The organism is Bacteroides sp. AM54-2NS (assembly GCF_003602935.1).
In the GTDB taxonomy this organism is placed as follows: domain Bacteria; phylum Bacteroidota; class Bacteroidia; order Bacteroidales; family Bacteroidaceae; genus Bacteroides; species Bacteroides xylanisolvens.
In genome coordinates this window covers 1-46,228 of record NZ_QTMZ01000046.1, presented here as the reverse complement: position 1 = coordinate 46,228, position 46,228 = coordinate 1, and the positions used below count along the sequence as shown (strand labels likewise).

18 protein-coding genes and 9 pseudogenes are annotated in these 46,228 nt (G+C 40.8%); 5 read left to right on the top strand and 22 right to left on the bottom strand.

Features of this window, described 5'->3' with window-relative positions; all coding sequences use genetic code 11:
• Nucleotides 1-103: 103 nt before the first annotated feature.
• From DXA05_RS21135 to DXA05_RS21070, 14 genes and pseudogenes are all read right to left on the bottom strand, one after another.
• Nucleotides 104-2,455, bottom strand: a complete 2,352-nt coding sequence (locus tag DXA05_RS21135) for a DUF5703 domain-containing protein (RefSeq protein ID WP_128859612.1) — start codon at nucleotides 2,453-2,455, stop codon at nucleotides 104-106.
• Nucleotides 2,456-2,488: 33 nt separating this feature from the next.
• Entirely contained in the window at nucleotides 2,489-3,922 is a 1,434-nt protein-coding gene (locus tag DXA05_RS21130; RefSeq protein ID WP_117513917.1) for a sialate O-acetylesterase, read from the bottom strand.
• 116 nt (nucleotides 3,923-4,038) lie between these two features.
• Nucleotides 4,039-7,338, bottom strand: a complete 3,300-nt coding sequence (locus tag DXA05_RS21125; RefSeq protein ID WP_128859611.1) for a glycosyl hydrolase — start codon at nucleotides 7,336-7,338, stop codon at nucleotides 4,039-4,041.
• 124 nt (nucleotides 7,339-7,462) lie between these two features.
• Entirely contained in the window at nucleotides 7,463-8,080 is a 618-nt protein-coding gene (locus tag DXA05_RS21120; protein WP_008640311.1) for an RloB family protein, read from the bottom strand.
• Nucleotides 8,081-8,082: 2 nt separating this feature from the next.
• Nucleotides 8,083-9,294, bottom strand: a complete 1,212-nt coding sequence (locus tag DXA05_RS21115; RefSeq protein ID WP_008022265.1) for an ATP-binding protein — start codon at nucleotides 9,292-9,294, stop codon at nucleotides 8,083-8,085.
• Between the two features lie 195 nt (nucleotides 9,295-9,489).
• Nucleotides 9,490-10,386: a helix-turn-helix domain-containing protein gene (locus DXA05_RS21110; RefSeq protein WP_008640313.1), complete on the bottom strand. Its 897-nt coding sequence runs from the start codon at nucleotides 10,384-10,386 to the stop codon at nucleotides 9,490-9,492.
• A 52-nt stretch (nucleotides 10,387-10,438) separates the two neighbouring features.
• Nucleotides 10,439-10,822: a DUF4469 domain-containing protein gene (locus tag DXA05_RS21105; protein WP_004310750.1), complete on the bottom strand. Its 384-nt coding sequence runs from the start codon at nucleotides 10,820-10,822 to the stop codon at nucleotides 10,439-10,441.
• Nucleotides 10,823-10,876: 54 nt separating this feature from the next.
• Nucleotides 10,877-11,641, bottom strand: coding sequence for a DUF1566 domain-containing protein (locus DXA05_RS21100; RefSeq protein ID WP_256145613.1), 765 nt, complete (start codon nucleotides 11,639-11,641; stop codon nucleotides 10,877-10,879).
• A gap of 59 nt (nucleotides 11,642-11,700) precedes the next feature.
• A pseudogene (locus tag DXA05_RS21095) lies at nucleotides 11,701-13,991 on the bottom strand (DUF4906 domain-containing protein).
• Nucleotides 13,992-14,029: 38 nt separating this feature from the next.
• Nucleotides 14,030-16,503 (bottom strand): annotated as a pseudogene (locus DXA05_RS21090) (fimbrial protein).
• A 21-nt stretch (nucleotides 16,504-16,524) separates the two neighbouring features.
• Nucleotides 16,525-17,496 (bottom strand): FimB/Mfa2 family fimbrial subunit, encoded by a 972-nt coding sequence (locus DXA05_RS21085; protein ID WP_128859610.1) that lies wholly within the window; start codon nucleotides 17,494-17,496, stop codon nucleotides 16,525-16,527.
• A gap of 3 nt (nucleotides 17,497-17,499) precedes the next feature.
• Nucleotides 17,500-19,086, bottom strand: a pseudogene (locus DXA05_RS21080) (Mfa1 family fimbria major subunit); the annotation flags it as partial.
• A gap of 57 nt (nucleotides 19,087-19,143) precedes the next feature.
• A pseudogene (locus DXA05_RS21075) lies at nucleotides 19,144-20,684 on the bottom strand (DUF3868 domain-containing protein).
• A gap of 7 nt (nucleotides 20,685-20,691) precedes the next feature.
• A complete protein-coding gene (locus tag DXA05_RS21070) occupies nucleotides 20,692-21,279 on the bottom strand; it encodes a DUF3575 domain-containing protein (protein ID WP_117684082.1) in 588 nt (195 codons plus the stop codon).
• 620 nt (nucleotides 21,280-21,899) lie between these two features.
• Between DXA05_RS21070 and DXA05_RS21065 the strand changes: the two genes are divergently transcribed.
• From DXA05_RS21065 to DXA05_RS21055, 3 genes are all read left to right on the top strand, one after another.
• Nucleotides 21,900-22,418, top strand: coding sequence for a hypothetical protein (locus DXA05_RS21065; RefSeq protein WP_004314798.1), 519 nt, complete (start codon nucleotides 21,900-21,902; stop codon nucleotides 22,416-22,418).
• A 223-nt stretch (nucleotides 22,419-22,641) separates the two neighbouring features.
• Nucleotides 22,642-23,862 carry an ATP-binding protein gene (locus DXA05_RS21060; protein WP_015531081.1) on the top strand — a complete coding sequence of 407 codons (1,221 nt, stop codon included), beginning with the start codon at nucleotides 22,642-22,644 and terminating at the stop codon, nucleotides 23,860-23,862.
• 3 nt (nucleotides 23,863-23,865) lie between these two features.
• Nucleotides 23,866-24,501 (top strand): RloB family protein, encoded by a 636-nt coding sequence (locus DXA05_RS21055; protein WP_055235022.1) that lies wholly within the window; start codon nucleotides 23,866-23,868, stop codon nucleotides 24,499-24,501.
• 76 nt (nucleotides 24,502-24,577) lie between these two features.
• On the opposite strand, the pseudogene DXA05_RS21050 reads toward DXA05_RS21055, so the two are convergent.
• From DXA05_RS21050 to DXA05_RS21025, 6 genes and pseudogenes are all read right to left on the bottom strand, one after another.
• Nucleotides 24,578-26,100 (bottom strand): annotated as a pseudogene (locus tag DXA05_RS21050) (TlpA disulfide reductase family protein).
• A 162-nt stretch (nucleotides 26,101-26,262) separates the two neighbouring features.
• Nucleotides 26,263-28,914: a magnesium-translocating P-type ATPase gene (gene mgtA / locus DXA05_RS21045; protein ID WP_128859608.1), complete on the bottom strand. Its 2,652-nt coding sequence runs from the start codon at nucleotides 28,912-28,914 to the stop codon at nucleotides 26,263-26,265.
• A 120-nt stretch (nucleotides 28,915-29,034) separates the two neighbouring features.
• Nucleotides 29,035-30,402 carry a HAMP domain-containing sensor histidine kinase gene (locus DXA05_RS21040; RefSeq protein WP_009039601.1) on the bottom strand — a complete coding sequence of 456 codons (1,368 nt, stop codon included), beginning with the start codon at nucleotides 30,400-30,402 and terminating at the stop codon, nucleotides 29,035-29,037.
• Nucleotides 30,399-31,085 carry a response regulator transcription factor gene (locus DXA05_RS21035; protein ID WP_004312802.1) on the bottom strand — a complete coding sequence of 229 codons (687 nt, stop codon included), beginning with the start codon at nucleotides 31,083-31,085 and terminating at the stop codon, nucleotides 30,399-30,401. Before DXA05_RS21035 ends, DXA05_RS21040 begins: the two co-directional genes overlap by 4 nt.
• Nucleotides 31,086-31,230: 145 nt before the next feature.
• Nucleotides 31,231-34,079 (bottom strand): annotated as a pseudogene (locus DXA05_RS21030) (glycoside hydrolase family 2 TIM barrel-domain containing protein).
• A 36-nt stretch (nucleotides 34,080-34,115) separates the two neighbouring features.
• Nucleotides 34,116-37,431 (bottom strand): annotated as a pseudogene (locus DXA05_RS21025) (glycoside hydrolase family 2 TIM barrel-domain containing protein).
• A 126-nt stretch (nucleotides 37,432-37,557) separates the two neighbouring features.
• Between DXA05_RS21025 and DXA05_RS21020 the strand changes: the two are divergent.
• Nucleotides 37,558-39,081: pseudogene (locus tag DXA05_RS21020) on the top strand (TlpA disulfide reductase family protein).
• 242 nt (nucleotides 39,082-39,323) lie between these two features.
• Nucleotides 39,324-40,821 (top strand): annotated as a pseudogene (locus DXA05_RS21015) (ATP-binding protein).
• Here the strand turns inward: DXA05_RS21015 and DXA05_RS21010 are convergent.
• Nucleotides 40,818-41,663, bottom strand: coding sequence for a helix-turn-helix domain-containing protein (locus tag DXA05_RS21010; RefSeq protein ID WP_128859607.1), 846 nt, complete (start codon nucleotides 41,661-41,663; stop codon nucleotides 40,818-40,820). The pseudogene DXA05_RS21015 and the gene DXA05_RS21010 sit on opposite strands and share 4 nt — an antisense overlap.
• Nucleotides 41,664-41,863: 200 nt before the next feature.
• Nucleotides 41,864-46,075, bottom strand: coding sequence for a malectin domain-containing carbohydrate-binding protein (locus DXA05_RS21005; RefSeq protein ID WP_128859606.1), 4,212 nt, complete (start codon nucleotides 46,073-46,075; stop codon nucleotides 41,864-41,866).
• Nucleotides 46,076-46,228 lie beyond the last annotated feature (153 nt).

The window sequence follows — 46,228 nt, the reverse complement described above, 5'->3', positions numbered from 1 at the left end:
TACAATTATGCCCTTTCAGGGCGCAAATTCAGATTGTCGTTTTTACGTAGGGCGTTGCCCTACGCTATATAATTAAGCCCTTTCAGGGCACTCCGCAAAATTATCATTTTTCCTTTTCAATCATTATAACAATATCCTTTTTTCTACTTTCCGGTAAAACTTTCAAGTCCGTCACTTTTCCGTCTTTCAGAGTGGCTTCTACTGTTGTTTCGCCCGGAGCATGAAGTTTGAAATGTACGTTCCATTCTTTCGGCCATGCCGGGAAAAGGAGTATTTGTTCTCCATTGGTTTGCAATAGCATTTCCTGAAGTCCTATCATGCCGCTACCTCCCCAGTTGTGATCGGGTGTCCAATCATATCCCGGTCCCCAAAATGCGGGGAAACGATGCGGTCCATTCGATAATTTGGCTAAAGATAGTTTCTTTGCTTCTTCGGTCAGGCCTAAACAGGCAGCCCATATATTATCTTGTTTCCATCCGGTATGCGAACGGAACTTGATGGCATCCGGGTCATAAAAGTAGGTATTACGGGCTATATCCAGATCCTCCTTTCCTACTCCATAAATACGCCATGGAAACACTGGATAAAGTTGTGGCGTTTCAACATTATTAATTCGTTCCCAACTTACGGCGGGCGAAATTGTTTGCTTCAAGACCGGAGCAATAGTCGGATTCAACGTATCTTTTATTTCTATGTATCGCAATGGAATCGGAGGTATTGCTTTTAGCATCTCCTCTTTCTCTCCGTATGTTTCTAATACCACTTTCAGGGCGGCGATGGTGCTGCTTGCGTTATTGGTCATTTTATATGTTTCACAAGCAGAACCCGGGAAAAGAATCAGATGTCCGTTGCCATCCAACGCTTTCCGTCCTCGGCGGGAAGCTAGTTGCTGGTAATGTTCGTCGAAGAATGTCAGCGAACTTTCGATCAGAGGTAAATAAGGGGTAATATCAGCATTTGCATAGTTCTTTGTTTCCAATATCATTTGGCAGAATTCAAGAACCGTATCCCATTCATATTCCAGCCAGGCATTATATTCCAATCCTTTGTCGAACCAGTCCGGTCGTTTGAAACCATATTCTGCGGGGTTCGGCAAACCGAAATTTTCGATCTGCTCGCTAAAGCAAGCTCCATCATGTTGCCAATATATACGGCTTCGCAGTTCTGCATTTTTCAACATGCGGTTATAAAAATCAAACTGGGAAGGCATCATATCAAAGTCTCCGCTTTTCAGCATCGGCCAGTATACTAAACGTTGATTCTGTGCAGTCATCGTACCACCTCCCCATTTCCGGTAGTCGGGGGTAAAAGATTGTTTTTCATCGACATGGCAAGGATCAAAGGTGAAGAGTCCGCCATTGAATTTAGTCGGTACGCTGCCGTATGCATTACATCCCAACATATAGCGGAAAAGGGTGTAGTTTCTAGTTATTTCTTTTGCTTCACCATCTGCTTCGATAAAACTGCGTTGCCAAAAGGAATTCCACCACGAACGTGTCTGTTTTTTATCCTGTATGATAGTCTTCGATGAAACTTTACCTTTGGGGGCTATTCTATGCAAAGCTGTTTGTATTCCCTGCTCCCACTCTTCTATTGTTTCTGTCTGGTCTGTATGTAACACAATGCAGAAATGTTCTTTCCTGACTGCTTTGGAAGAACGGAATTTCCAGGCACGATAGTCTGTTCCGGCATATACATCATCTGTGGTACCGACAAATTCTAAGTTATCACCGAAAAGAGTTCCTCCGAAAGTTAAGTTTTTCAAAGGATTCATCATTTGAGATTTTACTTCGTTCATCCCTTGTTGAGCCACAACTACATCAAAAACGGTCTGTTCGGGATTGCGATGATAAAACAGAAGTTGGTTCCTCTTTATTGAAGTCCTATTTGTTTCAGCCTTTCCTGTTGAATCAGTAATTTTGTCTAAAGAAATAAAGTCGGCCTCCGTCACAGTACCTTTCGGGGGAGCCCATTTGTAGGAACACTGTTGCCCCTCTCCTTTTCTGACAGGTCGTTCCTGATAGCGCCAATTTTCATAAAAGACTTCAGTCTGCAACGGTTGTGCATTTGTTACCTCTACATGTATAACTGGATGAAAAACATCTACCCAAAATTGTATCTGTGTGTTTCCTGCCGTGATTTCTACATATCCGTCTTTCAGCTTCAACTCCTGACGAAAATCTTTAGCGTCTTTGAAAGGATTGGGTGATAGGCGGAGACGTACACGCCCTTGCTTTAACTGGCAGTTGTTTTCGTCGAATGTACCGCTACGGCTCACATAGAACATAACATCACCGTCTTCTACCCATATATTCATCCCAATATCTCCACCACCGCAAGGCATAGATTCAGAAGAATTACGACTGGGAGTATTCCAAATGACATTGGCATGCTGACTCCAAAGAGCCGACACGCCAACAAACAGTATGGTTATAATCAGATAAAATCTCTTCATATATTTTTCATATTTTACCTTGTCTATTTGCGATTACCAATCATCCGAACGAAAAGACCCTAAAGGCAATCCGTCGCAATATACATCTCCTTCCACATAGTTTTCAAAACAATATCGAACAGCTACCGGGTGCGGCACTTTATCGCTTTTCACCAGCATCTTACTACGTTCTATCCATGCTTTGGCCGGGTAAAAAACTTTATCTTCGCCGGCTACCTGAAAGTTTTTTGATTCGAAACAGTTCTTGCCGCTGATCCACATATTGGCACGTTCGAAGCTGACAACTACGGTGTCGTTCTTTATTTCAATGCTTTTATAATAAGGACTTTCGCCATTCACGCCTTCCACTCCATACGTTTTAGTTAAAGCCAGAAGTGCCAGACGTTCACCTGCAACCTGTTTCTTTGCGGGATGAATACCTTTTTCCATTCCTGCATCCAGTAATACAGCCATACCGCTGTTAGCTACACGATGTTCAACTTTTGCCTGTGCCTCCCGGAGATATGCAGAATTTATCACTTCCTTTCCTTTTTCGGTAATAATCCCGTAATCATACGGAGCTATCTGGCAATAATAGAAAGGGAAATCTCCCTGTTTCCATTCGGCACGCCAACCGTTAATCAATCGGGTAAACATATCAGCATACGTATGGGCACGATTCCAGTTATCTTCACCCTGATACCAAATCACTCCTTTCATGGTCATACCGATTAATGGATGCAACATACCATTATAAAGCACGGTCGGAGTACGGTTCTTGGATTTTATGTCGGTTTCCGTTTGAGGTATCTTCGCTTCCGGAAAGGCTTTCAGCCAGTCTGCCGTCATCCATGCTTCACAGGCGGAACCACCCCAGGCTGCTACAACTAATCCGACCGGAACATCTAATATTTCATTTACCAGTCTCCCGAAATAATAGGCTGTTGCACTGAAATCACGGACACTAACCGGATTGGCTTCTTTCCAGGAACCGATAACGTCATTCTGCGGAGTGAATGTAGAAGTACGTTTCACCGTAAACAGACGGATTTGCGGATTCTTGCTGTGAAGAATGTCCATATTGGCATTTTCTACCGGTTGGTTTTTGAAGCCTTTCATCGGCATTTCCATATTACTTTGTCCGGAACAAAGCCAAAGTTCGCCTATCAGAATATTATTCAGTGTCTTTTTGGTTCCATCATCAAAGGTCACAGTATAAGGACCTCCAGCTTCGGGAGTAGCTACTGTCAGTTTCCATGCCCCATTTTTATCTGCTGTTGCTGCATATTGTTTTCCATTCCAACTAGTGGTCACTGTTACTTTTTTATGAGGAGTCGCCGTCCCCCAAAGGTTTGCATTGGTCTGTTGCTGCATCACCATGCCATCAGAAAAAATAGCCGGTAGCTTTACTTCTGCGTGTGTTGACAGGCAGGCAGCAAGCAGAAAACCTGCCAACATTGTACCTGTTTTAATAATTGAACTTTTCATACTTTAGCTATATAATAATGAATTGGGCACGGATTATATGGATTGCGCTGTTACTTTATGTAATACGATTCTCATAAACCGTGTAATCCGCGTAATCCGTGTCTTAAAAATCTATTTTATTCTGTGGTAGAAAAACTCAAAGGTCCGAGTAATCCTGCCGGAAGTAACGTTTTTTCTGCCCTGCGATATTTTGCATTAGTCCAAATGCCATCAAACGGCGCTTTTCCTTCATCAGCTCCTGTCAGTGCATTCGCCCATGTATTTGTAACCTCTATTTCAAGCTCATTAATTCCTTTTTTCAAGGCACCTGTAATATCTGCACGATAAGGAGCTGTCCAGATTGTGCCACAATCTACGCCATTCACACGAACAGTTGCCAAATTATAAACTGTTCCCAGATTCAGATAAATCTGTTGGTCTTTATTCGGTTTATTTTTCCAGCGAAAAGTGGTTTTATAGGTCGCTGTCCCCGAATAATAACGTATCTGTTCGTCCGATTCTTGGCTCCAGTCGAAAAGTTCTTTTCGTGTGAGCGTTTTTTTGTTAGCTGCAAAAGTTATAGTATATTCCTTTGCCTCCAAAGCTATGTTTAAAGGGGCTTTGGCGGTGTCTTTCTTCTCCTTTTGCAGTTGGAGAGAGGACTCTCCATAGCCTTCATCTACTCCCTCCGCAGGATATACGATGAATACGGACTCGTTAGGAGCCAATGTGAGAGTAACTTCCGTCCGGTTTCCGTTGATATGATAGGAAGGATGAATATTCATCTCACCCGTCACCGGATTCCAACATTCCGGTTTCTTACCGTTAATACGCATACTTGCAGTAAACGTGCGTGTTTCGTCCTTTTGGTTGGCTACGAAATAGAGTTCGCCAAGTTCGCCACGACGATGCGTCCAGGCAATATCTTCCGGCACGATCATGTCACGTTCCAAGCCATACACGGAAAAATCTTCTTCTGTATATGGTAAAGAAGGCACCAAAATGCCAGCTTCTTTTAGTTCATTGATTTTCTTCTGCACTTCCGATGACAATACAGGTTCGGGATTCATTGGACGCGAAAGAGGCAGTACTAACACTTTATAACTTGCTCCACCCGGCAACGTTATTCGTCCGTTTTCTGCTTTCGCCAAACGAAGGATTGCATCTTTATTAAAACTATCGTATGCATATCCACGAAGCGGATTCACCCATTTCTCCGGATCAGCCATGTTAGCTGAATGGGTAACACCTACCGGGCGTACACGTAAAGGCTGTCCCTCATTGGCCAGACGGATGCGTTCACTTTCCACTCGTTCTGCACCGAAGATTCCCGGCAGAGAAGGAACCAATCGTTCCGGTAATATCGAACGCCTCGGCACTTCTTCACCTGTAAAGACTGCGATGTCTGTTACCGGATGCCCATATTGCAACAACGACTGGCAACGGGTAGCATATTCGGAAAAGGCTTTTGCCCCTTTCTTCCACCAGGTCTGATCCCGTTGGAAGAAAAGTCCGATGCCATCCAATGTCATGCCGGGCTTGCGGTCCAGCCAGGGATTATGTACATATACATGGTAGAAAAGGCGATTGATTCCTAATGCGTAATTACGATCCAACAAGGCTTTCAACATTCCGGGGTATTCATCCCACGTGCCACGCACTTCGGTGAATCCTTCAGCCTGAATAATATTCTTTCCGTAGATATGCGCTCCGCTAATAGCGTCGAGCATATCATTCGGTTTGTCATGTGTGGGACTGTTCAACCAAAATTCGCCCATTGGAAGATCTACTTTTTGATAATGTAGTAGACCATCGCTTACCATCGTCGGAGCTACACATTCTGCCGAGAACTGGCAATCATATTCTTTCGCACAGTCCGCCAATACCTGATAGAACACATCTACGACGAGTTCTGATATGGTAGTACGTACGTCTCGCAGAATCTTTTCACTTTGTTCGACACTTTCCATCGGAATACCTGCCAATAGAGGTAGATAAGGCATCAAATCGTAGCCACGACGTTTCTGAAATTCAATAGCGAAACGTTTATTCCAGTTTTGGCTGCCACATTCCCAACTGTCGACATGCATATATTTCAGTACGCGACGAGCTATTTCGGGATTGGTCTTTACAAATGCCTGCGCAAACCAGTTATCGAATTGCTTCCGTACCGTTTTCGGGTTAAACTTATCACATTCCAATCCTTTTCCACCTCCCGCTGTCGCATTGGTATGCCCGGTAGCTGTATGTCCCATGCGAAGTAATTTCCATTTTCCTTTGGGGAGAGTGGCGGTCAATGTTTTTCCATTCGAATGACCGGTATATTGCTTTGTTAGATTGATGACTTGTGAAAGTGAATAGCAATCCTGTTTCCCGACTTCCTCTTCTTTAGTCGCTTGAGCAACACGCCATACCAGTCCGACTTTTCCTTCCCATTGGTTCAGACGGGCTTCCCGGTGCAGGCGTAATTCTTTTATTTTCAGATTGGGCTTCCACTTGGCAGCATCCATATCTTCACTTCCCGGTTCGCTCCCTTCAGGAGTCCAGTAGAAACGGAAGAAACGGGCAGTAGTCGGAGGAATACTATGAGTTGAATTCTCATCCGTATTCTGCCATCCCTGACGGGCAGGGACCAACTGCTTAACCAAACGATAATTCACTCCGTCGTCACTAGCCATTACTTTCAAGCGGTGTGCCTGATAATTATTACCATTTAAAACGATTTCGATGTTCCGGCAAGTGAAAGGTTGCCCGTATTCATACTGGATATAGCAGGGATATGAAGAACGGATCACTCCTGCCGCATCCATATTCACTGTTTGAGCGGCTTTTACATTTCCTGTCGTAGCTAGGTTGACACAGGTAATTTTTGCCTGCATCTCGTCCGCTGCGTCTTCTACCGGTAAAGCGAATAATGCAATATCTTCATAATAATTTTTATAGGCTTCCGGTTGTGGCAAGCGAATAGCCATCAGCTTTCCGCCGTTTACAATCGTATCGCTCCAAACCACTTTTTGCATAGATTCTTCGGGAGTAATCCAGGGGCCTCCCGCCAATGCGAAACCATCACAAATGTGCATCCCCAATTTCAGCCCCAAACGATCTGCTTCTTCCATGCTGAAACGCACCATCTCCCACCATTCGGGAGTTAGCTGCTGCGCCTTGCCATCGTATTGGGCGCCTTCATGAATACCTTTAATCGGCATCAGATAAGTACCTCCTAATCCGGCACGTTTCATTGCCTCCAAATCGGCTGTAATCTCTTCTTTAGACACGGCACCATACATCCAATACCAAAAAGTCCAGGGTTTTGCTTCATCGGAAGGACTTAAGAATTGATCGCGAAGCGAGCGTGTTTGCTGTGCATCGGCAGGGCATACGGCTGTCCATGCTAATAGAGAAAGTGCAAATATTCGTTGTTTCAGTCGGCTTTTCATTCCAGTCTATATTTTTACTTATAGATAAGACGAAAAACATTCTGTTTTGTACTCACTGTATTTTCCTGACTCAAATTAAATTAAGCTATTTAATTTGTCAGATAGAATTAAAACGATAGTTTATCTATCTCTTCTGTAATAGTTCTTCAAACACTTCAAATACCCTTGAATATGAAGTGTGCGGATTGTTTATATCAATGGAGATGCTACGTGCATGATTTATGGCAGATTCTAGCTTTTCTTTGAGTTGGAGATATAAGTTGTTCTTTGAAAAATACTCAATGTTTTTTTCGTACTTTTCAAGACGACCATTCTTTTTCAACTCTGTAATTACTTCGTCACAGTTACGAAACTGCCGGTCGGTAAAGACAAAGTGTAATAATAGCCAAAATTCAAAGGCAGGATTACTTTCTATGAAATAAATCTCATTTTTGTATGCCTTGATGCATGATGACTTCTCTTTATCATAGGCTTGTTTACGTACATTATCAGCATTGATATAATCCATATCAATCAAGCAAAAAACGACATCAAATTCTTTCGCTAATAGCGATTGAGCTTTCGTTATGATATCACTGTAGTCAGGATGTTTGGGTTTATCAGGTTTTAGGGTAACATTGAACTTCTTCAATAAGTCCTTTTCAACATTACGAAATCCATCAAAATAGAAAAACTCTGTGATTCCTTCACCGATAATCGCATAAGATTTCCGAATTTCTTTTATTCTTTTTTCGCGTGCCATACTTATCGTTTTTTAGAAATAAAAATACCGCCCAGCGTTGGTTTGGCGCCAAATTTCCCTGCATTATATGCATTGAGAAACGAAACGCCATTGCGGATATTGAAGTCATCAAGTGAAAACAGGTCTGTTGAACCATCATCCTTTTTTTCTGTAAACCAGACTACATCTTTACGTAAATCCTCGGTGTCTAATGATTGGAGATTATGCGTACTGAAAATCAGCTGCGAATAAGTCGAATTAACCAAAAATAAGTTGATGAAATGGGCAAATAAATCCGGATGCAGCGAATTCTCAAGTTCATCAACAGGTATGATAGCATTTCTTTCAAGCAATATATTCAGAATAGTTCCCAAACCATAATAGCGCATTGTTCCTGCTGATTCAAGTATATCAGGCAGGTAATGAACAGAAGATGTTCCATTGGCTACAATCGTATGTTCAAATATCAAATCCGTATCTTTTTTATTTTTCTCATTTTGTTGAACATCAAAACCGGATATATTAAAATCTGCACGGTGCAGTAAATCTAATAAAAAGGATTTATTCTCCTTCTCTGCTTCCATTTCTCCTGTTGTCCATGTTTTCAAATCCGTTTGGGGCAAGAGTATAGGCAACCACTGCTTCAAGAAATAGTTATAGACACGTTCTAATTCAGGAAACATAAAGTTAGCTGTAGCATAAGCTGAAACAACACTCATATTACTAAGCGTATTTACCTGCAACTTTTCCTGCTCGGCCACATTGAGTTTGACTTTGCTTCCTAATCGGATATGAGTGATTCCATTAATGGTCTCTCGGGAGAAAATTTCGGCTGGTTGCTTACCAGGATAATATTTAAGTGTTTCTTTTAGGACAGCACTATTATCTACTTCAAGATAATAGAGATGCTTCATATTGTTTACAAAAAAAGTCAATTCAAATACTCCACATTCTTTCTTTGTCGTATCATCCAAGAGAAACGGAGTAAACCCGATAGGCTGCATCTTGTTTATCTTAGGCGAAATGGCTATTTTTCGTATGAAATCAAGTGCTAGCAATACGTTAGTCTTTCCTGAAGCATTAGCTCCATAGAGGATACCGAGTTTTAATACTTTCGTATCGTTGATAGTGGTACAGTAATATTCTTCTGAAATCTTATCTGCAGAGGCTTCAAAACTTAATATCTGCCAATCCTTAGCTGATCTGAAATTTCTAAATTTAAACTCTAAAATCATACTCCAATATATTAAAAATGCGACTATTTTGCAAATATAGCATTTTAAGCTATTTATTCCACATTTTAATCTATTCTTTTTTAGCTATAAAAAAAGGTGCACCTCCTTTCCTACTCTTGGAAGAAGGTGCACCACACAAACAAAACAAACAATAGACGACCTTCACAGGCGGTATTTCATATATAACTCAACTAATTATAACTCAATTTCATTTTTAACGTAAATTCTCTCCCTGTATTCAGACGGAGTCATACCGGTATGTTCACGAAAGAATCTTGTCATAACAGAGTTCGACTGGAAGTTCGTGCGTGAGGCCACTTCTTTTATTTCAAGGTCAGAATCCCGTAAAAGAGCCTTTATTTCAAGAAGGGAGTAATCTATAATCCAGTCTTTTGCCGAACGACCGCTCATATCTGTAATTACCATTGTAAGATGCTTGGCGGACACACACATCTTTTTCGCATAAAACGCAACATCCCGACTTACGGTATGAAATTCGATCACCAAACAAAAAAAGTCGAATAAAAGTTTTTCCTTACGGGTGTATTTTACTAATTCGGCAGCTTTCGGATTTCTTTTATAAGCCACATATATATCCCAGTAGAAAACACGTAATAACTGCATGATAGACTCCCGTCTGAATAAGTTGCGGGGTAAGTTGATACGAAAAATCAAAATATTGCAAAAGTGAATGAAACGTTGGCACTCTTCATCGTATAGCGGAGTACTGAAATTTTTCCGCATATAGAAAAAGAAATCAAGCGTAGGTATACATATCCCGCTTATTGTATCCATAAACAGGCTTTTGGGTACTTTTAGAAACGTCATTGAAAAGTCACTGCTAATCTCCGTGACAGAAGCCAGCTGAAAAGGGAAAATGACTACCAGATCATTGGAAACAATCCGTCGTTTATTACCAAAAACATTGAATAACGCACTTCCTCCCGTGCATATCCCATTTATCCCTTCTTCAAGATACATAGGATTTTCATCAAGAGGTAAATCGTCTATTTTAGTATAGACGTTAAACTCTTCTGTTTCCAATATATTATCGAATACTTTATCCTGCTTATATGGTTGGTTCTTTTCCATGGACTGCTATTTATCAATTATGTTGTTTGCCGTTATTTTTATCATACGGATGTCAGTCGTGCCATTTCGATTGAGCAAACTGTACCACCAAAGATATGGGAAAGATGTATAAAAAACTTTCTTTATCTTTCATTAAAATCATCAGTGCCAGGAAATATTCACCTTCATTAATATCAGGAACTGTCATATAAATCTTATCGTCCGAATATTTATGGATATCGCCACATTCTATCAACATTCTGTCATTGACGGAAGAGACAAGATATAGATTGGTACTTTCCCATGTCAACATATCCAGATTGTGACCGGTGATAACAATGGGAGCTTCCGGTGTAATGTTCCCATTACGCCTTTCATTTGAAGGATCATATATTTCTTTGATGACAGGAAACGGCGCTCCTTCAATCATTAATATTTCGGCTTTTATCGTTTTCATTTTGTATGATAATAAGTTGGTATATAACTAATGATAAATTTTGTTCGTAACTCATTATTGGGGAATATCCCGGATACAGCGGAGATAATAGGAATTCTGCGTTTTATCGTAATAACCTGTATTTAGCCAATATCCTGTTATATAATCATCAGGATAGAATCGCATTGACCATACACCTCTAGAATATCCTCCTACCTCGGTTGCAGACCAGTAATAAGTAGGGTCTTTTGCTGAAAGAGCGAATGGTTGAAAATCGGTTATTTTTTGAGTCTCTTCCATTTTTTTATAAAAAAGCAAAATCAATGCACATTCCCCACGCGTAGGTACCCGCCAGGTTCCAGGTTCATCCAGACCATCTTTCCCGCGATATGCGGCACATCCCTTGGTAACTGCAAAACTGGGAGTCGAATAAACGTTGGTGTTGGCACTAGTAAGATATCCGTTTGCCGTAGCCCAATCCATCGTTTGTGCTTTTGCTGCTCCTTCTTTATTTACAATATCAGGCGAAACGAGAAAATAACCTGACACCTTCCAGTCACCTCCTCCTTCTTTTTGCCTCTCTGTATGCCGTGTCGTTCGGTATACAAAGACATTATTACCGCTTTCATCTTTTTCCTCTTGGGGCTTATAATCTGAATCGTATTTATATAACTGAATATAACTGCGGAAGTTTGTATTTTTGCTCCGGTCCTCCACCTTGTATTTCACCATTCCTTTATAATTGATTGCCGCATATTTATTCCCTCTTAAATCTGTATATATTTCTGTCGATTGAGAATGTACTCTTAGTGGAATAAAAAACAAGATACAAAATTTCATGACTGTTAATCTAAATATATTCATTCTTCTTTTCAATTTATACTGTTAAATTCTTATGGTCAATATGGAGCATCAAAAGGGGAAGTCACATCCCTGACACATCTATCTAAACCGGAGTCTCTGTCTGGACTCCAAAAATTACCGCTGGAAGCTGCTATGAAATAACAATAGGGTGGTGATATAAACTCCGTCGTTGAGGTCCCACCTCCAAGTCCCGGTAAAGCAGCCACGCAAATTCCTAACAACTGGTTTGACGCGGGAAGATACCATTTGAACTCTTTCTCATCAATTATCCCGTCCCCGTTCTCATCTCTGTTTCTGTCATAACACGCCCTTGCGCTAAAAGTACTGGCAGGGTATTGATATTGATATAATAACACATGTCCGGATGCATCTTTCTGTGGAATCGGGACATACTTGTCAATCCAATTTTGATTGTAAGTATTTTCCGCTAAATGCCGGGTCGCCGTTTTACCATTATCCATATTGTCTGTTCCATAGGATAATTCTGCCGTTTTGATGCGTGCATAGCCAGTTCTGGTAGTTCCCGGCTTCACATCTGCCAATAACCAGGATGTAGATCGCAAAGACATTCTAGTGTATACTAACCCCATAGTGTAATTTCCATCCCCGTTTCTCTCTCCTCCTAAACGTCCAAGGTAAATTGCCGCCCGCTGGTCTAAACGAAATATATGTGAAGTTTGAAGTGCTTCCCCCGCATCGCCATTGGTTGTGGTAGTTATTTTAATATACAAGGATCGTTTTCCCTCCGTAGCATCTGCACCGGGATCAAGAAAGTTCCCTTCTCCGTCATCAATATATTCATCATTATATAGATAAAACTTCAATTGGGTAGGGAGTATAGTGCTAGCCTTGATATATGTACCCAAAGGTTCTTTAGCATTGTTATACGCATCTGTGTAATTGGAAGAAGAAGACAGGCGGAGCCAACTCGGTGTGGGATGTTGGGTACAGCTTTCATCTGTATATACACCCACTTCCACCATCCGTCCTTGAGTTTGGACAACTATCGGCCGGACCTCATAAGCTGCATCCAGATCATATTTCTCACTAGAAGTATTGTATTTATTATCGAATTTGCCTCCGCTGACACTCACGTTCTTACTGGCGTGAAACTCCACATACTGGCTGACAGTGTATGCCTGATTCGTTCATCGTTTTTTGCCGAGTTTATGTCCGCATTAATGGTGGTACGCAAATTATAAAAATGGTTGGGTTTCACATCGAAGTTATTTGTATTATTATTTCCGATATACATTTGGTAAATTGCATACTCACCCGTTGCCGATGTTGAGGTAGAATATGCCCATGCCTCTATCTGCATACCCAATATGGGGGCACTGCCCGATGAAACTCCATTGACCACTTTGTAGTAGCGTTGGCTTTCACTTGCTATGCTTGCTACTGTCCCCTGACAATTCTGCGCAACATACCACGTTGCGGAATAGAAACCATTGGGATCGGGTTCATCAAATTCATCTATCTCAAACGTGACATAAGTATCCTTATCGGTATTCTTTTCGGGATTGGTGAGCCGCACTTTGCTGTTGACATTCAGCAATTTCAGACCCTGCAATTTGTAATTTTCCACCTCGAGTTTATAGCGGAATGTAATACGTGCCATCAACTTCCTTATTTCAATGCCTCCCACAAAGCCGACAGGTTTGTTATATTCTACCAAACCATGGTCACCTCCGTCGATATCCATAACAGTGATACCCGACACTTCTCCGGCAAACGGAACCTCATCATCTGCGGTGATAAGTGATTGGGTATGCCCTTCTACATTAGTTAGATATTCAAAACTCCAATTTTTGAGTCCATCAAGAGTTCTCACTCCACCCATATCATAATCAAGTTTGGGGCCTAAGACCAATAGGTATAAGGTTTGATTCTCCGCTACTACAAGGGGGACATCTATTGTCAACATATCATTTATAGCGGTCGCCGTATCACTCAACTTATGGGGATTACCATTAATAGAACCATCCTCATTAAACTGGAAAAGCCAGAGATTGTGTAATTTTGTCGTGCCATCGGAAACTCTGGTAGTTGCCGCACGTTGTTCTCGCTCCAATACGACTGTGAAGGATGAATCAGAGTTGTTTTCATTTTTAAAGAATGGCTTTACAGTAGCATATTCATCTGCCGATGTTGGTTCTTCGCTAGGCGGAAGACTGACATTTAGACTGACCATAACCACTTTTCCCGTAATATTTCCCGGACCGAACTCATTCAGGTCGTCTTTTGTACACCCTGTAAATGCCAGTGAAAACAAAACAATGCAAACTGCCCGGAATAACTTCTTATCATTGTTTTTTATTCTCATATCATATCTTCTTATCATCATATTTTTCATCCTTGTTCTTATTTGGTACCATTCTGATCGATAGACAGACTACTAAGGGCAAAAGCTACTCCGGCATTTCTCTCTAAATTGATATTAACCGTAATGCCGATGAGACTCGGATTATTGTTTGCCGGGATTGTTATTGAAATAGGGTAGCTATATGTATTCGATGCAGTCTCTACTTTATCACTGATACTTATTTGTTCGCCACTGTAAACAACTTGTACATACAAATTTCCCGCAGGTATGGGGACATCTGTAGGAGTAAGCTTGATATTTAGATCATAAGTGCCTCCCTTTTGAGGTAAAACGCCCATAGTGCTTAATTCGGAACTGGCACGTAACTGATATCCGGTTTGCGCTATTGTGAGTAGTGTACTTTTTGTCTGTCCGTCCAATCCGATACCTTCCACCTTTACCTTAAACGAACGGGATGAGGTACTTTCTTTACGTTTGACGTATACAGGGATATTTTCCGTATTGCTACTGTGTGTAGTATGTACGACATCATCCCCGGAGGCAAATGAGAAATCATCGGTATTTGCCGTTCCCATATCCGTTCCTGAAGTGACAAGTGTAGCCGTCCAGTAAGGAATATTCGAATCAATACCAAAATAAGCTGTTTTACCACTTTCCGTTCCCTGATAATCAGCTGATGATAATGCCTACCCGCATATAGCTTTCCGGTATTTCGTTGCGGACGCAACGAACCATATATCCGTTTCGTCTGTCCTTATCGGCTCGAAGGTTTGCAGTCACCGTCGGAGTACCTGAAAAATCAAAGATAGAGGCGTTGTTGCTCCAGTAACATCCGGTAGTACCGTCTCCACGTGACGCACCGGATTCATCCCTGTATCGGTTGTGAGGGAATAACAGCCAATGGTACGAAAGGTATCCGTACGAACTTACTTCATTATTTGATGCCGCTATAATATGATTATATTCTTCAGGTGTAGCCATATGCCACTGCCCGTTGTCTACGATTCCCATATCCCTGATTTGGGTTTCGGAAAGACCGGCGAGTTTGCATGGATCTCCCAAGCCCTGTTTGACTTGTTCAGGGGTGTTGCCTGCGGAGATTTCACCGCCAGCCAGGTAAGGGACATTACTCCATCCTGTAATAGTTAAGGGATCGTATGAACTGGGATACCAGAGTACATCGTTCAATGTTTCGGCAGCGGCAGGTGGATTGAAATTTGAGCCATCTTCAGTAACCGGGGCACTGTGCACGGCTATCAGGCTGCCGTATTTGAACAAGACATCCTTATATCCTGTCTCCGAATGGTATGCTTTCAGTATACCCGAATAAACACTAAAATCATTCCAGATATTCACATTTCTGGATGTATCGGCAACCGCGTCATAGTCTGCCGCCTTATCACTTACAATGACCAGCCCATCGATAGGTTTCCAGTTGATGGTAATATCATGTTCCTCCATTGCCACTATTTCCGCATATAGCCCCATTGCACCCATACCGGTAATGGTGGCGTATATCTGATAATGGTTGTTTCGTGTCAGATTATGGTTCTTAGGGGGATTCTGACCGATATTCAGCAGATAGATACAGTTCAATACCTGCGTACTTCCGTTTTTAAGCACGCATTGCGCGTCGATTTTAAGATAAGTTGCGTGTGATGCATTTTGAGGGTCGGACAATATATGTTCGGGAATATAAGTAGCGGGAGTTGTTATAAAATCCACCCCGTCTTGTATGGTGTAGTTATCTCCATTTATTGTATATGTACCATTATTATCGAGTTCGCCTGTCCCTGGGATAGTAAGGTCATCCGACCAAATATCTTCCGTATATGCCTGCCCTTCTCCTATAGGAGTGGCGACCGGCATACGACATACTTTAACATTCAGTTTGGTTACTTTAAAATCCTCATCCTCATTAGCGATATTTTTAATTGCCGTAAAGCTGATGCGGGATACCATACGGTTTACCTTAACCGGCAGTTCCGTCATTTTAATATCATTAATTGTTACTGTGGCGTTTTTTCCGTCGCTGCGGGATTCCACATAGCACGTGCCACATTTCCATACATGGGCGGAGGAGCAACGATACCTATGGCAGAGAATGTCACTTTTTCTATTTCATTTTCCAATGTAATGGCAGCGAGCTTTTCGGTAAGCTCCGGTGTTTCATTGCAGATGATGTAAATGTTGTTATATCCCCGTGCTGCCTTATAGAAGCGGTGTATATGCCATCGATTATGGAAGCATCAGAAACGTCGTTGTATACCAGTTCGTTCTTGTCATTAAACACAATTGCACGTACAGATTTTATGACTTCATCTTCGTCGGTGATAGTATTGCGCGTCCCCATTTTAATACTCATCGGTATCTTTTCTCCTTCGTAAATACGTGCGCCTGTTACTTCGTTCTCTTTTGTACAAGAGTAAGCAAACAGGGTAAACATTGTCAAAAGCAGGACATTTGCCGAAAGTTTTATGTTGATAGTTATATTCATCCTTAATCGTGCCATAATTCCGTTTAAAAAAACAACTTACATATCTGTTGGTTGGAACCAGTAGGTCCAATTATTGATGGTTATACTCAATGCAATGTAGCCATTCTCTTCCTTATCTCCGATGCGAATGTTGATATCCCATTCGTATCTGCGGTCGAGGTATTCTTGTTCGCCCATCATTTCCGGTTTACTCATCAACAGGTAGTCAATAAGGTTTATGGTTGTTTTTCCTCCGATGTCTATTGTTTTTCCTGACGCTTTTTCGGTGATAGAAAAAGTCATATCAGCATCCTTAATAAATCTAAGAGTATGAAGGCGAGTTTGTAGGGCGGTCTTACTGTCTTCCTCTTCAACTGAACAAGGATGGTAAATTATATTTTTGCTACTCTCACCTACATTATTTTTATAGTCATAAAAATTGTTTGCAGTTATTAGTTGTATATCATATTTTGAAGCATCCACCGGATTATTTCCTCGCGTAATGCCTATCGTTATATCATTAGTATTGCGCACCAAGCTGACGTTTTCCGTATTGCTGATATTTTCCGAAGAAAACATTAATAGAGGACCGCTATGCCATAATGCATCAAGATGGTTGTTACTTATGTTGTTTTCCGGCTCATATTTCAGTGTTAATTTATTTATCGGATCACCTGCGGTCATTGCCGGAAGTAGATAGAATTTATCCGTTTTTCCAGCCCATACAACGACTGTACAGCCTTTCAAGCGATAGGGTATCAGCATACGATAGTCCGGGCTTTTTAACGAATGACCATTTTCGGTAAATGCCTGTATATATTTTCCTTGTGTATCGAACACGAAAACCTTTACTTCTTCTACCTGTTCGGCGAACCAGTCTTTATTTGCCATATTATAGTCATATCGGAATTTTAGAAAGAGGTCACATTGATCGAGGTCGTCATGAAAGACATCGCAACCGGTAATCCCTGCCACTATAAAAGCGGCAAGGATTATTTTGTATTTCTTTATGTGTCTTTTAATTCCCATTTATCAATGCAAATCAACACCTTGTGTCCAGTAAGTCCATGGATTGATAGTGATTTTTACAGAAAGGTAAGCATCTGCTTCGTCATCATCAGTATCCGGAGGCGTAGGATTGTCGGGATCAGGATCAGACGGATCGGGAATCCACGGTGTTCCGGGGCCGCTCACGCTCTGAAGGTCCAGGTGATACCAGTTGTTGCGCACTACTCCGTATCGGCCTAAAGCCATCTTTTCGATTACACTCTGGTCGTGACGGATCAGGACATCGTAATAGCAAACAGATTCATGATAGTAACGCACGGCACAAAAACGTCCGATGATACCAGTTTTCGCAGTAAGTCCGCTCGCTTGAAGGTTTGTAATAAAATTGTCTATAGTGCTTTGATCGGCATCTCCAGCCACGAGCTTTGCTTTCTTTAAGAATATAGGCAAGTCTGTTTTTAGTCCGCCACTACCAGTTTTTGTGTATTCTTCTTTAAGCTGGTCTAATGTATAATAGTTTCCTTTCCAAGAGAAATAACTACTATTTGGGGTCAAACCATTAGGAGTGTACGTAGCCTTTACTACCACCTTGGTAGTGAATCCTAATTGCTGTGCATTAGCGTCCATGGTGTTTTCAAGACAGTAGCAGCTCGTTCCTTTATCTCGTTTAATTTCAGGTATAGGGTCAGTATCACTGTCTATATTTTTTAGATAATTGAAAGCTGCATCCATATTAGTTTCCATAGTACTATTATCACTAATATCAGGTTGTTCGCTCTTTAAATAGTTCTTATCCCGACGATAAACCGCTCCAGTCGTGGCATTATCGTAAGTGATAAGTTCACTATACAGTTTCACACTCTTATTGGTAACGCTTAATTCCCAACCGCCGAAAGTAAATGTAGCACCATCAGGTTTGGTAGTAAAAATGTCCTTAACTGCAAGCTCTACTTTTGCACTCAATCGGTCTACAGAGATTTCTGTAGGGCTGTTCTGTGCGTCTGTTTTTGCTTGGTCGATGGCCTCACTGGTATATGCAGTCGGCTTATGTACCGTTACTTTCGTTAATGCCCCTTCTATGCCAGTGCCTTTACCTGCGCTCGCCATCATAAAATTCTCATCGGTAGCGATGTTGGCAATAACTGCCTCAATAGCAGTGTTAATTACAGACCAAGGTTTGCCTTTTACAGCATCTGCAGTTAAATTCCATCCCTTGTTCCCGTCGGCGTAAGGATTGATAACCACAAATACTTTTTTTGTTTTCTCTGGTACTAATTTTGCCTCACTAACCGCAGCTTCCGGGGTCCCTGCCCCGCCTGCATCTGCTCCTCCGCTATTCCCCACGGTCAAACCATCAAAACCAACCACATCAAGGCACACATCATCCTCGTCAAATAATAAAACTTTGACGGTCCCTGCTTTACTTTCCCCAGAACTTCCCGGTTTGGTATCTACTGCTCTTGAAGTAGCTGTGTGACTTTGCAGCGAAAGCGACAGATACGCTTTGCCATCCAGTTCACCACCCGGAATATTCCCTTCCCGGGCATCTTCACTACTACAGCCGGCAAATATAAAAACTGCCAATGTAGATAATAGAAAACTTCTTGTTTCATCATTGTTAAATGTTTAAATGTTGTAAATAAAAAGATAATTATAATATATAAAAAATCAATAATCTAGTTTACTCATCAATTCGATATTCTCTTCTTTTTTGGCTAATTCCTCCAGATTGAGATTTGCTTGTTTCAATCCAGATTCAGCAGCCTTATTTAGATGTAACTTTGCTTGTTCATAGTCACCTCTTAGCAGATGTAATACTCCCACGGCATTTTCGTATTCCGGTGTGGAAGTCTCTGCTCTCTTTAAGTATTTTTCTGCCAAAAGAGTGTCTTTACGTGAAAGTGCAGCCGAAGCGGCATTCAGATTGGCAATCTTATCATCAGGAAAGACGCTAACGGCTGTTTCAAATAATTCGATAAACTCCGGTGAACCATTTTTGTAAGTTAGAGCAACCAAATAAATTTCATTCAGACTCAAATTTTGTGGCCGACTATGAATCAGCACTTTTGCTTGTTCTATATTAAAATTCTGAACATCGTACTCTATTTTACAGATGCTTTACGCAGATGTGGGTAATACTCACGCAACATAAACCGATAAGGATTGCCATGTTTATATAACATCAACGATTTCTTGCGACTGGTATTCGTTCGGTAGTTTATTTCAACTGGTATGTGATCTATAATATGAAGAATTCCATCCTTTTCTGCCATGTCAGACCTTGCAACCATTTTACGTAGTCCTTCCCAGTTTTCGCCACCATATTCCACCTTGTATAATTCTTTAGAGAAAGGGAAACGAGGGAGAAGGTAATTAACAAGTGCCTTTGCACGTCCTTCGGAAAGCTGTTTGTTAAAAAGGACAGAACCCTCCGGTGAAGCATAACCAATGACTGATATTCCACGAATGGTAATGGCTGTATCATTTTTCACTTCGGCAAGCATGGAGGATATCTTTTTTAGTTCAATCGGATTATTCATATAGTCCGGTTTAATGTCGGTTTTTGATACGACAAAGTCCAGAAATGCTTCACATGACATCTCACGACTTTTGACTGGTTCAACTTTTGGCTGTACGTAACTAATATGTGGAGTGATTTGATAAGGGACGGGAAGTTTCTCCAAAGTAACAGCACTAAAAAGAGGAATAGCTGATAGTAACCTGCCTGGCCTGCAACAGCCCATCACTTCTTTCCTTACATTCAAATATGCATCCTTCATCCATGGCTCGAATGGAATTGTCAACGAGTACCGAATCTGTTCTTTTCCAGTCATTCCATACCCTTTTAATATGGAGTATGGAGCTTCTGACTGGTAAAAAGCATGTTCCTGCGTATTCATCAAAGCAAGTTTACGTTTCAGATTCTGATAGTTCTTACGACCTTTAATGGATATTTCCGGCAATTCCATCTGATGGTTTGCAGCAATCAATACTGGTATCAGTTCTATAGAATGATTGGAGCTGACTTGTATATTATCAAAGTTGTAAAGTATTTGAATATGTAATGAATCTCCCGCTTGCTGTAGTTCAAGAGCTGTTGGCTGTATAATTCCTGTATACCATTTCTTGGGATTTTCTTCTCCGTATGATAAAGAAGAAATGGTCAGGAATATGATTAACAGGTATAGGAATGATCTTAATTTTGTCATGGTTGTATTATTTTATAAGAAATATAAGTGAGATTGCAGCTTTAGTTGGTCCAAAATAATTGCGGTTTTCTGTTCCGACCTTTTCACCACAAGTCTTACACCGGAACTTGTCATAATGTAGCCGCACATATCCTGCACCTATATTTGCTTCAAGGCTCCAACGATTACTAAGAAGGAAGTGATAACCATACGAGATGCCTCCTCCTGCTCCCCATCCTTCATATCGGTAATGGCTGGAATTATCCCCGAATAAAAGTGGCAAATGATGACCGGCTATGTTATATTGTGTTCCTATTATGTGTATTCCCCCAAAATGTCCGCTAAATCTTTCACATGTCCAATAACGATATTCCATTGTACCGAGCCAGTGCACCAGTTTTTTATTTGAAGATGCTTTATTGGGTGTAAACCAGTTAAGTCCAGCGCCAAGTTCTATTGTAGTGCGTGGAGAAAGTCCCCACTCTACTCCCAAGTTAGGAGTACCTGAATATGCACCGTAGAACAGGTTTGTTTTTACTGCTACCTTTTGGGCCGAACATTTTAAAATGCTTCCCCAACATATCAAAAGTAGAATTGCTATATATTGTATTTTCATCAGATGCGTATATTGAATATTTTGCTTTTGCTTGCGTTAATAAATGATTATCGGGTGCGAAATTACAAAATAAATATATATTAAAGTAAAACGTTCTGAAATTGCACATGGATTCCGAAGTTTCGTTCAAAATAGTTCTATAAATCACTTAAATGAGGGTTAGATAACTATAAAAAGGACTTATCGGATAAACATTGTTAAATTATTATCCAACTTATTCAATTATCTTTTGTGACATACTGAACGTTTATACACGCGCAAAACAAACGATGTATAAGAATGATTATTTATATTTACATATTACTTGTAGTACTTCAACTATGCGTTTTGAAAGATCAGAATATTACAGCTAGTTTTGTTCCCGGATTTTAAGGGACCATCCGTTTCTTTAAAAGGAACAAGGCGTTCCTCGGTGAGAAACAGGTCGTTCCTTTAAAAGGAACGGCTCCTTGGTTTTAAACCAAAAAACAGTATCTATAATACACTGTATATCAATTTATTATAAAAAGAAGAATTCCGTCCCGATAACCATGGGAATATTCTCAATAAACCAAACGGAATTCACAGTCCAAAGGACTGTATATACATACTTTTTTATTACAAACTTAAAAAAAAATCCCATGGTTACAGTTACAATTAATATCAAGCCATATTTGGCTGGATATATGTATGTCCGATATCGACAAAGTTTAGAACCCGATCCAGAGAACCAGTCTCATTCTTCCTCTCCTTCTTCTTCCAAACGACTTATCCCTATCCATCTCTCCCACATTACTCCAGTTTATCACTTCCTTCATCAACTATCTGTCCCTCATCCGCAAAATACTTCATGGAAAGAAATTGGAAATATTTGCTTTGTACTGCCCAAACCGCGTAATGGGAAGAATCCGGAAGTCTATAATTATATCGGAAACGATAGTGCATTGATTATAGAAAAGGAAATAGAAACGGAGATGAAAGCGGAATTATATTCCTTTCTATTGGATAATAAGTTTAATAAAGGAGTGATGTTTAAAAAGTCAATAGAACAATTCGTAGAGCACTACGAAATGGTAGGACTGGTACAGGAAGAAACTCTGATGAGGGCATTTCAAAGATGGAGGAAGTTGGTGAAAGAAGAAAAAGCTATAAAGCTATAATGAAAGTATATTGATTTTGATTTAATATTCTATAAGGAAACGTGATATACTATGCTAATTGCACCTCTTACTATCGTGCTGATATAGGATGGGATATTTTTTTCTTTAAAAGCGGGAATGTATGTTATTAGACATAAAATAATATAATTTGCCTAATACATATCCTTATATCATAAAATAAACAGTATATTTGTGATAAAATCTCGAATAAAGCAATTAAGATATGATTATTCAATTCACAATAGGAAATTTTCTATCTTTCAAAGAACAGTCTACATTGTCATTAGTAGCATCAGCTTTGAAAGAAATACAGGTTCCGGCTGAAGATATAATCTTTAATGTAGGGACTTCCGGATTATCATTAATGAAGAGCGCGGTAGTCTATGGTGCTAATGCATCAGGTAAATCTAATTTTATAAAGGCACTGGAGTTCTTTAAGTGGTATGTGATAAATTCATCGAAGGATATTCAAGCAGGCGAACGTGTTAATATAGAAAGTTTCCGGTTAAACTCACTTACTGCGAACGAACCAAGTTATTTTGAAGCAATATTCTGTGATGAAGATAACCAATATCGTTATGGATTTGAAGCTGATAATTCATTGGTACATTCGGAATGGCTTTATCAAAAAGCCAATAAAAAGAGAGCTAAGGAAATTGAATTATTCTATCGGGAAAAAGATAATTTTGATATTCATACTAAGTTTGTCGTTGGTAAAGAACTTGCAGGTAAACGAATGGTAAGGGCAAATGCATTATTGCTTTCTGTTGCGGCACAATTCAATGATCCGACAGCAGTAGAGATAATGAAATGGTTGAATGATACCACTATTATTTCAGGTTCTAACGATGAAAAAATATGGAATACAGCAACTATCCAACTGGATGATATCAAAATGAAACAGAGAATTGTAGAGTTTTCCCGTTATGCTGATTTAGGTATTGAAAATATTGAAAAAATTGATAATGCTATTGTGAGTACACATACGCAATATGACGAGGAAGGTCATGAAGTCAAAACTATTACTTTCCCATTCAGGAAAAATGAATCGGAAGGTACAATAAAGTATTTTTCTCTGGCATACCCTATCATTGATGCTTTGGATAATGGAAAGCGTCTTATAATAGATGAATTTGACTCTAAAATGCATCCTCTTCTTACATGTAGAATTATTGCCTTGTTTAATTCAAAAGAAACAAATCCCCAAAATGCTCAATTAATTTTCACTACTCATGATACAAATTTGTTGAGTGCTAATATATTCCGGCGGGATCAGGTTTGGTTTACACAAAAAGACCGCTATGGTGCAACCGAACTTTATTCATTGGCAGAGTATAAAGTACGTAATGATGCTTCGTTTGAAAAAGATTATTTATCAGGAAAGTATGGAGCAATTCCAATTGTTGGAGATTTAACCCGCTTGTTTAATACCCAAGAAAATTAAACCATGACGGCTACAAAAAGGAAAAATATAAATCCGCGTATCGAAAGAAAGATAACCCGTATCAGTAGTGTACGTGAGGTGAAACAAACATTTCTGATTATTTGCGAAGGAGTTAATACCGAACCTGATTATTTCAACGCTTTTCGTTTGACTTCTGCCAATGTGAAGGCACTTGGTCAAGGTATGGGAACATTGGCATTAGTACACAAGGCTATCCATATAAAAGAGCAGGAAAAGCTAAAGGGACGAACATATAATCAGAATTGGGTGGTCTTTGATAAAGATGATTTTCCTGAAAATGATTTTAACTCTGCAATCCTATTGGCGCAACAAAATGGTTTTGAAGTGGCTTATAGTAACCAAGCTTTTGAATTTTGGTTTTTACTGCATTTTAATCTATACCAAGGGGCGTTGCATCGTTCCAGATATGAAAAAATGTTGAGCGCTTTGCTCGGATTTGCTTATACAAAGAAATCGGGTGTAAGTTCTAAAATGTTTAATACTTTGTTTTCTAAACAAGAACAAGCCATTAATCACGCTAAAACTATCATGAGACAATTTAATGGGAATAATCCGGCACAACAAGAATCTTCTACTACTGTTCATTTGTTGGTAAAAGAGTTGAATAAGTTCCTATAATATAAATCGGAAACATTTGATATTTTTTGTGTGGGTTGCTTAACCTTTTCTTATTTATCTTATTTCTCTCACAACATTATTTGCTGTCCTTTACAGCTTCCTCAATTCGAGATACAAATTGCGGATTGCTGGGACGTGCTGTAGTTCCGAAATCTACAATTTGCCCTTTTCTATTAATCAACAGATAATAGGGCATTCTATCTATTTTCCATTGTTTGCGAATTTTCTGTAAGTTCTCTTTTCCAAAATAATCAGATGCATAAATACATTCAATTCCCCGGTTTTTCAATGAATACTCATTCAGACATTCTTCCCATTCTTCCTTGGGTTCACTTACACATATGGAATATATGACCAGGTCTTTGGTGGAATACTTACTCCGCAATTGTTTCAAAGGTTCCATTTCTGCCAGGCATGGTGGACACCACCTAGCCCAAAAATCGAAATAGATCACTTTTCCGTGATGCTTCTCAAGTATATTATAGACGGGTTCCATGTAAGGCATAGATGTTTTTAGCTTTGAGTTTTCGTGAAACTCACCATATAATAAATTATTGGAAACTGGTTGCGGATTTTCCAGGTAAGATTTAGTCTGATTATATATCTGCATCACTTGTGCACGCAAATGCGGCATTTTTACGATCGAATCAAACTGTGTATGCCTCGTTGTTAAAGCAAGTGTATCATTTGCATTCAAAGAGCCAACTGCCATTTAGTATATATATACTGGTTCAGTTCATTCTCTCCTACTGCCGACATAATCTCTTCTACAGATGGATTTTTTTTATCTTTGTATGTTATCCCATAAGCTATATAGCGTTCTACTTCATCGGCAATATCATATAAACGTGCCGAAAGAATCCCTTTATTATAAAGTTTATTGATTGCAGGCAGAAGTTTATGATACCGATCCATTTCTTTTCTCGTTTTAAACTGGCATTGGTTACCATAGGATAACAAAGCGTAATAATAATCCTGTTTCAGTAACTCTTCAGTAAATAACGTAACATCTTCCATTGGCTTATACTTCGTCAGATACTCGTTTCTTCGCTCCAAACGAAAGTCATATTCCTTCTTTAATTCAGCCTCAAAATCCTTAATATTCAAATTCGGGTTTATACTATAATTCTGTATGTAATAGTAGGCGCTTTCTGTAAATGCCAGTATTTCTTGATTCAGTTTTTCTGCATCACCTGTTACTTTGGGATGAAAAAGATCTTTGAAGTCTATTTCCACATGTATGCTATCTCCCGGGTGGATATACAAATGTTCTGCATAATTGCGAATGGAAACTTCTCTTAATTTTGCATAAACCGGAAAGCGGAATGAAAATGAGCCATCTTCTTGTATGGGGGTACGATATTGATTTTCCATTTTCCAAAAAAATGGAATGATGAGAGTTAATTCCCTTTCTTGAGGATAAAAGTCCCGGTTCAACACTTTTCCTGTGATAACAGCTTCTTTAATATATTCTTTTGCTAACGGATAACTTTCTTCTGTCTGTACAGATGATTCGAATTGAGATTTTGCCCGGTCTTTTTGCCCGCATCCGGCTAATAACAAAGAGGTTATTATCAGAAAGGAATAATAGTGTTTCATCGTGCCTGAATATTAGAAAGTTTGCAAATCTAAACAAATAAGAGTTCTTGCTCCTAAATATATGAAATTAATTTTAGGGGCAAAAACTCTTGATAGACAATTCGTCTCAATTTTAAATCTTTTACAATATATACATTTAATTTGCGAGATAAACAGACAAAGCTATAACCAGCGCACAAACTTCCTGATATACCAGTTCTTCACGATCTGCGTCAAAATGCAATAAGAGAGCAAAATTCCAACCAACCAAGGGAAATAGCTCAAAGGAAGAGCTGTCAATCCGATGGAACGCCCGAAAGCGGTAAAAGGAATAAGAATACCTATCGCCATGATTAAGAAGGTCAGTCCCATCACAGGCCATGTGGCACGGCTTTGTATGAACGGTATCTTGCGGGTACGTATCATGTGGACAATCAATGTCTGTGATAACAAACCTTCCACAAACCATCCGGTTTGAAACAGTGTCTGGTGTTCGGGGCTGTTGCAGCTAAATACGTACCACATGACCAGATACGTGATAATATCAAAGATAGAACTGATGGGACCTACATAAATCATAAAACGACTTAGATCGGACGCATCCCATTTACGGGGTTTCTTTAGGAACTCCGGGTCCATACGGTCAAAAGGAATGGTGGTCTGCGATATGTCATACAACAGGTTCTGGATCAATAGATGTATCGGCATCATGGGCAGAAACGGCAGGAATGCACTGGCAAACATCACACTGAACATATTCCCAAAATTGGAACTGGCAGTCATCTTTATGTACTTATTGATATTGCCGAATGTCTTTCTTCCTTCGAGCACTCCGTCTTCCAATACCATCAAATCTTTTTCCAACAAGATAATATCTGCGCTTTCTTTGGCTATATCCACAGCAGAATCGACTGATATACCAATGTCCGACTGACGCAATGCACCTGCATCATTAATTCCATCTCCCAAGAACCCTACCGTATTGCCTTGCTCCTGCAACAGAGAGATGATTTGCGTCTTTTGTAATGGAGTCAGTTTTGAGAATAAAGTGGTATCCTTTACCGCTTTTTTCAATGTTGTTTCGTCCATATTCTCTATTTCTATCCCGGTAAGAAAATGACTGGTATCAATTCCTACCTGTCGGGCAATCGCTTTCACTACGACATCATTATCTCCCGATAGAATTTTCACTGCTACTCCATGCGCATATAACTGTTCAATGGCTTCGGCAGCAGAAGGTTTCGGAGGATCAAGAAAAGCAAGATACCCGATCAGTACCATTTCTTTTTCATCTTCAATGGCAAAATTACAATCTTTCTCGATAAAACTTTTCTGGGAAACTGCCAATACTCTCATTCCCTGCTGATTCATTTCTTCACTAATCATCTGTGCTTTGATTTTCAAGGCATCAGTCAAGGGATGAATCTGCCCGTTGAACTCGGCATAGGAACAGACATCGAGAACCTCTTCTACCGCTCCTTTGGTGATGATTTGCCGCTTTCCCTGCCTGTCTTCTATTACAACAGACATTCTTCTGCGCGTAAAGTCGAAAGGTATTTCATCCACTTTAGTGTAGTCATCCTTCAAATGTTCCAGACTCAAATCTCTTACATGAGAAAGAATCGCTTTATCCATCAGGTTCCTTAAACCGGTTTGGAAATAACTGTTAAAGTAAGCATGACGGAGAATACGTTTACTGTTATCGTCACTGCCATCTGCATTGATATATTTCTCCAATACGATTTTATCGCAGGTCAATGTACCGGTTTTGTCAGTGCAGAGTATGTCCATCGCTCCAAAATTCTGAATGGCATTGAGATTCTTTACGATTGTTTTCTTTTTGGACATGGCTATCGCTCCTTTAGAAAGGTTGGCAGTCACAATCATCGGTAACATTTCTGGAGTAAGGCCAACCGCAACGGATATGGCGAATATGAAAGCTTCAAACCAATCCCCTTTCGTAAAGCCATTTACGAAAAACACAAATGGAACCATAACCAGCATGAAACGAATCAATAAGAAGCTAACCTTGCTAATGCCTTTGTCAAAAGCTGTAGTGGCACGATGCCCGACCAGGCTCTTTGCAATAGTACCCAGATAGGTTTTGTTCCCCGTTTCAAAAACGATTCCTTTTGCCGCACCACTTATCACATTGGAACCCATATAACAAATATTGTCCAACTCGATGACACTTCCTTTCCGAAACTGTTGTCCCCGTACCTCCGGAAACTTTTCTATCGGTTCGGACTCTCCTGTCAATGAAGCCTGACTGATGAACAGGTCTTTCGAATCGATGATCCGAATATCAGCAGGAACCATGTCCCCGGCTGCCAAATACACGATATCTCCCGGAACGAGTTCCGTAATTTCGATCTCTTCTTCATGCTCTCCCGCACGTTTGGCAAGACATGTGTTTTTTACCATTTTCATTAAAGAATCCGTAGCCTCACTTGCTCGCCATTCCTGCCAAAAACGCAGAATAGCACTGAACAGCACCATGGATGAGATGATGATGACTCCCGTCCATTCCTGCTCTCCGGGATCGGCCATCAATACATCCAAAAATAAGGATATAATGGCGAGCCCGGTCAGAACGCCAATGAAAGGATTGATAAACGTTTTGATAAATAGGATAAACGGATTCTTTTTCTGTTCATGTACCACTTCGTTTCTTCCATAAACGGATTGTCGCTCCTGCACTTCTCCCAACGTTAATCCAAGCTTTGTTGTCTGTAAGTATGAATAGATTGACTTACCGGGTTGTGTGGCAACCAAAAAGACTTTCTCTGAATTGAATATGTACTGTGATGAACGCAGTTTTTTCTTCCATACCATACTCTCTAATTTTTTTAAGTTACTAACTGCATTTGTTAATTCGATGCAAAAGTAAGGAAGACTTCACCGGGAAGCTGTTAGAGAATGATTAGAGTGGTATTAGAAAGCTATTAGAATTTCTTAAATATGCGGAAGTTTCACCACAAAAGTAGTGCCCTCATCCTTATGGGAAGATACGGTCAGTTCGCCTTTGTGAAGGTGGATAATCTTCTGTGTCAAGGCCATGCCTATACCATTTCCAGGAGCAATATGTTTGTTCTCTCCACGATAAAACAGTTTAAACAGGTTTTCTTTATCCGTATCAGACATACCTACACCGTTATCAGACAAACGAATGATTGCCCATTGCTCCCAATAGGCGATCAGGACTGATGAAGCCCGGTTGGAAGAGTACTTGCAGTTATTTTCTATCAGATTCACAAAAGCGGTGGTCAGTAAATAGCTGTTTCCGATTATTGTCAGCACATTATCTTCTTCGGCTTCCTGCTCAAATACTAATTCGATGTGATAATCCGGATGAGCTTTTAGTACCAGCTCTCTGGCGTCCAGCAACAGTTCGTCCAGACGGACTTCTTCCATAGTTATCTGTTCCGACTGATAGTCAGCTTTTGCCAGATTCAATAATCCGTCGATCAGATTAACAATCCGACGCGAATCTTGCAGTGCATTGCCGATAGCCATCTGATATTGTTCGGAGCTCCGTTCTTTCAATAAAGCTAAATCCAATTCGGCTGTAAGAGCTGCCATGGGGGTACGCAATTCATGAGATACATTACTGACGAACATCTTTTGTGAATTGAAAGACTTTTCCAGGCGTTCCAACAATGCATTGAATGTCGTACTCAATTCTCCCAGTTCATCCTGTTCATTTTTTACGGGTAATCTTTTATCAATATGCGATGCTGTGATTTTCTCCGCTTCTTTCACTATATTACGTATCGGTTTTAAAGTGCTTCGAGAAAGGATATACCCCACAACCACCAATACGCTCAATCCACCGATAAATAGGAGAATAAGCATATTTCTTAGCGCATCTCGGTTGGCGTATCCGTAACCGTCGTAGGCTGCGGCGGTAACCACATAGTCTTTGCCCTCAAACGGATACACCAGTCCTATAGCCTGATATTCGTCCACATAGAAATTGATATTCTTTCGCTTCAGGATACGTTTTATCATCTCCGGCGTTTCTTTAACAATATCGTTTTGCAGAGCATCGTGATATAATATTTTAAAATCTGTTGTATAGACGGCAACCTCTACTTCATTAATAAACTTCTGATTATTCAGGTAAATAGACTGCATGGTTTTGGCATCTACTTGATCCTTAAGGAATAAATGTGCTTTGGTTATAGCTTCACTTTGAAGATTACGAAAGAAAGCATTGCTACGTGAATGTTCACTTACATAGTAGACAGCCATCACAAATACGAAGAATACCGCAGCTGTAAGCCCTGCATATTGTAGAGTCAACGTTGTCCTGATCTTCATATTTTATCAGTCAGTATGAAACCCATTCCGGCTTTGGTATGAATAAGTTTCGGTTCAAAATCCCGGTCTATCTTTTTGCGAAGATAGTTGATATATACATCTATGAAATTCGTTCCTGTATCAAAATGGGTGTTCCATACTTTCTCCGCTATTTCAACCCTGCTCAATACTCTTTCGGCATTTTCTACCATATATAACAACAGGTTGTATTCTTTAGGAGAAAGTTTAATGGATATACCATTCCGTTCTACGTCTTTCCGTTGAAGATCAATACGCAAATCTGCATAGACAAGTTCCTGCGGTAATTCCTGCGCATTACCTGTCACACGTTTCAACAGCACTTTGATTCTGGCATTTAACTCTCTGAAATCAAAAGGTTTCACCATGTAATCGTCTGCACCGGCATCGAAACCGTCCAGTTTATCGTTCGTTGATCCTAATGCCGTCAACATCAATATAGGGATATTGGGATTGGTTTTGCGAATTTCTTTCGCTAGTTCAAATCCGTCCATCTTAGGCAGAACGATGTCGGATATGACCAGATCGAATGTATGCGTCTGAAAAAGCCGTAAGCCCATCAGTCCGTCATAAGCCACCATTGTCTGATAGCCATTTTCCTCCAGTCCGTTCATCAGCAAACTTGCAACCCGGGGTTCATCTTCTATAATTAGTATTGTGTACATAGGAAAGAATTCATTAATCTGAATGTATAAAACGAAACAAAAATAATGATTATTCCCCACTTATAGCCTTTTTCCTTGAAAAATCGGTGAGAAGGCCAAATAAAAAAGGTACCCAACGCAATGTGGATACCTTTATATGATTCATTTACATAAACCGGAAAATGACTCGTCCGGTTTGTGGACCATTTACCCATTTCGGTTGTGAAGAGGGACCACACAAATCGGTGGAGTTTACTTTATTACGTACCGGAGGAATCACGTTCAGGACAGAGATTCCGCTTTCGGGAAGAGTATAAAGCAAACGGTCGCGGCCATCACGAGGCTGATATACTCCGATATATGCGTCGGGAGTTTCGTTTGTCAGGCTGATAGTGCCTTCTTTCGTTTGGATATTCATCCAGGAAACATCACCAAAGTATCCTTTGAATTCGGGATATGTGAAAGTCTCACCCGGAATAGGATCGTTATAGTCGTTTTCCCAAACATCGTATTGTGTTCCGTGAATACGGTTTTGCCATACACGGTAAGGTCCGGCACCCAGCCAGCGTTTGCTGATTACCTGATCTTCAGGATAGTCGAAACGAATACCCATCAAGTCTACGACACCGGAGAAATTATAGGTGTAATCCAAAGCCAGTTCCCCACTCGGGTTAATTGTCCATTGGGTCTTATCCAGGTTGCCCAGTTTATAATTGGCGGTAACAACCAGATTACCTCCGTCTTCTTTCACATCCAGTTTCGTAAATACGGCAGCATCGGGGAATTCGCTGTATGTGCGGTCTTTTTCTTTTGCTTTCTCATCATCATGGTTATAGAACTGATCCAATGAGCGGTCTGCACGACGGGCTCCGATGAAACGGGGGCCATTGGCGAAACTAATCTTACGGTTATCTACAGATACTCCTTTTAGTTGTCCGTCTTTCTTTGAGAAGATAAACGTACGCTTATTCGCTTTCACAGTAAGCTCATTTTCTGTCTCTGTATAAGCAGGACGACTGGACAAGGGAGAAAGCTGTTCTGTCTGCTGATTCAGTTGGTTGACCGGGAAAGTCCAGCGCCAAAGTTCATGGCCGTATGGATCGATTGCTGTCAGGAAGAGGGCGTCTGCATTGGGGAGGATATTTGTTTTTATATCCAAAATGCCTGCCGAATGAGCAACCACGTCACTGCCTTGCACTTCACCCTCTTTCAACACTTGAATAGCAGCATTGGAAGCATCTGTTGCCAGCGGGAATTTTACTTGCTTCCAAAGGAAACGGCAAGTATTCAGATTCAGATAATCGTAACGGTTTTCTACGGAGAATTTGCCATCAAATTGCTTGTTGATAGAAGTATTCATGATTTGCACCGGACTCCATAACTGCTTGATAGTGTAGTAGCTACCTTCCTTTTCGTGATGTGGTCCTACAATACCGTCTGCTCCAAAGTTTCCTTGGTTATCGATGAATCCATCCATATCCACACGCTTCACACCTTCGTCTGCCAATACCCAAAGGAAGCCACCGATACAACGGGGATGCTTGCGCATCATTTCCCAATAATCGTATAATCCGGCACCATGGCCGCCATCGTATAAACCATGCAAGAATTCCGTAGGCATAAAGATTTCCGGTAAGCGCATGTAGTTCTGGCTTTCTCCGTAAGAGCGGTAATGCATGGTTTCAAAACCGGAGAAATTACCTTGCGGGTGAATAACCGGACGTTTCTGCGGATCGTATTTATGAAACTCTCCATCCAGTTCGGTATTCCATCCTTTTTCATTACCATTACTCCACCAAATAATAGACGGATGATTCACGTCACGTTCTATCATGCCTTCAATCAGACGTACTCCGGTGGGGGTATCATACTTGCCATGCCAGCCTCCCAATTCATCCATCACATAAAGTCCGAGAGAATCACAGGCTTCCAAAAATTCCGGGTCAGCCGGATAGTGGCTCAAACGGACAGAATTCATATTCATGCCTTTCATCAAAAGAACATCTTCGATATTCTTCTCTTTACTCAACGTACGGCCACTTTCAGGACGGAAACTATGGCGATTGACACCACGTACATTGATACGTACTCCGTTTATATAAAGTCCGTCGCTTTCGCGTACTTCAATTGTGCGGAAACCAAAATTTTCTGTTTCACTATGCAAAACCTTACCGGTCTTATCCAATAGAGAGAATTGCGCTTTATAAAGATTCGGAGTTTCCGCTGTCCATAATGCGGGGTTAGATACATTCAGTTGCAGGGAAGTCCAGTCGCCTCCTGCTTTTACGGGTACGGTGGTTTCCGTTATCTTTTTCCCTTTTTTATCTAAAATCTGTGTACGGATGCTCATTCCGTCATTAGAGATATTTGTGTAACAGTTGGCTCGGAAAGTTCCATCCATCTTTGCGTCAATGGCAATGTGCCGCAGGTTTACGGCTGGTTTCACCTCCAGGAATACCGGACGGAAGATACCGCCGAAATTCCAATAATCAGCACGACGTTCGGCAAGGTTCACACTGGCATTTTCACTCTCTTTGGCAACAGTGACTTCCAATAAATTCTTTTTGCCATATTTCAGGAAATCCGTGACGTTGTATGAAAAACGATAGAAGGCTCCCTGATGTTTGGAACCCACTTTGCGTCCGTTCACTTTTACTTCCGTATCTGTCATTGAAGCTTCGAATACAAGATTGACCTGTTTACCGCGAAACTTTTCCGGAACTTCAAACTCGTACTTATACATACCTTTTTCATCGGCAACGCTTCAGGAAATGGCTTTCCATAGAAAGTGATCCCATACTGATAAGTGCCGAAGCCTTGCAATTCCCAACAGGAAGGTACGCCGATTTTCGTCCATTTGCCGGAATTGCGTCCGTTGGTACAAAAGAAGTCCCATTCAACCATATCGTCGCATCCGTGACCGGAGAGATATTGCCTTTCCGTTTGTGGAAGGTTTTGAGCAGCCAGGGTAGTTGCCAACGCCAAGGTTGATAATAAAGTGGTTACTTTTTTCATTGTTACTTTTATTATTGTGTTAGTTATTTATTGCTATTATTGTTTACTACTGATACGGAGATGCAACGTATGTTCTTTTTTCTCTATGGCATATTTCTTCAATACACCCGGTCCGCAACTACTGTTTCCTAATCCAAGTACGGCAGCATCCATACTAAGAATAACTTCTGCACGTGGTTTTAAATCGCAATCGTGAGTTTCTTCATAGATGTCTTGTACGGTGTAATGCAGGGCAGATGCAGAAAATGCGTTTTCTACCGCGTCAACACGAATGCCTTTATTCTGTTTGTCGGTCAAGGTAAGATAATGCACTTCTTCTTTGTTTCCACTGTCCTGCGGACGTGGATAATGTACGTATTGGTCTGCAACGCTCCTTTCCAAAGCCCTATCATAGCAGATGTTTTGCGGTCAGGATAGTTATCCTGTGGTCCTCTGCCATACCAGGTAAATGTATCATAAGCAGGCGCCAGACAGAATGCGATTCCTAAACGGGGAATTTCAGGAAGAACTCCTTGTGGCAAGAAAGTTGTTTTCAGATCAATCGTTCCATCTGAAAAGACCGTATAGACAGAAGTCGTCACCACTTTTCCTTCTTTATATAAATTACTTGTTTGAATCCGGACAATGACCGCCCCGTCTGCACGTTTTTTATGGTGGAAAGATTCCAAATTTATCTGCGGATGATCCATTCCATGCAATTTCCAGTCTTTAGCCAACCAGTTTCCGAAGCTCTTGTCATTATCTGTCGGAGCACGGAAAACTTGAGTGACAGGCTGAACCGGAAAATCATCGGAGTGAGTCAGCATTTCTTTGCCCTTATATATAAGGGAAGTCATACTTCCGTTCACTTTCTTTTCCCACTGAACAGAAAAACTGCGCCCGCTAATCAATAAAGAATTATCGTCCTCTTTCACCTGAAGCGCTCCTTTATTAATCAGATCGGCAGAAGCTAAATCTCCTTTCTGTAAGCAGAATTGTTCCCAGGCCACTTCATGTCCTGCCTTTGCCCAAAGAGCATCCGATTTCAAAACAATGCTTACTTTCAGCTGGTAATCGGAAAGAGTTTTCTCCGTTTTTTTATTGGTCTTACTAACTTTCTCATTTTTATTACTCAAAGAATAAATATCTTTTGATGATCGGAAAGCCGGCAAATCAATTGTTTTACTTTCGCCTGGAGTTATTTCTGGCAATGTTATTTCTCCCCGTTCTTTCTCCTTACCATCCACTGATAATGTCCACAGACAACGATAAAGTGATAAATCAATATGATGATTCCGGTTGGTTACTCTCAACTCTCCATTCTCAACTCTCAACTCAACCGGTGCATATACTTTTTTTACCTCCCAATATTTAGGCGTAGTTTCACGGTCACTCATCAGTAATCCATTAAAGCAGAAAGCTTTTAAATTCGGCTTATCGCCAAAGTCACCGCCGTAAGCCACCATGGTACGGCCATCGGGTAATGTCTTGTAGATCCCTGATCTACCCAATCCCATATAAAACCACCCAGCATACGGGGATTGCTATATATCTCATCCCAATATTCCTTGAAATTTCCTAATGCATTCCCCATGGAATGTGCATATTCACTCGTCATTACCGGACGGTCGTCATTGGTACGCTCCGCAATCTCCAGCAACCGCTCCCAACGTGCATTTTCAGCGCGTTCCTTGTCCTCTCCCTCTGCAATGCCGGGATTTAAGTATTCCTGTTTCACCCGGGTATAAAAGCGGCTGATAACATCGACCGTCTTCGGGTCAGGATTTCCGTCCACTCCCTGCGCCCCCTCATAGTGTACAGGACGAGTGGGATCGAAATCATGCAGCCATGCCGAAATAGCAGCGAAGTTCGGTCCATAACCGCTTTCGTTTCCCATGCTCCACATTACAATACATGGATAATTCTTATCACGTTCCGCCATACGGACCGCACGGTCCATAAATGCTGCATGCCAGTCGGGGGTACTTGCGAGTGTTCCACGCAATCCGTGTTCTTCTATATCCGCTTCGTCCATCACGTACAATCCCAAGCTGTCGCATAGCTCGTACCAACGGCTTACATTCGGGTAATGACTGGTGCGCACAGCATTTATATTTGCCTGCTTCATTAAAAGAATATCCTGAAGCATCCGTTCTTCGCTCATGACACGTGCCGTCCGTGGATCATGTTCGTGGCGGTTCACTCCACGAAAACGAACCGGATTACCGTTCACTAACAGTTGTCCTTTTTTGATTTCTACAGAGCGGAAGCCCACGGCCTGTTCTATCTGTTCTACGACTTTTCCTTTTCCATTTTGGAGAGTTAAGTGTAATTTATAAAGACAGGGTGTTTCTGCCGTCCATCTTTCCGGCGATTTTATAATGGCTGACAAACGTCCCATCTTACGCGGGCCACGCTGCGGATACCATTCATTCATCCGGCTTGCTTTATGCTCCAAATCAAGAATATCTTCCACATTGCCTTTCAATGTGGCAACTTCTTTGCCTGAAGCATCCTTTAATACTCCCTGTAAGACATACCCTTTTCCGGTCATCCCTCGATATACACTGAATTGCGGATCAATCTGCAAAATAAAGTCTTCATAATCACCAGCAGATGCGGGAAGAGTGCGTACCGCATAATCACGGACATGAATATCCGGCGTATGTATCAGATGAATACTACGATGAATACCACCAAAACGCCAGAAATCCTGATCTTCCAGATAAGAGCCGTCACTATATCGGTAGACTTCTAGTGAAATCTGATTTTCTCCGGATTTCAGATACTTCGTGACATTAAATTCGCTCGGTTCCATACTGCCTTGGCTATACCCTACCCGTTTGCCATTGATCCAAACATAAAAGGCGCTCATTACGCCCTCAAACCGTAGAAAAGTCTGTCCATTCGCTTCCCATCCGGCCGGCAAGACAAAGGTACGCCGATATTGCCCTACCGGGTTTCGTTCTTTATACGTGGTATAGTCAGTTTTCGGTTCTCCCATCACCCGTGGAGGATCTATTTTAAACGGATAGCCTGCTGAAACATAGATAGGCGTGCCATATCCGTTCACTTCCCAATTGGCGGGAACAGGAAAATCCGTCCAATCTTTATCATTAAAATTTGTTTGATAGAAATTCACGACTCTTTCATTGGGAACGGGAGTCCAACGGAATTTCCAGGTTCCGTCTAAAGAGATTGAGCCGTCTCCTTTCTGTACAGAGAAAGGGGTAAAAGCGGCTCTTGCCGGTTCACGATTGATCTGGAGAACATGATGATTCTCCCAATCATGCATTGTTTGTGCCTGTGTAGGACTTACAAACAATGCGCCAAGCAGTAAAGTATATATTTTCATTCGTTCTTTTTTCTTCATATCAAGTAGACGGACGAAAGGGTATTTTGTACCCCTTTCTTTTACAGAAATATTAAAGAACAATAAAAGGAGTAACACTCTATGAAGAAAATCTTTACCTTGTGGCGTATAATTACTTCTAATATTATGATGATGAAAAAACTACTATTTAGCAGCTTCTTTTTATTAGGCAGTCTCGTTTCACAAGCACAACACGAGTACACAATTAAAGGTGAGGTAAAAGGAGTGAAAGACGGAACTCATGTTTCCTTATTTTTGACGGATGGACGCGTAGGAAGCATAGTTGGTACGGATACGATACGTAATGGAACTTTCTTTTTCAAGCGAAATGCAGGAGAAAGCGGTATGGATCAACTGTCTCTCATGTGTCGCGATACAGATTTCCCTCCAATGTCGTTAGATATTTATGCAACTCCGGGCGCAAAAATAAAAGTAACGGGCACAAACCCTCTGATTTATACATGGAGGGTAGATAGTCCGGTAAAAGAACAACAAGAACATAATAGATTCATTGAGGATTCCCGTGACTTATGGGACGAATTTCAACGCTTGGCTATCAAAGAAAGAAGTATGCGTTCAGCTCAGAAACCGAACGAAAAGCACTTCGAACAAAGAGTGATAGTATATCTTCCATTATTAATCAACGGGAATTAAAGTTGATGAAGGAACTCCCTATTTCTAATGTCTGGATGGAAAAATTGCTCCGTTTGAGTATGTCATTGAAGTACAATCCAAAGTTTACCAATAAGGAAGAAATACTGGCTTTGTATGACAGATTAAACGAAGAACAGAAAGCTTCCATTGAAGGACAAGAAATCAGGGTTAATCTCTTCCCTCCTAAAACGGTGAAAGAAGGAGATGACATGGCAGATGCCGATCTTTTTGATTTAGATGGAAAGGTGCATCATTTGGCTGATTTCAAAGGAAAATATATGTTACTTGATTTCTGGAGCAGCGGTTGTGGTCCCTGCATCATGCTTTGCCCGAAATGAAAGAGATTCAAGAGCAATATAAAGACCGACTCACCATCATCAGTTTGAGTTCAGATACGCAAACTAGATGGAAAGCTGCTTCTGCACAACATGAAATGACTTGGCAAAACTTAAGCGACTTGAAACAGACTGCAGGACTATATGCTGTGTATGACGTCAACGGTATTCCGAATTATGTTCTTATCTCTCCCGAGGCAAAATCGTGAAAATGTGGTCGGGCTATGGTAAAGGCAGCTTGAAATTAAAGATGCGTAGATATTTGGATGCACCAAAGCGTGAAATGAGTATCACCGGGGACACCAATAGAAAAGTCGTTAATCATCCGAGTTTTGAATCAACCAATACTGATATTCTTGAAGTGAAGCAGGTAGAATTGACTGATACAGCCACTATCGTTCATTTTTATGCATATTACATACCCAAATACTGGATACAAGTAAGTGTAAATGCCAAACTAGTAGACGAGCAAGGTGCATCATACACATTACAAAAAGCTGACGGCATTACTCCCGGTAAGCATTTCTTTCTGCCTGAAAGCGGAGAAGCCGAATTTTCCCTAACTTTCAAACCATTACCTCTCAAAACTAAATCATTCAATTTCACAGAAGGAACAGCCAAAAACGATTGGCAAATAAATGGGATAAAGCTTACTAGATAAAGAAAAAGAAATGTGCCAAAATAAAATCATAAAGGAGTTTTGGCACATTCTCTCTATTAATATTTGAATATCGAATATTAAAATAAGAATATTGTATTAACATTAAATATCTTGCAATTTAAAATAACCGTATAAATCGCTCAAAAAGAGCTGTAAATATGTTATAATCTTCACAGAAATGGTTTTCTTTGTTATAAGATATGTCTCATATATCTTATATTCAGTACAAAACAATAAAAGAAATGGAAGATTACAAACAGACACTCTATAACGATGAATTATTAAACATTTTACCCGACGGAGTGATTATATTTGATACAAATGGAGAAGTTATACAACTCAATCAGCAGGCTTTTGCAGAACTGCATGTTCATCCGTCGGTCAATGATATGCTTCCCTTTCCTACCAATCGTTTATTTAAACTGCTAAATAAAAAGGAAGATATACTTTCGACTATTCTGGAAAAGATTCGTCAGGGAGAAAATACGTATTCATTACCTGAACATACCTTCATGCAAGAACAGGCTGATTACACACAATTTCCCGTAAGAGGAGAATTTGCAACGATCAGGGATAGAACTAATTTAAACAAGATCTTATTCTTTTTCCGCAATATTACAGTAGAGCTTACACAAGAATATATTCTGAATACAGCTTTGCAAAGAACCAGAATCTATCCATGGTATTATGATATAAGCCGGAGTGAATTTACTCTTGACGATCGTTATTTTGAACATTTAGGTATTCCGGCCGGAGAAAATAATACTTTGACAATGGAGGAATATGTGGATATGATTCATCCGGACGACCGGAAAACTATGCTGACGCCTTTGTTATACAACTTAATGGTAATACAACTTTTGACAAAACAGTTCCATTCCGTTTGCGCCGGGGGGATGGTACTTGGGAATGGTTGAAGGGCAGTCAACTTATATTGCAAACATATCCGGCCATCCCTATCGGTTAGTGGGAATCTGCTTGAGTATTCAGGAATATAAAGACATAGAAAACACCTTAATCGAGGCACGTAAAAAAGCAGAAGAAAGCGATCGTCTTAAAATGGCGTTTTTAGCCAATATGAGTCATGAAATCCGTACACCGCTGAATGCAATAGTCGGCTTTTCTGATGTTATAGGTTCTACTTATGATGAGTTAAGTGAAGAGGAACGTGCCGATTTCGTGCGACTAATCAGCATCAATAGCGAACATTTAGTACGATTGATTGACGACATACTTGATTTGTCCAAGATTGAATCAAATACGATTAAATTTACGTTCTCCGACTGTTCCCTTAACTCTTTAATGATAGACATAGAGAAAGAACAGGCAATGAAACCTATTTCCGAAATTGAAATAAGGTCATTATTACCGGATGAAGATGTTTATATCAACACAGATATTACACGCCTGAAACAAGTAATATGCAATTTCATTAATAATGCCCGGAAATTCACCCAAAAAGGATATATTCATTTTGGGTATACGCTTGATAACAGAGATGCGGATTCAGTACAAATATTTGTAGAAGATACCGGTTCGGGAATTCCGCAAGAATGTTTGAATGAAATCTTTGATCGTTTCTACAAAGTAGATACCTTTAAACAGGGAACCGGCTTAGGACTTTCTATCTGCAAAACGATTGTAGAACACCTGCAAGGAGATATCTCCGTTAAATCAGAGATTGGGAAAGGTAGCTGTTTTACCGTTAAATTACCATTTGATAGAAAAACAGATGATTAGCGTCCTCTATATTCTTGAGGAGTAATGCCAGTGTGTTGCTTGAAAAACTTATTGAAGAACGAGATATTATTAAATCCTAAAGATAAAGCAATATTTTTCACAGGCTCATCGGCCGATTTTAAACGGGATTTAGCTTCCATCAAAATAATGGAAGCAATCACCTCTAACGGAGTATTTCCTGCCGCCTTTTTAATCGTTGAACAAAAATGGGGTAAACTTAGTCCCAACTCATTGGCATAGAAAGAGGCGCCATGATGAACTGTATAATGCTTCATGGCCAATTGCAAAAACTCCTGATAAATCTCATACTTTCTTGATTGAGAAGATAAATACCAATTATTCTGTAACTTATAAATTTCGGTTGCTCCTTGAATGAACATGGTAAGAACTGCTTTCACTATCTCTTTATTTTCCCGTGTCCTAAACGAAGCGTATGAGAGAATAGATGATTCATAAAACATTTTATAACTACATGCCTGAAGTGGAGATAAAGCAACTATCGGATTCTCCATAATTACCGGAAGAAGGTGCTGGGTAGCTTTCATCAGATTTATACTTTCTATAAAATGAGATGAAAAGCCGGCATAATAAATCTGGATATCGGATGAGAATGTGTGCACCTCTAATATGCAATTAGGCGGCAAGGTAATTAAATCATTTTCACTGATATGATGGGCATTGCTATTGATCGTTACCTGCATAGTGCCTTTTATACAAAGAATAAATAAGCCGGATTCAATCTTACATGGAAAATTCTTATAGCTCTTCAGTAAATCTTTTGCGAACCCCTCTCCTACAATATAATCAACCGGCAAATCATACTTTGATATATCACTTTCCATTAGTGTTCTTTTTGTTTATCCTCAAAGATAGAGATTATTTAATTCCTATCTTTTAAATAATTAAAATCGGAACATTGAATCATAAAAAAATAACATCTTTATTCTATTTCTAAGAAAATGATCCGAATATAAAGAAACGGGATGCGGAAAGTTTACCTTCTCCGTATCCCGTTTCTATTGAAATCAATTGATAGAAAGATTTATTGAATATCTAGTGCGTCAAAAGCAATTCCGTCCATATTTTCTGCCAAAAGTAATACTTTGTAATGTCCGGCATTAATAAAGGTCCCGGTGGTGGTGCTCATCATCTTCCATTTATCCGGTGTTTCCGGGAAGTTCAATACGTCCTCTTTCAATACTACTCCTTTTGAATCAATGAATTTCATCAAGACAGGTATTGGCTTTCCGGTAGTGTTCATATATTTAAAGCGAAGCGCGTACACTTGCGCCAACCCGGTAGAAACATTCCATTCAATACTGTTGCCTTTTCCTTTACCAAAAAACACTCCCATCTGTTTGCGATGTTCTTTCTTTTGGAATTTGCCTTTCAGCACAGCTGTTTCCGCTTCGTATGATATACTGACACGAGCATTCTTGTCTTCCGGAAGTAACCCTTTCGGAGTCTTTTCCATCACTTCTTTATCCGCCTTTTCCCAACTCCAGCCGGACGCAGGGAATACTGTCGGTTTCAGTTCCTGATCTGTGCTGGCAATAGCAATGCCCGAAATCAAGGCTTGTCCTGCTTTCACTTCCGGGAAATGAATTTTCAACATTCCACCCTTCACTGTGGCATATACTACTTTCTTACAAACTCCGTCGTGACCGCTTTCAGCCCAAATATCCAAGTCGTCTAATACAACAGAATCATTCACGGCAACATCGAATATACGCAATCCTTCACAGTCGGTAGAAGCGCTTCCGCCCGTACCATGCCACGGCTCTGTGAAATACAGTTCAATACGATATGTTCCGTCTGCCACAGGGAAACGATATTCCAGCTGATGACGTCCGAAGCGGAAATGTTGGAATAACGTCCAGTCACGAGTGCCACGAATCGGATCATTGGTGGTACGTTGACTGGCAAGATAAGGATTCAGATCCTTGAAATTCTCCGCCCATGAACGGGAATAATTCGTATTGTCCTGCAACCAGAGCTGTCCGAAGCTATCTGTATAATTATCCCCTCCACAATTGAGACGATACAGATAATTATATCCTGCCTCTCCTTTCAAGATCTTTTTATCATCCTGATAAAGAAGTTCGAAGTTAGGGGCTTGCTCCAAGCCATTCAATAGGATCAGGTCTTCTGCTATCGGTTTACCTTTATAATATCCTACTGCACGAAGTACGTTATAACGAATATCCCGGTTTTCCCACATAAAGTGAGTGCCTGTTCCGTTGTTCTTTTTACGTCCGAGGAAGGTTGCCTTTTCATTTGTCAGATCGTTGTATAGCAATACAGAATCACAATTGCTGTAAGCCTCGATAGTGGCACGGCGACGTCCCTTTTCAAAGCGGTTGGCCCATGTATGTGATACCAGGTAAACCATCGGGTCTTTTGCAGCCGGAACATAGTTGGCGCGATACATATAATATACGTCCAACGGTTCTTCCCACGGAGTAACCAATCCTTTATAATTGAACGGACCTACTTTATCTATCTTGCGATACGCTTCATCCGGTTGGCGGCGTCCGGGATTGTCATGACTGCTGTATATCCATTGGAATTGTCCGCAAACACTATCTTTAGCCTGTTCTGCCAAACGGATTTTAGTTTCCATCAGCTGACACATACGGTCTTCACTCCACACTCCGTTCACCTGGAAATCTCCCGGTTCCGTATGCAGGTCGATGCTTCTCCACGCTCCATATTCCCCGTTCAATAATTGGTTCGCTTGAGAAAGCTCACGACCGTATTTTGTCACATCTCCTCCATACGTCCCACTCCAATTTTGAATCACATTCCAGTCTGTACCCTCGCCACCATTGCAGGTTGTTATGACACGCATCGTCTTGGCAGTCGGGTCCATCTCCCGGATAAGGTCACTGCACTCTTGTGCAAACTCACGAGGCAAAGTGCTTTCATTCTGCAATCCCCACATCACCACTGACGGAGAATTACGACGTTCTTTCACCCATTGACGAATCAACTTTTTAAAGTTCTCACGAAACTCCGGAGTATCATACCACACGTGGGCGGAAAATTGTGTCCAAAACAAGATTCCCTCTTCATCCCAGTATTTTTGATAATCGAGATGATGGGGCTGATGAGCATCGCGGAACGCATTGAAACCGGCTGCACGTATCTGTTTTACCCTTGCGGCAACCTGTTCATTACTGAACGCATGGCTTTGTCCGAACTGATGCTCATACTCACATACCCCATTGATAAACATGGGCTTCCCATTCAGGTAAAAACGTCCGTCTCCATCGTTTCGTTTTACCGGCCAGCTAATGGTACGAATACCGAAGGGTGTCGAAATTTCATCCGTCGTCTTCGTATCACGCTTAATCATGCTAGCCAATTTATAGAGATATGGATTTTCCGTATTCCACAAAACAGGATTCTCAACAGGAGCCTGCTGGCGAATCACTTTCATTTCTCCCGGAGCTAAAGTAACTTTTTCAACCAAACGGAAAACTTGTTTTCCATCGGCATTGCTTAGTTTATTGACTAACTCTACCGTTTCTGTTGTTTTACTATAATTCTTAACCTCTGTTTCTACAAATACGTTAGCAGCCTTTTCGTCATTCCAAATATGTACACCGAAAGGTTCTATGCGAATCTCATCCGTTACTTCTAATACCACAGGACGGAAGATACCTAACGGCTGGGAACCCTCACTGAATCCCCATTCCGACGAACATCCCCCACATACCCAAGGCATATCGGCAATCATTTCAGGATGCTCGGCTTTCACTTCCAGGCTATTTACTCCCTGTTTCAATTCATCTGTGACATCCAAAGTCAACGTAGTGCGTCCTATGGGGTGACGTCCGAAGTCCTTTCCGTTCACTGTAATGGTGGCGTATGTACCCACTCCTTCAAAACGAAGGAAATATTTTTTAAGTTGAGAGTTGAGAGTTGAGAATTGAGAGTTGTTGAGGGTGAAGTCCTTTTTGTAAAGAACGGTTCCGTGAAGATTGCCGTGAGTCAATTGACGATACCCATAATAATCATCCCAGTTATGAGGTATATTCACAGTCTTTTCACTCTCAACTCTCAACTTTCCATTCTCAACTCTCCAAGTTTTCCAGCCTTCATTTAATTCAATAATTTGCCGGCGGTTCTTGATTTCCGGTTTCGGGAAACGGACAGCCGAACGTCCCATCGGCTTACTGGTAGCAATGGCAATGCCGCGTTGCTCTGCGTTGTTTACCGCACAATAGAAATGATAAACCACTCCGTCATGTTTCACCACATAGCTCTTATGAGCAAACAGTTCATCGTAGTTCTTGGAGGGGATAATCAGGTCGGCCCCTTTCCAGTCGGTCCAGTTCACCAAATCATAGCTGGCGGCAAATGTATTGAATGCTTTATATTTACGCGAAGGTTCAAAAGCAGAGAAATAGAACATCACATACACATCTCCCATCTTTTGGATATGCGCATCTCCTGTAATGGTTCCATCTGCTTCGTGCGCAAAAACAGGATTTCCGGAGTAGCGTTTCCATGTCTTCATATCTTTGGAAAGCGCAATGCCGACACGTTCGCCTTTTAAATCCGTTTCCGGATGACGGCCGCCCGCGTTGTAATACATCACAAACGGAGCTCCCAATGTTTTATCTTTATCCCAATAAACGGTACTCTTATATTGAGTTAGTTTTTCCCACCATTGGGCATCTTTATCATGGATGCTCAAAATCGGTTTGTCCAGAGATTCCCATTCATGTGCCGTAGAAATATCTCCTTTCGTCCATGCCAGTCCGACATAAAGCGGAGCTTTTACAGCTTCGTAGCCTGTTCCTTCACCGCCGATATAAGTCATCCAATGGCGACCTTTATAAGTCTGAAGCTCATAGCTTCCACCCCATTCCATATCCGGCAATGCAGGAAATCCGCCACGCTGATTGCAGTCCCATTTTCCATCCCGATAAGAAAGAACCCGTCCCAAAGTGCGCCATTCGAGCAAATTATCACTTTCTGCTATCCACGTTTCGTAACCACGACCATCGGTTCCACCTTTGCCGTTGTAAACCACATAAGTCATCAGCCACTTGTCTCCCTGACGAAAAACGGTAGGACAATCAATCTTATGATAATTGTCTGCCGGGGCAACTGCGAGCCCGTACTTGTATGGTGTCTTTACTTCCTCGTAAATCTGCTCCATTCGTTCCTGCGGAACTTCCCGTTGCGCATACAGAGAGAAAGTGGCGGTTATACTAAAAACTGCCAGCAATAACTTCTTCATGATACTTTTTCTAATCGTTTAATACTTAAATAGTGCATAACCACTAAATGATAATTTTGCGGAGTGCCCTGAAAGGGCTTAATTATATAGCGTAGGGCAACGCCCTACGTAAAAACGACAATCTGAATTTGCGCCCTGAAAGGGCATAATTGT

What these genes read in the sequence shown, in the direction of transcription:
- DXA05_RS21135 (WP_128859612.1), bottom strand. Translation starts at nt 2,455, where the DNA reads ATGAAGAGATTTTATCTGATTATAACCATACTGTTTGTTGGCGTGTCG.
- DXA05_RS21130 (WP_117513917.1), bottom strand. Translation starts at nt 3,922, where the DNA reads ATGAAAAGTTCAATTATTAAAACAGGTACAATGTTGGCAGGTTTTCTG.
- DXA05_RS21125 (WP_128859611.1), bottom strand. Translation starts at nt 7,338, where the DNA reads ATGAAAAGCCGACTGAAACAACGAATATTTGCACTTTCTCTATTAGCA.
- DXA05_RS21120 (WP_008640311.1), bottom strand. Translation starts at nt 8,080, where the DNA reads ATGGCACGCGAAAAAAGAATAAAAGAAATTCGGAAATCTTATGCGATT.
- DXA05_RS21115 (WP_008022265.1), bottom strand. Translation starts at nt 9,294, where the DNA reads ATGATTTTAGAGTTTAAATTTAGAAATTTCAGATCAGCTAAGGATTGG.
- DXA05_RS21110 (WP_008640313.1), bottom strand. Translation starts at nt 10,386, where the DNA reads ATGGAAAAGAACCAACCATATAAGCAGGATAAAGTATTCGATAATATA.
- DXA05_RS21105 (WP_004310750.1), bottom strand. Translation starts at nt 10,822, where the DNA reads ATGAAAACGATAAAAGCCGAAATATTAATGATTGAAGGAGCGCCGTTT.
- DXA05_RS21100 (WP_256145613.1), bottom strand. Translation starts at nt 11,641, where the DNA reads ATGAAATTTTGTATCTTGTTTTTTATTCCACTAAGAGTACATTCTCAA.
- DXA05_RS21085 (WP_128859610.1), bottom strand. Translation starts at nt 17,496, where the DNA reads ATGGGAATTAAAAGACACATAAAGAAATACAAAATAATCCTTGCCGCT.
- DXA05_RS21070 (WP_117684082.1), bottom strand. Translation starts at nt 21,279, where the DNA reads ATGAAAATACAATATATAGCAATTCTACTTTTGATATGTTGGGGAAGC.
- DXA05_RS21065 (WP_004314798.1), top strand. Translation starts at nt 21,900, where the DNA reads ATGGTTACAGTTACAATTAATATCAAGCCATATTTGGCTGGATATATG.
- DXA05_RS21060 (WP_015531081.1), top strand. Translation starts at nt 22,642, where the DNA reads ATGATTATTCAATTCACAATAGGAAATTTTCTATCTTTCAAAGAACAG.
- DXA05_RS21055 (WP_055235022.1), top strand. Translation starts at nt 23,866, where the DNA reads ATGACGGCTACAAAAAGGAAAAATATAAATCCGCGTATCGAAAGAAAG.
- mgtA (WP_128859608.1), bottom strand. Translation starts at nt 28,914, where the DNA reads ATGGTATGGAAGAAAAAACTGCGTTCATCACAGTACATATTCAATTCA.
- DXA05_RS21040 (WP_009039601.1), bottom strand. Translation starts at nt 30,402, where the DNA reads ATGAAGATCAGGACAACGTTGACTCTACAATATGCAGGGCTTACAGCT.
- DXA05_RS21035 (WP_004312802.1), bottom strand. Translation starts at nt 31,085, where the DNA reads ATGTACACAATACTAATTATAGAAGATGAACCCCGGGTTGCAAGTTTG.
- DXA05_RS21010 (WP_128859607.1), bottom strand. Translation starts at nt 41,663, where the DNA reads ATGGAAAGTGATATATCAAAGTATGATTTGCCGGTTGATTATATTGTA.
- DXA05_RS21005 (WP_128859606.1), bottom strand. Translation starts at nt 46,075, where the DNA reads ATGAAGAAGTTATTGCTGGCAGTTTTTAGTATAACCGCCACTTTCTCT.